We start from the raw sequence: 57,671 nt of genomic DNA on the forward strand, positions 1-57,671 counted from the left end.
TTGTATCCAGGTTCAAAATTTAGCTTGGCTAATTTTTAAACCGTTCTACTGTTTTGTTAGGTTTTGTTCTGAATGTTCTCATTCATGGTCTAAACCAAAGACCATTTTTATAAGAATTTTCAGGGTTCTACATACTGTTCAGTTTTCAAGGAACTGTTTTTGTTGTTTCCGTGTTTCAGAAGCAACTCATTTATTCTATCAAATCAGGTTCGATTTGTCAAGAACTTTTTTAACTTATTTTCAAAGAAGTTTTCTTTGCAAGTTAAAAGCGCAGAAGGAGGGATTTGAACCCTCGCGCCGCTACTAACGACCTACTCCCTTTCCAGGGGAGCCCCTTCAACCACTTGGGTACTTCTGCATTGGTTGATTCGCATCTTGCTTCCACAAGACTCATATTTAATTCTGCACCAGGAACTCATCTCTCTGGCTCCGCAGTACAGTTAGCGGAGAGAGTGGGATTCGAACCCACGCGCCCTTGCGGACAAACGGTTTTCAAGACCGCCTCGTTATGACCACTTCGATATCTCTCCAAAGCGCTCTCTCAAACGTGCTCATTAATAATAACCTACAATTACATTTTTGTCAAGCATTTTTCCAAACTTTTTTTGTTTTTTGATTCTTTTTAAATTGTATACAAAATATGCTGTTTTAATCCACGTAAATATCAATATCTAGTATCTGTTCTTTCATGCTTCCTTTCTCTGTTTTTCATCTTCGCAAACTTTTTTCAAAAATATTTTCAAAAAAGTTTGTTCTTCAAACCCGGCTTTGTCCGGGCTTCCTGTTTCCGCAGGCTTTCCCTTTTCTTTTCCTTCAGAAATTTTTCGCGGACATATCATTGTCCTCCACGCAATCCATCCTTTCCTATCATAAAAGAATAAGGAGGCACCAGGTCTCCTCGTTCTTATCCTAATAATTCCCGAACCATTTTCTTATCGAAAACTACTTTATTCACATGATTTACTTCGATCTGGTAAAGAGCGTTGGCTGCAATATGTTCTGCTGCCTGCTCCAGATTACGGATTCCCGATGTATCCGAATACCGGCTGATCACTTCATCCAGTGCCTCCGGAAGGATCTCACATTCTTCCTCTCTCATGCTCATCCGTTTCAATACCTTAGGAAGCGCAAATTTCGAGAAGATGATCTTCTTTTCCTCTTCCGTATAATCCGGAATATCGATCACTGCGAAACGTGACATTAACGGTGCGCTGATCTTTGAGCGGTCGTTGGCCGTCGCGATCGGGTAAACTCCACCCGTCGGGATCATGCACTCCATATAGTTATCCGTAAATCCAAGGTTATCCAGCAGCGTCAAAAGAACATCCGCCGGATTTCCGTTTCCTTTTCCAGACGCAGCCTTGTCGAGCTCGTTGATGATGAACACAAGATTCGACTGGCCGGACAGCGAAAATGCCTCCATGATGATTCCCGGCTTCGCATTTGCGTATACACGGGAGCTTCCTGTCAGCTGCTCCGGGTCATTGATGGAGCTCATGTCCAGGGTCGTCCACGGCAGTTTTAAGATCCTCGCTACCGCGTAAGCGATCTGGGATTTTCCCGTTCCCGCCGGTCCGATGAGAAGGATTCCGTAAGCCGGGAGCGTGTGGGTACGGTTAATCTGGATGATCGTCTCGATGATCCTCTGCTTTACCCGCTCCATTCCATACAGCTCCTCATCCAGAATCCGTCTCGCCTCTTCCGGATCGATGGCCTCAAAATAGTTGCTCTTCCACTGGATGTTCATCATGATGGACAGCGCTCTCTGGGCATGACGGCGCTCTTCCGGTGACACCTCATGGGAATTTGCCACCGCAAGGTTTCTTCTTGCCCACAGGCGGATATTATCCGGAAGTGTTCCTCCCGCACATGTCATGAAATCCGTGATGCTCTGAAGGCTGGTCAGCTTCATATCATCTCCATCTTCCGCTGCCTCTTCCTCCGACACTTCTTCTGCCGGGGCACTGCTCGCCTGAAGACGTCCGATCATATACTGTAAGAAGCCATCTTCCGCAGAAAGCTTTGTTCCGCCGCCAAAGGCGATCTCCCTGATCTTGTACACTGCATATCCGTCCGCCTCATTGGAGCCGGAAAGACGCACGTTGATCTTGTTTTCTCCCAGCCATTTCAGCAGTTTCACAAAACGCGCGTCTATTTTTAAGATATCGGCGCTGTGTGTTCTGCCGTCTTCATCCTCAAATTCAAAGGCCGTCTCCCGTACCGGGTTCGTAAACACACCTTTGGAATGGTGCTCCCACTGTTTTTCCCGGTTGTCCAGGACCAGGATCGGATGTTCCGGAGTTGCCGTGGTCTCATTGGAACGAAATAACGTAAATGTGCATTTCGCGTTCTTTCTCTCTTCTTTTGCTTCCGCATTAAAATCAAAAACTGACATGTTTTTCTCCCTTGTACAGAAGTGCCTCCGCGATCACCATATCCTCCGGAGTCGTCACTTTAATATTAGAATAGCTGCCTTCCACGAATTTTACCTTTGTATCCGTCATCAGCTCTACCACCATCGCGTCGTCCGTGATATGGCTGCGGTCTGCCCCCGGTGCGAAGATCTTCTCATACGCACGATAGATCAGCTCAAACCGGAATGCCTGCGGGGTCTGGATCTGCCACAGGGTGCTGCGGTCCGGGGTGCTCTCGGAAAATCCGTCCGCGTCCGCCACTTTGATCGTATCCTTTACCGGCATCGCTGCCACGCAGGCAGAATAGCTGCAGGCGCCATCCACTGCGCGCGCAATGATCTCCCCGTCCACAAGCGGTCTCGCCCCATCATGAATCAGGACGATCCCATCTTCCGGGAATCCTGCTGCCTTCAAAGCGCAGAGACCGTTCCAGACAGAGTCATACCGCTCTTTTCCGCCCGGCACGACCTGTTTCACGCTGGAAAACCCATAGGCCTCCACGATATCCTTCCTGCAGAATTCCACCTCGTCCGCCCCGGTCACCAGGATGATCGTATCCATCCCGCTCATCTCAAACGCACGCAGGGCATGGACCAGCACCGGCTCTCCGTTTAAGAGCAGATACTGTTTCGCCACCTTGCTGTGCATCCGTTTTCCATGACCGGCCGCCAGAACGATCGCAGCCTTTTTTACCTGTTCCATTACCGTTCTCCCAGTTTCAGGTTCGGAACCGCATTCAGATCCCAGCCTGCGCGCACTCCGTTGATGTATTCATAATATCCGGCCGCGCCGATCATCGCCGCATTGTCGGTACAGAAGATCGGTGACGGATAATAAAACTCGATCCCGGCTTTCTCACATGCCGCTTTCATCCCGGCACGGAGGGCAGAGTTCGATGCGACACCACCCGCGATCGCAAGCTTCTTATAGCCAAATTCCTTTGTCGCAGCGATCGCACGGCTCACAAGAACGTCCACCACTGCGTTCTGGAACGAAGCACAGAGATCCGGGACATTGATCGTCTCGCCCTTCATCTCCGCCTGGTTGATATAGTTTAAGACAGCGGATTTCATACCGCTGAAGCTGAAATCATACTGGGATCCGCCGACCTTCGCACGCGGGAACTCCATGGCATGCGGATTTCCCTCTTTTGCCGCCTTGTCAACCTTCGGTCCGCCCGGATATCCGAGTCCGACCGCGCGGGCAACCTTATCGAAAGCCTCTCCGGCCGCGTCATCCATCGTGCGTCCGATGATCTCAAACTCGCCGTAATCCTTTACGATCACAAGGTGGGTATGTCCGCCGGACACGATCTCGCAGACAAACGGCGGCTCCAGATCCGGATGCTCGATAAAGTTCGCGGAAACATGTCCCTCGATGTGATGGACCGGGACCAGCGGTTTCTTTGCCGCATAGGCGATCGCCTTCGCAGCCGCAACTCCGACAAGAAGAGCACCCACAAGACCCGGACCGTAAGTCACCGCGATCGCCGTGATCTCGCCCAGAGTCATATGCGCCTCATCAAGGGCAGCCTGAACCACCTGGTTTACCTTCTCAATATGCTTTCTCGATGCGATCTCCGGCACTACGCCGCCATAGAGCGTGTGGAGCGCGATCTGGGATGAGATCACGTTGGACAGCACCTCACGTCCATTCTTTACGACGGAAGCTGCCGTCTCGTCACAGGAGCTCTCGATTGCAAGTATATATACGTCTTCTTCAACACTGTGTATCTTCATTTTCTAATCCTCGTCAAATCCAAGTTCTGCAGACCAGCCATCGCGGGCGGTCTTGATCTTCGGGAAAATCTCCCTGATCTCATTCAAATATTCCTCCGGATGCATCAACGACGGGCTGTAATGCGTCAGCCACATCTCCCTCGGATTCGCTTCCTTTCCGAGCTTCGCTGCCTCCTGGAACATCATGTGCTTATTCTCCCGCGCATTCGCGATCTTCTCCTTCTCGCCGTACATGCCCTCACAGATAAAAAGATCATTATCCGCAGCATATTCCGCGATCGCCGGGACCGGGCGCGTGTCAGTCGTGTAAGTCACAGAAATCCCGCGGCGCTTCTCGCCCAACACCATATCCGGCGTCAGGGTCCGTCCCTCATGCTCGATCGTCTCGCCCTTCTGGAGTCTGCTCCAGAACTTCTGCGGGATCTCCTGCGCTCTCGCCCGCTCCACATCAAACTTGCCGTTCCTCGGGATCGTGATACGGTAGCCGTAGCAGGTAACACGGTGATTCACACGAAACGCATCGACCACATACGGCCCCGCCTGGAACTTCTCCCTCGGCTCCGTGAGCTCCTTAAACACAAGCGGAAACGGAAGCTCCGGCGCGATCGTCCGGAGCGCGCCGACAACCCGCTCCAGCCCCTTCGGACCCACAAGAAGCACCGGCTCCGTCCGCTCCGCATTTCCCATCGTCAAAAGAAAACCCGGAAGCCCACTGATATGGTCCGCATGATAATGCGTAAAACAGATCACGTCCACCGGTTTCGGACTCCATCCCTTTTCCTTCAAAGCAATCTGGGTCCCCTCGCCGCAGTCAATCAACAGATTACTGCCGTCACAGCGCGCCATCATAGACGTCAGCCAACGATACGGCAGCGGCTGCATGCCCCCGGTCCCCAGTAAACAGATATCTAACATGTAATTTCCTCTGCATTCTATCATAATGGCGGGGTCAAAAAAACTTTTGTCCCCTTTGATACTAAATTTATCAAGTCTGCACGTATCATACCATAAAGCGCCAGTCATATGCAAGAGATGCAGCCCTTATTCCTCAGGAAAGAAACCATCGAAAGACACCTTATACTCCCATCGATGTGCCCGCCACGAGCGTCCCATCTGCATTCCCTCAGCGATGCGCCCCGCGCGAGCGCCCATCTGCGATTCCCAGTGGTGAACTTCCGATCAGACGTACATTGATCTGTGACCCCTGCTTTCTCCTCCCTCGCAGACAGTTGCGTCAACCCCATACTCCCTCAGCGATGCGCCCAGAGAACTTCTCATCTACATTCCCCCAGCGATGCGCCCCGCGCGAGCGCTCCATCTGCAACACACAGCGGTGAGCTTCCGCTCAGGAGTGCATTGATCCGGGGATCTGGTTCCACTTGGCTCGCGGACGGATGCGTTGGAGGACAGGGGACACTTGTCTGAGCGCAGCGAGTTGTGTCCCCTGTTCTCCGCCCTTAGCAGCCATCCGCAAGCTTAGTGGAACCATCCCCGCATCCCCAGCACTCCTGAGCGGAAGCTCACCGCGTACCCCCCCGCCAACAAAAAAAGGCAGGCAACCTCTCTCCAGCCGCCCGCCTTGATCCTTTTACAGCATCTCGATTTCCTCCTCCACCTCCACCGCAACCCGGAACTCCCCCGTCACCTCATCATAGCACTCCTCACACAGATCAAAATGGTGAACCTCCCCATCCTTCTCCGAAAAGAAATCCCACGCATGATCCGACGAAAACACGCCTTCCCGCACGATCCCATTCCTCACTGCCAACTTCCTTCCGCACCTGTTGCAGATCACGCTCTCCAACCGACCGTCTTTTCCGTATTTTCTCATATTTCTCTTTTCCTCCGCCTTCATCATCCCCGGTTCCCCCGGAGTCCCCTACAGTATAGCGGAAAAAATCATGATTTTAAGTGGGAATCGATGGAACCGGCCGTCTCCACATGATGAGCGCGTCCTCCACCGGATCATGATAATAATTCTTCCGAACAGCCTCCGCCTGAAAACCATAGAATTTATAAAGGTTTATCGCAGGCGTGTTCCCGGCACGCACCTCCAGAGTCAAATCCGGTGCCTCCTTCTCCCTTGAAGAGATTTCCAGACGATCCATGAGTTTCTTTGACTCCCCATGTCCCCTGTATTCCGGAAGCACAGCGATCCTCATAAGCTCCCCTTCCCCTGCGAGAAACCGGAAATTCGCATACCCGATCACGGAATTCTTCTCGTCCGCAAGCACCCAGGCCTCGTCCCACTCGCTCTCCAGCATATCGGAGAGAAGCTTCTCCGACCATGCATCGGAAAAACAAGTCTGTTCGATCCGTTCCACCGCCGGAAGATCATCCGCAGTCATCGCACGAAGAATCGTCTCCGCCTTTCCCGCGGACTTCGCCTCATCGCTACTATCCTTTGTATATTTGTTGTAATTATTAGAATTTTCATGAATATTGTTTATTTCCACTATATTCTCCTTTTTTGCTGCATTGCAGTCATTCCCAATGATCGGTCCATCTGCATCCCGCCCAGATCGCTTCGCCGGAAAATTTCTCTGCATATACAGACTGCCGGGAACGAAAGTCCCGGCAGAATCGTATGATGCAATATTCGATTCATGAATAAACGTAACTGTTCAGTACCCTCACACCTACAAGAGCCTCCCCACGGAGCTTCCCTTCAGATGTATGGCAAGTTACGAGCAAAAATGCATTCCGAATCGGCTTTGCCGATGGGATTTTTTCCTTCCTATCCATGTTTTTCAGAATTGTAAACGCAGAAATCGTGAAACACTTCCACATTCGTGCGATCAGAAAACTCTTACCGTTTCTTCTCCGGCGTAAAATCTCCTTCAATGACCTTCCACGCCGCCTCGACACTGAAATACTCACGAATATACTTCTGCGTCTCCTCGCACATTCTGCAACACTCCGCCGGATCCTGGTACATCTTGACAACCTCATCGGCGAATGCCTCCGGTCCGTCAGCGACCTTCATGACGCGTTCCGCCTCCGGGATTCCCTCGGAACCGATGGAAGTAGTGACGATGGCCGATCCATTATAGACCGCCTCGACAACCTTTCCCTTGACTCCGGCACCGTAACGCAGCGGAACCACAACGATCCGGGATGTCGCATAGAGAGATGCAAGCTCTTCCTCTGTGACGAAGCCCTTGACGATGATGCCGCTTCCCGGCTGCTCAAGCGCCTTGATCTCATCCGTCACCTTGGATCCGACAACATAGAAGTTCACATCAAGCTTCTGTCTGATCAGCGGGAAGATCTCCTTTGCGAACCAGAGAACCGCGTCAGCATTCGGCGGATGCGCGAATCCACCGACAAACAGCAGTCCTTCCCTCTTTTCGAAGTCCTTGTCGATATTCTCCAGGAACTTCTCGTAGACATAGGCAGTGATCGCCCTGATCTTGTACTCCGGATGGATCGCATGGATTGCTTCTTCCTCCACGTAAGACGGATAGTAGGATACCGCCGCCTTCTCCATCAGGGAGAACTCGATGGATTTCCAGTAATCGGACTCCCGCTTTTTCTGGATATCGCCGGTGAGCTCATACTCCCGGTATTCTCTTAAGAAATGCAGGTCATGTCCGTAGTAGATCACCTTGATATTGGTGTTCTTCTTGATAAAGTCAATATATTTGATCGCGATATGCGGACGGTTCAGGTACGCAAAATCGATCTCGTCCTTATTCTTTGTCAGCCAGTCCCAGATTCCTGCCTGGTATCCCGGTCCGTATAAGATCTCCACGCCCATCTGCTGGAGTGTCGTCGAGTACGGCTCCTCGTGAAGGAAGTTGTCTCCGAGGAATTTCACGGAATATCCCATCTTCACGAACATTTTCAGGTACTGATAGGTCGTCTTGGAACCTGCATCCTTGTCAAACGTCGGGACATAATGGTCCACAACAAGGATCACCGGCTTCTTCTGGCTTCTCTCACGGGCACGGAACGGGTTCGGATTGCCTGTGTTGACAGACTGCTTTTTGAACTCCTCCGCCCACTTCTCTTTTAATTTTCTGCTGTTCTCCACCTGGTAGCGCTTCAGACCGGTTCCGTTGACATCGGTACCGTTGGAGACGCCCTCAAAGTGGATGACCTTCGATAACGGCTGGTAGACCACGCGGTATCCGGCTTTTCTCACCTCAAATGCAAGATCGGAGTCCTCACAGTATGCCGGTGCAAACAGCTCATCAAAGCCACCGATCTGCTTCCAGAGATCCGTCGAGAGCAGGATCGCCGCGCCGGAGATGTAGTCCACATCCTTCACGTAGTTGTACTCCGGTTTCTCCGGATCATCGAGACGGCCATAATTCCAGCCGGAACCATCGCTCCAGATAATTCCTCCAGCTTCCTGAAGGCGTCCGTCCGGGTACACGAGCTTGGAACCGACCATTCCGATCGTCGGATCCGACTCGATCAGGTTCACAAGGGAGGAAAGCCAGCCCGGTGTTACCTGGGTGTCATTGTTTAAGAACATGACATACTTGCCGCGGGCCGCCTTCGCAGCCTGGTTGCAGTTTCTTAAAAATCCCTGGTTTGTCTTGTTTCTGCAGATCACGAGATTCTCCGCGTACAGGGAGAGTTCCTTTGTCGCATCCGTGGACACGTCATCCGCAATGATGATCTCGTAAGTCACATTCTTCGTGTTCTCCAGAATTGAGAGCAGGCAGGCATATGTGTAGTGGATCTGGTTGTAGACCGGGATCACGATGGAAACGGTCGGATGCTCCACATAGTCAAAGTGCAGCTTTCCGTGTTCCAGGTAACCGGCGCCGATCTTGAAATCTCCACGGATCCTGTTTCGTCCGTCCTTCGTGAAATACAGCTTTCCGTATTTTCCCGGATGGAAGACGGTATTCTTGAAATATCCAGCGATCTTTCTCTTTCTCGTGCCCTTCGGCATGACTTTATCCACAGCGTGATGGCATTTCCGGAGAATTTTCCACATGATCGCCTCATGTTTCGACAGATACTGCAGGTCTCCCGCCATTCTCGCATTCTCGCTTCTGAGACTTGTGATGATGTTCTCAAGATTCGTCACATGATTGTTGGTGAGGCGCTGGACCTCCTGCTGTTTCATGATCGTGACATCTTTCTCGGAGATCTCCTGCTTTAAATTCTCACACCAGTCTTTTACCTTGTAGAGCTCGCTCTCACGGTCTAAAAGGAACTCGACCGTCTTTGTCGGCTGCTCATACTGCTTCATGTAACCGAAGGAACCGGCATCATGAACATAGGACTGGAACGCCTTTTCCATTCCGCCAAAAACAGCCTGCTCTTCCGCTGTAATCCCAAAATGCGCGTATAGGTCCTCTTCTTTAACGTTCAGCACCTTCTCATAACGTCTGTAGAAATATAAGAGATTGCGGTATTTTAAGAATTTCTCCGGGATCGGGAAGTCAAATACCCACTCGTAGTCGATCCCGTAGATACAGTTCTCATTTTCCGGGACCATAAGGTTCTCGAAGAGTCCGTCCACGTTGGACACGGAAACCGCCTGATCGCTGATCTCCGGGACTTTCCCGAATACCGCCTCAAATTCCGGCGTTGCCTCAAATTTCTTCTCGTCAGGGTCTTCCGGGAACAGGACGTTCATCACCTTCTCAAGTTCCTGATACGGAACTTCCCCCATGACGATCGCCTCGCCCAGGGCGTCCCCTACGGTCTTACCGTTTAAGTACTGGAAAGAAACCGTCTTCTGATCCTTTTTCCACTCCGGTTTTAAAAAGCGGACGGCCGGATTCAGATCGCGGATCTTCTCATATTTTTCCCCGAATGAGCGGATATGCGCCTCGCCGGCTTTCGTGAGAGCTGTCTTCTCGACAGTGAGAACTCCGTCCTCGCGCACGATCTCCGTTTTTAACTGGAACTGCTCCGCTCTGGTCCGGTTGTATTTTACAAATAAAATCTGTCTCATGCCTTCCCCTTTTCCCACATGCCAAGAAATGAGTTCGTGAACTTCGCGAAATCTCCATTTCTGCATGCGTTCGCCATGGCTTTCTCCTCGCTTCCGAACCAGAGTCCCGGACCGTCAAGACGGGCGGAGATATTCGTCACATCGCCGGTCTGTGGGAGATAGTCATCGGAGTAGAGAGTTACCGGATAACGGTAATCCGGAACCGGGTAGTAGAGCATCGCGGTTCCGCCAAATTTCTCTTTTAAGTCCTCAAACAGGCCGCGGAACTCCACCTCTAGGAAGGAGTGTTCAAATGGCTCCGCGCCCATAAAGTAGCGGACACCGGACTCATTCTCAGCCGCTGCTAAGAGTTTTCCTCCCGGTCTCACAAGGGATGCCGCTCTCTCGAGCAGATCCGCTGCCCCGCTTTTCTCTGTCGCGGAAAGCATGGACGGCAGGATCACATAGTCGAATCCAGCTTTATAGAGCGCGTCCAGCTCCTCTGCTGCACGTTCCTTTCCCTTGTACTCTTTCCACCCAAGAGACTCTGCATCTGCCTTCGGAAGTTCCCCGCGGATCAGGAAGAGATTTTCCTTTTCTCCATGCCTTCTCCGGTTCACCTCCAGATTCTCATCCCGCTGATCCAGAACGACCACCTCACCGGCACGCTCTGTAAAAAGTCCGGTACAGGAACCGTAGTCGGATCCGACCTGGAGAACCCGGTCATTTTTTTTCATTTCCAGCCACTCGAAAAGATTTTCCCTTAACGGAGAAAATGCGTAGAGACACCACGGGCTTGTTTCTCCCCGCAGTGCCGCCTCCGCATCTCCTTTATACTTTTCGAGCAGGTCAAGAAGTTCATAACTGTAATCCTTCATCTTTTTCTCCCGCTATGTGTCACAGACATTTTTCCCGGATCCTGCCGGTCTTTTCAGACAGATCCTGCTGTCAAAATGCCATGTTCTGGTCTTATGCTTTTGTCAGCGATGTCTCCACTTCCGATTCCATGTCATACACACCGACCGTATTCTTATTGGAGATCACCGTAAGGTTTGCGATATTGTACAGACGGTGGTATACCACATGTTCCTCACCCTCAAAGCCTGTACAGCTCATGGAGAGAAGATACTCGCCGCCCTGCAGTGTCATCTTCTGGGTAAAGGAAACATCGTAGACATCGCCGTCTCCCACCGGTTTGATGTCACAGCCCTCATACATGGTGTTCGTTCCGGTGAGATCCGTTCCCTTCTTGTCACGGATCGTATAGGTAAAGATCGGACACTTGATCGGCGCATGGAAGCGGATCCGCTCCCTGATCGTGAACATCTCTCCCTTTAGCAGGAGATTTGTGAGGTTTCCTCTCGCGTCAAAAAGCCCCAGATCAAAGATCTCTGCCCGTCCGTCTCCATACTCGGTTCGGTCAGTGTTGATGGTGATCTTATCCTTCATGAGGGATCCATCGGAATGGGCTTTCTCAGCCTTCACGTTCTTTTCTTCGCCCAGCATACCGCCGGAATAGTCGCTCTCCAGCTCTTCCTTTAAGGAATCCAGCTGGTTTGCCAGGATCTTCTTATAGAGATCCACCATATGGCCCGGCTCACCTTCCGCGATGAACTCGCCCTTGTTTAAGAGAACGACCTTATCGCAGTATTTGATGATACTGCCCATATCGTGGGTAACCATGAGGATCGTTGTTCCCCTCTGCTTGATCTCCTCCATCTTCCGGTAACATTTTGCCTGAAAGAATACGTCTCCGACGGACAGGGCCTCGTCGACGATCAGGATCTCCGGCTCCACGTTAATGTTAAGCGCAAATGCCAAACGGACGAACATACCGCTGGAGTAGGTCTTTACCGGCTGATAGACAAAATCGCCGATATCCGCAAAATCCAGAATATCCTGCAGCTTTTCATCCATCTCTTTCCGGGAATACCCCATCATGGTGCCGTTCATATAGATATTTTCAATTCCGGTGTAGTCCATATTGAACCCGGCTCCAAGTTCCAGAAGCGCGGAGATCTTTCCCTCCACGTCCACCTGACCGGTGGTCGGTGTGAGGACGCCGGTGATGATCTTTAAGATCGTTGATTTTCCGGAACCGTTCGTTCCGATAATGCCCACGGTCTGACCCTTTTCTACATTGAAGGAGAGACCATTTAAGGCATAGAAATCCTTGTGATAGCTTTTATGTGTCGGGCTTAAGGACTCTTTCAGTCGATCGATCGGCTTGTCGTAGAGTCTGTACACCTTCGTCACGTCTTTTACTGTAATCGCATTGGCAGACATGGTTTCCTCCTACAATACATCTGAGAAATGCGGACGGAGCCGCTTGAATACTTTGAGTCCCACTAACATGGTGATCAGGGTCACTGCCCAGAAATACACGGTCAGTGTCGGACGCATGAAGAACCAGTCTCCCGTCAGCATGCTGTCACGGTATCCCGCCGCGATATAATAAAACGGGTTCAGTTTCAGGATCATCGGAGCCATCGTCAAGCCCTTATCTAAGAATAACTGTTCACTGTACATGATCGGGGTCAGCCACATGCCGAACTGCAGGCAGATGCTGACGATCTGTGCCATATCCTTAAAGAATACCTGGATCGCACTCGTAAGGTACGTGAGCGCCAGAGCGTACATGGATGTGGCAAAGGAGTAATAAATGATCTGGATCCAGGAAAGTTCCGGTTTTTTGCCGCTGATCAGGAACACGAAGAACATGATCAGGACGAAAAATACATGCACAAACAGACAGGAGATCAGCTTGATCACCGGCAGGATCTCCACTTTGAATACTACTTTTTTTACCAGATAATTGTACTCCTGAAGGCATCCCGTTCCGCAGTTCAAGGCTTCAGAGAAGAAGAACCACGGGGCGATGCCCGGAATCAGCCACTGGACGTATGAGGCGTTCGGCACCGGCGGCGCACTCTTGAATCCGATCGGACCGAAGATGAGCCAGTAGATCAGGACGGTGACGATCGGCTGGATGAACATCCAGACAACGCCAAAATAGGAGCCGACAAAACGTTTTCTGAAATCTGCCTTGGAAAGCTCCCAGATCAGTTTTCTTTTTGCCACCAGCTCCTTCAGTAATGAAGTCAAATAATTCACGCTTTTACAACCTTTCTATTGATGCAGTTCCTGGCAGCGCCCTATGTCGCTAAATGCGGAAAGATGCCTACGCAAACAAGTTTGCGACACATCTTGCCGCATTTGGCGCCGCACTGCTAATTACTAACGATCAAACTTGAAGATCTCTTTGAATCCCGGCCATTTCTGGTCTTTCTCAGAGATGATGAGCTGCATATCCGGCGTGATCGGCCACTTTACGCCGATGGTCTCATCGTTCCATGCAAGTCCGCCCTCGTCACCCGGATGATAGAAATCGGTACACTTGTAAGCAAACTCTGCTTCATCGGAAAGAACGACAAAGCCGTGGGCAAAGCCTTCCGGAATATAGAACTGTTTCTTATTCTCCGCAGAAAGCTCAACGCCGAACCACTTGCCGTATGTCTTGGAGTGTGTTCTTAAGTCAACCGCTACATCGAACACGGTTCCGCGTACCGCACGGACAAGCTTGCCCTGCGGGAACTGTTTCTGGAAGTGAAGGCCGCGGAGTACACCCTTTACGGACATCGACTGGTTATCCTGTACAAAAACCATATTGAGTCCTGCCTCTTTAAAATCATTCTGGTTGTATGTCTCCATAAAGTATCCGCGCTCGTCGTTGAATACGGTCGGCTCGATTACATGAAGGCCTTCGATTACCATTCCATCTGTTTCACAGGAAGAAACTTTGATCTTTCCCATAGTCTTTTACCTCACCTTTTTATAAATTTACGGCTGTGCTTGTTTTCTCTTTCGGTTCAGCCGCTGTATTTCCGCCATTTTTCGGCATTTCCGCACTACATCATACCACCCGGAGTGCAGAATGACAATATTTTTCTGCTCTGACCTGCCACACAGCCATTGATATAGAGGAATGTGCGGCAAATCGGTTTACATAATTGTAACTATTCAGTACCTTCATAGTTACACGCAAAAATCCATTCCAGATCAGCTTCGCTGATGGGATTTTTGCCTCCTATCCTATGTTTTCTTACGGTCAGCGCAGCAAGTGCGCAGACCTACTGAACAGTTTTACATAATTTTCAACTCTATTTCCAGTAATTCCGGTTCATAGATAACTTAACTACCAATGCCTTCGGCAGCTTTTTATACCGCTTTCCTGCAAGATATCCCATATACTTAAACCCGCTGTCCACCACCAGCTTCGGTACGAGGTATGCATGCCCCGTTTTTACCAGCCAGCGCGCGGTGTCCTTTACCATGCGGATCCCCTCGCCCTCAGACCGTATCCCGGAGAATACATCGGGATGATCCGCCTGAGAGACCGCAAGATCGAAATTTCTGTGGAACTGTTCCACCGCCGTGTAGTTGTGGGAGTGGATCACTCTCGCGTCTGCCGCATAGCAGACCGCATATCCGTTCTTCATGGCCTTCGCCGCGAAGATCATGTCCTCATTGAAGATCGTCTTCCGGATAAATCCCCCCAGCTCCATATAGATCTCCCGCTTATATGCCGCACAGACATTGGAACAAAAGTACGTCTTGATTCCAAGCGTGTCGAGATCCGAGAGCCTCTTTATCCGGCTTTTGTCCGGATAGTTGAACTCTCTCGTGTGGCGCTCGATGATATTGCAGTCCTTTGCGGGAAGCTGTCTCGCATATGCCACGGCGATATCCTTCTCTGAAAAAAGCGCGTCCGTCAGGGCTTTTAAGAGCCCCGTGTCCGCCGGAAGCGCGTCGTGAGTCATGCAGACACAGACATCCGCGTCGGAATGTTCGATCCCTGCATTTCTCGTGGCACCGTGGTCAAATTCTTCCTTCGTCACATGGTACACGGAGAGATTTTCCGGGAGTCTTCCCGGTTCCAGAGTCTCCGTCCACTTATCCCACAGGGACTTTTCTGTATTCATGACGATCAGCCGATCCACCGGTACGGTCTGGTGTCCCAACTGGTCAAATAATTCCAACAATCTGTTTCCCGGACCGTAGACCGGGATGATCACATCAACCTTCATTATGTTTTTGTGCTCTCTCTTTCTGTTTCATAAAGCCTGCCGAAAAGATTCCGAAAAATACCATCAGTGCGGCCATCAAAAGCATGTATACAAAGGAACCGCCCTGAATCCCGCCCATCCGGACAAACCAGCCGGAGGAAAGGACCGCCAGCACACTGACGAAAGCATATCCAAGAATGATGAATTTCTGTTTCTGCATAATTATGAGCGAATAATAAAACAGGTTCATGAACGCATTCAGTGCTCCTCCGAGGATGATGAGTACCAGTGCCGCACGGCAGGTGGAAAGCCCCTCCCGCAGGTTCGGGTACAGCAGGCTAATCACCGGAATGCCGAGCAGCCATGCGCCGCCCACTGCGAGGACTGTCAGCGCCGCAATGATCAGGGCAAGATTCCTGATGATCTTCCGGAATGCTTTTAAGTGTCCGGTCTCCCAGTCCACCGCAAGCTTTGTAAGGTACGGGCGGATCACGAAACCGGCAACCAGGTTGATCACGCTGGTCGGCATAAAGATCGCGCCGTAGACTGCGAGATCACGGTCTGCCATATGGGCCTCGATGGCGTATTTTGATGCGGAAAAGATATAGAAGTCCAGAACCACCGAGAAAAATAACAGAATATTATCCCGGAAGAGCTGGAATTTCTTTCCGCGCCCCGACTTCCATGTCACATTCGGGAGTTCCCGGATCACAAGGACATCGAACAGGAGAAAGCCTGCGATCTGTGCGCCCACCGCCCAGATACTGGCCGTCAGAAGTTCTCCCGTCAGTGCGAGGCTTCCGAGGAAACATGCCACGGAGAGGATCGTCCGGAATGCATTGGATTTTCCTGTCAGATACAGTCTTCCGCCGCGCTGGAATTCCGCCTCGTATGTATCCGCCAGAGCATCGATGACCTTGTAGACCACCATCAGGAAGACGATGGCCGCTTTCTCAAAGGTATAGCCGCTGACCATCACATAGCTAAAGCCCACAAGGATCGCGAGGCCGCAGGTGATGAGACGCAGCCCGAGATAGTCACCGAAGGTGTACTTCTCCCCGGTATCCGTGATCTGGAACGGACGGATACCGAAGTACGCCGCCATGAACATGTGCTGTCCGAAGGTGGTAAAGGCGAAGGTGAACACTCCGCCCGCGTCCTCGCCCGCAAGCTGGACCACCGCGATAGAGAGCACCATGGACGCAAAGGCGTAGAGGAAGCTTCCGATCATATTCCAGATAATGTTCTTCTGCTCCGACACCGCGGATCCGTCGCCGATGATGAGTCTGGCGAACCCGTGAGGCGTTTTCGGCCGGTTATTCATTTCCAAATTCCTTCTTCACGCAGGACAGGGCGGACTCGATAACCTTATCCATATCGTAATAGCGGTATTCCGCAAGTCTTCCGCCGAAGATCACATTCTTCTCTTTTCCAGCGAGTTCCGCGTATTTCTTATATAATTCCTGGTTTCTCTCATCGTTTACCGGATAGTATGGCTCCATGCCCTCGGTCCACTCCGCCGGATACTCTCTCGTGATGACCGTCTTCTCCTGTGTTCCGAACTCAAAATGCTTGTGTTCAATGATCCTCGTGTAGGGAGTTTCGCGGTCCGTGTAGTTGATGACCGCATTGCCCTGGTAGTTGTCGCAGTCTAAGACTTCCGTTTCAAACCGCAGGCTGCGGTACTGGAGTTTTCCGAAGCAGTAGTCAAAATAGCTGTCAATGGTTCCTGTATACACGACCTTGTCCGCAAGCGCATCATATTTCGCTTTATCCGCCAGATAGTCGGTTCCAAGGCGGATCTCACAGCCCTCAAAGAGCTTTTCTGTGATCTTATTGTAGCCGCCGATCGGGATCCCCTGATAGAGATCGTTAAAGTAGTTGTTGTCATAGGTGTAGCGCACCGGAAGACGTTTGATGATGAAAGCCGGGAGCTCCCTGCAGTCTCTGCCCCACTGTTTCTCCGTGTAACCCTTTACAAGCTTCTGGTAGATGTGGGTTCCCACAAGGCTGATGGCCTGCTCTTCCAGGTTCTTCGGCTCGCCCTTGATGACCTTTCTCTGCTCATTGATGATCTTTTTTGCCTCCTCCGGAGTGGAGATTCCCCACATGCGGCTGAAGGTGTTCATATTGAACGGCATGTTGTACATCTCGCCCTTGTAGTTCGCAACCGGGCTGTTTGTGTAGCGGTTGAATTCCACGAGGCTGTTCACAAAGTTCCAGACTTCCTTGTTACTGGTATGGAAGATATGGGCGCCGTAGCGGTGTACGTTGATGCCCTCGATATTTTCGCAGTAGATGTTTCCGCCTGCATGTCCTCTCTTCTCAAGAACGAGGCAGGTCTTTCCGGCTTTTTTTGCGTAGTACGCGAAAACTCCGGCGAAAAGTCCGCTGCCCACTAACAGGTAATCATATTGTTTCTTCATATAGACTGTTCTCCTCATTGTCCCGGCTTTTCTGCGCCGATGTATTTTGCAGCATGGGTGAGCTGGATTTTGTGTCCTGCTGCCTGAATTACTCTTCTTCCTTAACAAAGATTTTTTCTTTCGGAAGAATTTCGCGGACCTCCTCCACGAGCTGGACTGCCGCAAACAGGGCAGATCCGGCAAAAATAAAGATATCACCCAGGTTGAAGACCACTTTTTTCAGTTTCTTCCACTGGATGCTGAAATAGTCCACCACATATCCGCGTTTGAGCCGGTCATAAAGGTTGCTCGCTCCGCCGGCCAGCACCAGGGTCAGCGCCGTCTTCTCCAGCACGCGTCCCTTCTTTCCGATCACATACGCCCATGCACCGGCTACCGCCGACAGCATGCAGACCGGGACCATCTCCACAAGTTTCGGGTATTCCTTCATGAATCCGAAGGAAAAGCCCGGATTGTGGTTTTTGTAGAGGCGGATCAGGCCGCCTGATTCTTTCACGGTTTTCGGGAATTCTTCATCGGGTCTGGCTTCGATCTCTTTTTTCACAGCCAGATCTGTAAGCGCAAGCGTCGTTCCGAATGTCAAAAATCCAAACATTGCGATTCCCCTTTCTTTTCTATCTTACATGATTGCATACTTTCACAGATATCCTTATATTACAACATTTTAAAGGGTCCGTCCATATATTTCTTATTTCACGGTCAGACCGCGGCGCCATTTTCACACGTTTTCTTACCCATTTCATTTACGCCTCTCGTTCCTCTTCCCGTTTTCTGATCCTGTAATTTTTTTTGGGAACATGTGCCCTTGTCCCTCATATACATATATAGTATGAACCATTTTCTGCGGAGTATCAGCCATGTCATGTACAAATTCTGTCGCGTCGGAAGATTTTGCGGATTTTATCGCGCCTTATTTTACTACACCTGAAGAGTTTATTCGTTCACAGGGGACAGACTGCATTGATTTTGTGAATTCTACACTGGCGGTCGTCTATGTTCCGCTCTCCACGGTGACACCTTCTACTTATACTTCCTATACATATTCGGCAGTTCCGAAGCTATATAGTCTTCTGGATGTCACAAGTATGGATGCTGCCGGGATCACGCCAGCGGGGGAGCTTCCGGTGCTGAACAATCAGGGCGCGGGAGTTATTGTGGGATTTGTGGATACGGGGATCAATTATACAGATTCGCTGTTTCGGAATGTAGATGGAAGTACAAGAATTATTGGGATATGGGACCAGACAAATAATTCAGATAATTCTAACAATATAGAGAATGAAACTGTAAAACCATTTTCTGCCTTCTCAGCTCTCTACGGCACGCAATACACTGCCGATGAGATCAACCTGGCCCTGAACTCCGACAATCCCGCCTCCATCGTCCCCACCCGGGACGAAAACGGACATGGAACATTTCTCGCTTCCATTGCCGCCGGGAACCGGGATGAACGGGCGGGATTTTCCGGGGCGGCACCGCAGGCATCCATCGCCATGGTGAAATTAAAACCCGCCAAGCAGTATCTCCGTGACTTCTACCTGATCCAGGACGGGGCAGAGGCCTACCAGGAAAACGATATCATGATGGGCGTCTCCTATCTCTATTTTCTCGCCAGAAAATACTCCATGCCCCTCGTCGTCTGCATTCCTCTCGGCACCAATATAGGAAGCCACATGGGAATGAGCCGCCTCGGGCAGTATTTAAACCAGGTCAGCCTTTCTAACGGTTCCGCCGTCATCACCGCTGCCGGGAACGAGACCGGGGCAAGACATCACTTCCGGGCTGTCATGGACGCAAGCACGGATGAAGTCACCGCGGAGCTGCGGGTGGGGGAACGGGAAGCCGGTTTTTCCATGGAACTTTGGGCAGAGAACATGGGTGTCTACACGGTAGGCTTTATCTCACCGACCGGCGAAGTTGCGCGGGAGATTTCCGTTCCGCTCCGGGGCGAGAACACGGTGTCCTTTCTCCTGGAACAGACCCAGATCACAGTCTACACCCAGATCGCCGATGTGAGCGCCGGAAGCCAGTTTATCTTTATGCGCTTCGAAAACCCCATGTCCGGGATCTGGCGGATCCTGATACGGAACTCTCTGGACATCCGTGAGACCTTTCATCTCTGGCTGCCGGTCCGGGGCTTTATCACCGATGAGACCTATTTTCTCCGCCCGGATCCCGATACGATCATCACAGATCCCGGAAATGCCCGGTATCCCATCACTGTCACCGCCTACGACCACACCAAAAACAGCATCTACATCCACGCCAGCCGCGGCTACAGCCTGTCCGGCCGGATAAAGCCGGACCTCGCTGCCCCGGGTGTCAACATCTTAGGCGCGTCCGTCTCAGGAAGACGTCTCACAAGAATGTCCGGCACCTCCGTCTCCGCCGCCCACCTCGCCGGTGCCGCGGCGATCCTGTTGAACTGGGGCGTCCTCAATGCAAATTATCCGTATCTCAACACGCCGGTGCTAAAGTCCATCTTCGTCCGTGGGGCACAAAGAAATCCAGCGCTCACATACCCGAACCGTGAGTTCGGATATGGAACGCTGGATCTGTATGAAGCTTTTTTACATCTCAGAAACCTTTAATTTATAACATCCGATGCCGTGCAGACACTATCAGCAGGATTCATATTTATTCAGCTTTGTAACAGGCTTCCGTCGGCCCCGGCAGAGCAACCGCCTTCTTGTCCGCCGTAGAATACTCCCGCATCTCGATCCGTGGGCCGCCATGTTTTTCCAGATACGCGCGGGTGATCGTCACAGAACCGATCTCCGGGTCCTTCGGGATCTCGAACATGATATCGAGCATGAACTCCTCGATGATCGCCCGGAGCGCTCTCGCACCGGTGTCTTTCTTTAAAGCCTGTTCCGCGATCCATTCCAATGCGTCATCATCAAAGTTTAAGTTGACTTCATCCATCGCGAGAAGCTTCCGGTACTGCTTTAAGATCGCATTCTTCGGCTCCTTTAAGATCCGCACCAGGAAGTCCTTCGTGAGTCCCTGGAGTGTCACTGTCACCGGAAGTCTTCCGAGGAACTCCGGGATCATTCCGAACTCCCTGAGATCCTGGTTTGTGACCTTTGAGAGAATGTCCGGATCCTTATCGTACTTGTCTTTCGGGTCGGAGCCGAATCCGATGGACGTTGTGTTCGTCAGGCGCTCCTTGATGATCGTTTCAAGATCCGGGAACGCACCTCCGCAGATAAAGAGGATATTGTCCGTGTTGACCATTTCCATCGGAGTCATGGCATTCTTCTGCCCTGTTCCGACCGGGACTTCCACATCCGCTCCCTCAAGAAGCTTTAAGAGCTCCTGCTGAACAGACTCACCGCTGACATCGCGGGTATTCGTGGACTTCTTCTTCGCGATCTTATCGATCTCATCGATGAATACGATCCCCATCTCCGCCTTCTGGATATCGCCGCCCGCCGCCGCGAGAAGCTTTGTGAGAACGCTCTCGATATCGTCACCGATATAACCGGCCTCTGTTAAGGATGTGGCATCCGCGATGGCAAGCGGCACATCGAGAAGCTTTGCGAGAGTCTTTACAAGATAGGTCTTACCGCTTCCGGTGGGTCCGATCATCAGAATGTTGGACTTTTCGATCTCAACATCTGTTCCGTATTTCTCAGCATCCGGGGATGTCCTTGAGAATACACGCTTATAGTGGTTGTAGACCGCGACGGAGATCGCCTTTTTCGCCTGCTCCTGACCGATCACATACTCGTCGAGCTGCGCCTTGATCGCATGGGGTGCCGGGATCTCACTGAGCTTAAACAGTTCTTTTTTTACTTTTTTCTTCTTTTTCTTTCGCTTATGGCTCTGTCCCATGAGGGCGCCGAGGTCGATCTGACCTACCGGAATTCCGAAGATATTCCCAAGTGGAATTCCTTCTGCCTCTTCACCGTCTTCCTCGAAATCATCGCCATCCCCGGTCTCGTCAGCATCCACGACGGTCTGCTCATTGTCTTCATCAGATTCTGTATTTACACCGTCTGCTTCATCCAGATCATCCTCAGAATCCTGTTTTTCCGCCTTTCTGATCACACCAGTATCTCCCAGAACCGTTCCGTTCCCGCTTTCTGTGCTCATTTCAGCGGCTTCAGAAACCCCAACCGTTTTTTCCGCTCCGCTCACAGCGTCTTTCTTGCCCGAAGCAGCTCCGGCGTTCTCGGGCTTCTGCGCTCCATTTCCGCTTCCCATCGGATTCAGATACATATTTTTCAACATTTCCGGCGTGATCCCGGACATCTTTGTCCAGTCCATACCGCTTCCCATCATCATGTCAAACGATCTCTGCATGCAGTCCCTGCACACGTTCAGTCCGCCCGGCAGTGTGATCATCTTTCCCGCCTGGTTCTCCGTCCGTCTGCACATGCAGCAGACTTTTTCATATCCGTTATTTCTGTTGTCTTCCAATGTATTTCTCCTGATCTTTCTATCGTTGCAAATATCCCGTATTTTCGCAGCCACCACATACGCTCTTTTTTCTGCAAAATGCGCTCAAAATCCACGGAATCTTTTTTCTTTCTGAATTTTTCAGAATTACCGTAACTGTTCAGTGCCCTCACACCTACAGGAACCTCCCCCGGAGCTTCCTTTCGGATGCATGGCAAGTTACGAGCAAAAATCCATTTTAAATCGGCTTCGCCGATGGGATTTTTGCCTTCAAGCCTGTGTTTTATTACGGTCAGCGCAGCAAGTGCGCAGACCTACTGAATGATTACGAATTATCCACTATTATAATGCAAATCCGCAGGACTCGCAACAAAAAGCCTGCCGCAAAGTTCCAGACAGATGTGCTTTTTTGCTTAGCGCTATCTGAATCTTCCTCCCTGTATTTTTTTGAATTTTTTTGTAGTGAGGTTTTATGATGAAATTGTAGCAAAAAATTGGTGATAAGTTCAGGTTTTTGTGCAGCTTGTACACAGAGATGTTTATGGATGCAAATTTTCCGTTCGTCTCCCTGCACAGATTTTTGCATAATTGAACAATTACCAAAAAATAAGAGGGGGTATCTTATGATTACTTTACAGCTCGACATGTATCAGGCCTGCGCTCTCGGCGCACTCGTCTATTGTCTCGGACGACTCATGGTCAACAAACTTTCATTCTTAAGCAAGTACTGCATCCCGGCACCGGTTGCCGGCGGTATCGTATTTGCGCTGGCTCACCTGGCATTATATGCAGCCGGGATCCTGGAACTTTCCTTTGACACGACATTACAGAGTGTCTTCATGACGATCTTCTTCTGCAGCGTCGGATTCACAGCCTGCTTCCGTCTCTTAAAGAAAGGCGGCATCCAGGTATTCATGTTCCTCGGTCTCGCGGTCGCGATCTGTGTCATCCAGGACGCAGTCGGCAGCGGACTCGCAGCAGCCTTTGGTTTAAACCCGCTGCTCGGTTTATGTATGGGTTCCATGCCGTTAGTAGGAGGACACGGAACATCCGGTTCCTTCGGACCGCTTCTTGAGACGGATTATGCCGTTGTCGGCGCTACCACTGTTGCTCTCGCGGCAGCTACATACGGACTTGTATCCGGAAGCATGATGGGCGGCCCGATCGCCCGCGCCCGTGTTGAAAAACTCCACTTGAAATCCACAGCAGCTGAGGAAGGCAACGAGACAGCTGAGGTTATGCCGGCCGTTGATGGTCAGAAATTCACAACATCCGCAATGTTTTTAGCGGTTGCCATCGGTCTCGGTACTCTTATTTTCACCTTCTTCAAAGATGTATGCCACCTGACATTCCCGACTTACATCGGCGCTATGCTCGCAGCAGCAGCGATCCGCAATATCTGGGATGTCCAGAACAAAGAACTTCCGATGGTTGAGATCGATGCCCTCGGCGGACTCTCCTTAAATCTGTTCCTTTCCATGGCAATGATGAGCTTAAAGCTCTGGCAGTTAGCAGCGCTCGCTCTTCCGATGATCGTCATTCTTCTTGTCCAGACCGTTGTCATGTTCCTGTACGCAAACTTCGTTGTATTCAACGTGATGGGACGTGACTACGAGGCAGCTGCTATGACCACCGCTTTCTGCGGCTTCGGCATGGGCGCTACCCCGAACGCTATGGCAAACATGAGAGCACTCGTTGAGCGCTACGGTGCAGCTCCGAGAGCATTCTTCATCGTACCGCTTGTCGGAAGTCTGTTTGTAGACTTCTTCAACTCCATGGTACTGACGACATTCATGAATTTCCTGTAAATTCCATCTTCAGGAATTTCTGATAGATTCCTGCCGCGGCTCCTGTGTTTTCACCGCGCAGGGAAAAACCTCTATACCAAACCTTCCCCGCTGCCGGTTCCCAGACCGGATAGCAAAAAGCAGGAGCGCCTGTTCGGATGGATCCGGATGGCGCTCCTGCTTTTTATCTTTTCTTTCTGCCTCCCGCCTTAATCTGCGGGCTGCAGATCCTGTTCTGTTTCTGTTTTATTTGCCGATCTTTGACTGGCTCTGTGCCGGTTTCTGATCCTGGCTCTGGCTCTGATCCTGGCTCTGGCTCTGATCCTGGCTGTTTCCATTGTCAGCTTCTGCCGGACGGTTCTTTAAGGTTACCTGGACTTCTCTCTCCTGGTAGCTGCCGTTGACAAGAGACTGTACGGTAAGAGTTACAGTATCACCGGATTTATAGTAAGTTAAAAGCTTTGCAAGGTCTGCATAGTTGGAGATCTTCTCACCGTCTAACTTTGTGATGATGTCTTTCTCATGAAGGTCAGATCCTGCTGCTACGGAGTCTTCCATGATCTTGTAAACATAGACGCCCTGCGGCATTCCGTACATCTTTGCCATGGACTCGTCGATGTTCCGTAACTGGATCCCGAGATAGCCCTGTTCTGATTCGGAAACGGCGATCTTTGTGGTTCTTGTCATCAGATCATCGATGATCGCTTTTGCTTTGGAGATCGGGATCGCATAGCCGACGCCCTCAACACTTGTATCTGCATACTTTGCTTCATTGATACCGATGACCTCACCTTTGGAGTTTAAAAGAGCTCCGCCGCTGTTGCCCGGGTTGATGGCTGCATCTGTCTGAATCACGGTCTTTGTGGTATCGTCAACGTTGATCTCTCTGTTTAATGCACTGACATGTCCGACTGTGACGCTCTGGCCAAGTCCAAGTGCATTGCCGATCGCGATCACGCCCTGGCCCATCTTTAAGGAGTCGGAATCACCGAGTGTTGCCGCTTTGATCTTGCTCTTTGTGTCAGCGGAGATGCTGTCGAGCGGAACAGCGATCACTGCGAGGTCTGCCTCAGAATCGGTTCCCTTGATCGCTGCATCTGCGGTACTCTCATCTGCGAATGTGACCGTAAGACCTTCGGTGTCGCTGACAACGTGGTTGTTTGTGACGATCAGAAGCTCTGAGTCATTCTGTCCGACGATGATGCCGGAACCGCTGCTCGGAACTTCGTAAGTCTGGGACGGTCCGAACCAGCTGTTGCTCTGGTAGAGCTGGGTATTCGTGATCGATACAACGGACGGAAGTGTCGCATCCACGATCGCGGATACATCCTCAATAACAACACCGTTGCTGGATGATGTGGAGGTGTTCGCCGCCGGGACCTGGGAAGTCTGACCGATCGTCTCGCTGGAAGCGCTCGCCTGGGAACTCTGGTACGGGAACAGGGTGTTCGCCGCACGGTTGACTCCGTACATCGTACCTCCGGAGACAACACCGAAGAGAAGTGCCGCCGCTGTGACGAGAGCCGCTGTCTTCATATGCTGGTTCTTCTTCGGAGCATGGTGGCTGTTTCCGTTCTGATTCGGATTCTGTCCATGTCCCTGGTAGTAATCATACTGCTGATACGGGTTTGTGTACTGGTTCTGGTTTCCGTAATACTGCTGATGCTGCTGTCCGCCGTAGTAGGAACCGTTCTGGTTCTGATTCTGGGCATTTCCGTTATATGGCTGACCGCTCTGAGCACCGCCGAGTCTTCCGTAGATCTGTCTTCCGGTGTGTTCGCTCTGTCCCTGGGACTGCTGTGCATCCTGCGGGCGGTTCTGCGGCTGCTGTGCGTTCTGAGCGTTCTGCGCATTTACCGGCTCCCCGCCGTCCTTCTTTTCATTTTCATTGTTCATTTCGTTCCATTTATTTTCATCATACATAACAGGTATCTCCTTTCTGTAACGAGTGATATTTCTGATCATTTCTTCTGCATCCGGATCAGCCTTTCTTCGGAAAACCTGTCTGCCAGATGCTTTCAGATCTTGTCTTTCGTATTTAAGGGATCTCTTTTTTCCTTCCCCTCAACTACATGACATAGTGTACCAGTGAATTGTGATGAAAGTGTGATGAATCATGGATAGTTCTGTGAAATGGAATCACATTTCTGTACACAGTGTCTTTTCGTTTAACCGGACGTTCTATAGGAATTTCCTATGAAACAGGAAATCCCGGGCTATATAAGGAGATCAGCCATTCCTCATACAGCCCGGGATTTCATATGAATGTTTTTTTTAACAATACAGGATCTATTTTGCAAGGATCGCAGTCAGTCCGAAGTAGATCAGGACGATCACGCCAAGGACGATACGGTAATATCCGAAGAACTTGAAGTCATGTTTCTTGACATATCCAAGTAAAAACTGGATCGAATACATGGAAACGATGAACGCGATCACCATCGCTGCCACCATGAATAAGAGTTCCATCGCGGAGAATGCGAGTCCGTAGTGAACGATCTTTAAGAGGCTGGCGCCGAACATGACCGGAATTCCAAGGAAGAAGGTGAACTCGGATGCTACTGTTCTGGAGCAGCCGAGCATCATCGCGCCGAGGATCGTCGCGCCGGATCTCGATGTACCCGGGACCAGGGCGAGAAGCTGGAATAAACCGATATAGAAGGCGGTCTGGTAGCTGATCTGGGAGACCTTCTTTACCCGCGCCTCCGCATACTGATTGTGGTTCTCAAATGCGATGAAGATCACACCGTAGATGATCAGCATTGCCGCTACAACATACGGATTGTAGAGGTACTTATCCAGAACATCATCAAACAGGATTCCGATGACAGCCGCCGGGAGACACGCGATCACGATCTTGAACCATAAGTGCCAGGTTGCACGTTTCTGTGCCGGTTTCTTTCCCGGATCAAACGGGTTCAGCCGTCTGAAATACAGGACCAGGACGGCCAGGATCGCACCTAACTGGATCACAACGCGGAACACGTTCATAAAGTCCTCAGAGACGTTGAGGTGGACGATATTTTCCACCAGGATCAGGTGTCCGGTACTGCTGATCGGAAGCCATTCGGTGAAACCTTCTACGACACCGAATACGATGATCTTCAGAAATTCAATAAAATTACTCATATTCACTCCTATGCTTTATATTTTGAATATAGCGTGTGGTCTTCTTGTTTTCATTGTCATGAAAACAAGAAGCTTCGGGCATCCGCCCTATGTCAACAGGTTCAAAAAAATGCTTCTGCAAGCAAGCTTGCGGCGCATTTTTCCGAACCCGCTGACGCACGCCAGATTGCTAGTTGGCGTTTTCGATCTGCCAGTCGATCGGCTCCAGGCCGTGTTCTTTTAAGAACTTATTTGTCTTGCTGAACGGACGGCTGCCGAAAAATCCGCGGTAGGCGGACAGCGGGCTCGGGTGCGGTGACTCGAGGATCAGGTGCTTCGGGTTCGTCAGCATCGGTTTTTTCATCTGCGCCGGGCGTCCCCAGAGGATGAACACCATCGGGCGGTCCTGTTCATTTAAGATGCGAATCGCGGCGTCCGTGAATTCCTCCCAGCCGATATTCTTGTGGGAGTTTGCCGCATGGGCGCGGACTGTGAGGACCGTGTTCAGGAGCATGACGCCCTGGTCGGCCCACTTCTTTAAATACCCGTTATTCGGGATATAACAGCCGCAGTCCTCATGAAGCTCTTTATAAATGTTTACGAGAGACGGCGGGATCTCCACCGACGGCTTCACGGAGAAGCTCAGCCCGTGGGCCTGCCCCGGCTCATGGTACGGGTCCTGTCCCAGGATCACGACTTTTACTTTGGCGAGAGGCGTGAACGCGAACGCGTTGAAGATGTCATCCGGCGCCGGGTAGACCTCCTTTGTCTCGTACTCGTTCTTTACGGTCTCATACAATTTTCTGTAATACGGCTTTTTGAATTCCCCGCTCATCGGGGCTAACCAGTCATTTGCGATCGCAGCCATATTTCCTCCTTGTAGTATTGATACATCAGTCGAAAAACTCTTCCGCAAATTTCACGGATGATTCCGCCACCGGACATGATTTTCCGGCCAGTTCTTCCGGAATCTGCGAAAAGATCTTATGGACACGGAACAGATACGCCTTATTGTTTAACATCGCCGTCTTCTCAAACGGCCAGCGGATCAGGGACGGATCTTTATAATTCTCCCCGAGCTCCAGAAGCACCGTATTCCTGTTTAAGGTGCAGGAAAGCCACAGCGTGTACGATTTCCAGATTTCTTCCGTAAAGGATACGCTGTGCGGGACCGCGATATGTCCGGCATCAAACGGGAGTCTTTTTGCGTCCTCGTCTGCCAGGGACGTGATCATATAGTAGTCTTTTCCATCCAGAAACTTCTTTAATTGTTCAGCCGCATGGAGGATTTCCTCTTCCTCCGCGCCTTCTTTCTTCTTCCATTCAGAGCCGATCCCGACAAGGATCTTCTCCGCGGATCCCAGTTTTTCCCTCAGGATCTTCTCTGCTTCTGTCTTTTCCAAATGTTTCCTCCAATATCTGGCAGAAACTGCGCTCCGCCGGACCGGCACTTCTTTTTCGCGCTGTATTTCTATTTTCTGCCATTTTTTGTCGACCGTTACCATCATAACATAAATAGGTTCTTGATTCAACTGATCCATTTTTCTCTTTATTTTTAATTTTCTTAAATTTTTCTGTCCATACCGGAGCCCGATCCGTAAATTTCTCCGCACAAAGCCGCATGTCCGAAATTCCGTCTGCATTTTTCAAAGAGATTCCCGATCCGCTTTCACTTCCTGCCCATAACAAAATGTATATTTTTCTTCTGTCTTTCCCATACTTTTCATATATACGGATCAGCCTGATCCATGACGGATTTTTTATCATCCGTCACACGGAAGCTGACCTGTAAAACCTTCTTAATAGAAAGGATGATCACAATGGAAGAACACACAGTCGATCTGCTCCGGGAATGCGATTCCGGATGCGCGATGGCGGCGGAGAGTCTGGAACAGATCCGGGATTTTGTTTCCGATCAGGGATTATGGAATGAGATCACTGCGAGCTATGAAAAGCACCAGGATCTCGATCTGAGGATCAAAAAGACATTGCGTGCCATGGAAGAACAGGGAAAAGAGCCGGGCAAAATGGCATCCGCCTGGTCCTGGATGTCCACAGAAATGAGGATGATGGCAAAAGGCGGAGACAAAGAAGCCGCCAGTATTGTCACTGACGGTTGTAATATGGGGATCAAGACCATATGCGGTTATAAAAATCAGTATTCCGGTGCCTCAAAGGCCGCCATGGAACTCGCGGACGAGCTCACCGGGATGGAAGAAAATCTCAGAAATCATATGAAGAAATTTCTTTGACTCACTTAACCTGTGACATAAGGCCGCCGCAATCATGATAAGGCCGGTTCCTACCAAAAATTTGCTTTTCATGATAGCCTTTTTTTATGTTTTCTTTTCTGTAAAAAGGGAGATCGCATAGTATCTCAAATATGCGATCTCCCTCTCTGCATTTTATTTATTTCTCGCGTTTCTTCAATGACCGACCCGCAAAAATCAGTGCGCCGCCAGCCATCATCAACAACCATACCGGCCACCAGGTTTGTCCTGTCTGCGGAAGCTTTGTTTCATCTGTTTCTACCGTCTCAGAGGTAGACTCGTTATTTTCCCCCGTAGTACCCGGAAGATTGGTCTCATCCGTGCCTCCTGCTGTCTGATCTGTCTCCGTTGTATTCGTCGATGTAGTGGTATTTGTAGTTACCGTCTGATTCTTTCTCGTTGTTGTTGAAGAACCAGAGTCATCAGAATCATCGGAGGAATCCGATCGGTTCGCGTTGCTCGGTGACTGTTTGTCCGCGTTGCTCGGTGATTTAACCGGAGTTGTCGGATTCGATGGATCCGGTTTCGGATCAACCGGCTGATCTGTGGATCCAGAGCCGCCTTTTTCATACAGCAGCGCGAACGGCGAAAATGATTCCGTGGAGAATTTCACGAAATCCACTCCATCAATCGTGACCTTTTCACAGTCCAGTTCTTCCGGGATATCGGTTGTCAACAAATCGTTGATATCCTCATTGCTCTCACGTTCAAGTCCTTTAAAATGAATGATATGGAACTCTGAGTCTGCTTTTGCGTCACTCGGAACCGGCCAGTACAGATTCATTTTCTGACCACTTCCCATCGTGACATAGGCATTCCCATTATGTGTATCCACCAGATCCAGATACCGGAACTGATACGTATACTTACCGTTCGCTTTTTCATTCTGATTGATATAGGCTGCCAGCAGGGAATCATCCAGAGTATGATCTACCAGCAAACATACACCCGTTGAATCCGCGCTGACACCAGAATCGTTGATGAAATACTGCGTGTCGTCCTGAGCTGTACCAGCAAGAAGATAACCTTTGTTCTGCGGATCGACGGAAGGCTCCGTATTTGAAATTTCGCGATAACTTTCATCGGTATTTCCGCGTACTTTCAAGGTTCCTGTTCCGAGCTTAAGCGGACGTGTCAGTGTTCTTCCATCTGTAGTTGTAATTGTCACCTGGTATATCTGTTCATCAAGCTGACCTGGGTAAAAGCTGATCTTATAGTTCCGAAACTGATCTTTTAACAGTGCTTTAAATTTTGAATCCACCATGACGGAACCATCCGCGCCTGTAAACTGTACACGGGCAGGCACTATCTCATCTGTACCGTTAATTTTACTGGGAAGTAGTTTGTAGATATAAACTCTACGGCCATTCTCCATAACATGGCTCATCGTTTCATCTCCATACAGTTTAAGTTCCCAGCTCCTGGTAGTTCCTTTTTTATCATCGTATGTCAGACTTAACTTACTGCTCAAATCTACTGGATTATCAACGGTGCCTCCTAGCATCGCGTTTACATCATCCGGCAGAGTCAGATAAAATCCAATCTCCGGCAGATCATTTTCAGCAAATTTGCCATCCTCACCGATTACTCCATAATAGCCATTACCGCCAACATAGCTCGTGATATCCATCGGAGAGATTGTGACTGAATATACTCCATCCGATTTCCACTGAGCATATACGGTCATGCTCTTTGTGACATCCGTTGCTGCTGTAAATGGATCGCCTGTGCCATCGGCTTTCGTGTTCCATCCCTCAAATGTATAGCCCTCACGAGTCGGCTCAGTTGTTGGCAGATCGAAATGATTGACAATTCCAGCCTGCTTTTCCTGCGCTGCAATGCGCGGATTAGCGTCAGTGTCACCACCATTCTTATCAAAGACTACGGAGATGCCTGTTGCTACCTGCCACATATAATAAGCATCGGTTCCATCAGCGTCAGCTACACGTTTTAAGAACAAGTTTTTTTGCAGCGCATCTTCGTTTCCGAGCAGAAATGTTCCCTGCGTCGGTGCATCACCATTTTTCTTGGAAAGAATATAATTATCACCTAATGTTGGTGCATACAGTGTCTGCCAGTCATCTGATTTTACGGTATAAACAGTGGTAACTCCAGAGGAATTTCCAACAATTTGCAGCGGGATAGTTCCTCCGTTTTCCGTGCCATCATAATTAGTGATAACAGCAGGGCAGCGGATTTCTGCGTTATTCGCGGTATAGTCACTCTGAAAATAGGCAGGAGCCATCAACGCTATCATACCATTGTTAGTAACATCACCTTTCAAGTTGCTGGTGCCGTGATCGATCAGACATCCTTTTTCACCAACACAAGTTGTTCCTTTGACAAAAATATCATTATAATTACTGGCATTATCGTATTTCTGTTCCCAGGTACCATCGATAATGGTATCGCCCCAGACCCAAACCTGATTCTCATCCGTGGTCAAAGAACTGCCATCTTCCACTTTCAAACCAGCGTTATAAGAGAAATTGTGGACAGTCACGTTGGTTCTCTCCGTCAAATTGACCTCTGACATTTTCTTGATAAATGGGATTGTTGCCTCGCAGGCGTACACATTCGCAACAGGAAATTCTTTTGAATAAGAAGAACCTTGCGTTCCGCGCAGACCAGTTCGGATTTTGGGATTGCCTGTAACATTGATTGCCGATCCAGTCGGTGCCTGATCCTGATCTGTATTCATGACAAGACCAACATCACCACCGTCTATATTAATAATTACAGGACCTTGCGCAGTACTTGCGGCTCCAGTTTCCCATAAGCCGATAATATAGCCCTCGTCATATTTTGTACCATAATAGCTGTTTTTTAGTTCGACATTATTTGCGTTGATTACAACAGAACCCTGGATTGCTGAATCACTCGCACCGAAAATATTTTGCACATGAGAACCATGAGCATTAATAGTAATACTTCCACCGACGTTTCCGCGAATCGCTCCATAGATTTCAGGGACATCATACGATGTTGGATCAGTACCTCTATCCCATCCCCATACATTCTCGTAAGTATCAATCGTGATATTTCCGTCAACCTCATAATTACCGACCGCTCCCGGCTCAGTCGCAAATCGGTTTCCAGCTCCCACGATTGGCCAGTTATAATTCAGTCTCAGAGTGTGGTCCGTATTTTCATATTTCTCTGCGCCAGCAATAATATGCAGATTGCCACGGATGATGGACTTATCAACATATTCCTGTGTACCACAGATTTCGCTCGCTCTGCCAGAACGAATATCCAGTAAAACATCGCCTTTCATCTCGCACCCATAAGTACCTTCGATTGTTGGAGATGTTGTTCCATTCGGATTGTCATAAATTAAGGTGGCGTTTCCTCCTACGTACACATCTGGACTATCTTGACCATCACCGCTGGTGCCATCGCCTGTTACACAACCTGGATTAAGATGATTGCCACTATACATTTGGATATTACCAGTAATCTCCAGATATGTATCGCCTTCAACGGACCCCTTATAAGAACCACCAATGGCATTATGAAGTCCACTCGATGTACTTGGATTGATATCTCCACTTGCTGCAACAACAACATGGGTGCTGGATACCGTGGCCATATAACCGCCGCCATACAGTGTTCCTGATAAATGGATCTCACCATCTTCAGTGAAAATTGTATTGTAACCGTTACAGTACAATTTATACCCTGTTACGTCTACATTATCAAATGTACAATCTCCCTTCAGGATACCTCTGCTCAAAAAATTGAGCTTATATTTCGTCTCTCCTTCACTGCACACTGTGACTTGCTTTCCATCCACGCCGAACTCTGTAACGTTTGAACTTTCTTCCGTTTGAGGCACTGTGACATTCTTTATCAGCTCAATTGTCGCTTCTGCATCACTGTTACTGGCAATTTTAAGTAATGCCTGCGTTAGTTCCTCCGTTGTAGCAACCTGATAAACATTTTCACTGCTCTCTGCATTATACACTGCCCGTTGTGTTTTTGCCGCCTGTGTTTCGGTCGGTTTTACATTACTGCCGGTATCCACAATCTGGTCAGCGTTGCTCGAAGTTGATATTTCCTGGGTTTCCTGGTTTTCCTGGCTTTCCTTGTTTTTCTGCTGTCCACCACTCTCCGCGGCAGCAGCGTTCCCATACATTAAAGTTAATACCATGCTGACAGACATCAAACATGCCAACAATCTCTTTCTCATAATTCACACTCTTCTTTCTTCTGTCTGTGTAAGGATGCAGACCTGTATCCTTACTTTCCTCCATGCTGCTTATTTTTAACGTCTTCTGGCTCTTTTTCCTTCTTTCGCGTTTCCGTTCTCTGTTTAACTGTGTTTAATGGTATCACCTCTTTTCTTTCCCTTACTTTTCCCGTTTTTTATCAGCCGACCCGCAAAAATCAGCGCGCCGCCAGCCATCATCAACAACCATACCGGCCACCAGGTTTGTCCTGTCTGCGGAAGCTTTGTTTCATCTGTTTCTACCGTCTCAGAGGTAGACTCGTTATTTTCCCCCGTAGTACCCGGAAGATTGGTCTCATCCGTGCCTCCTGCTGTCTGATCTGTCTCCGTTGTATTCGTCGATGTAGTGGTATTTGTAGTTACCGTCTGATTCTTTCTCGTTGTTGTTGAAGAACCAGAGTCATCAGAATCATCGGAGGAATCCGATCGGTTCGCGTTGCTCGGTGATTTAACCGGAGTTCCCGGATTCGATGGATCCGGTTTCGGATCAACCGGCTGATCTGTGGATCCAGAGCCGCCTTTTTCATACAGCAGCGCGAACGGCGAAAATGAATGTGTCGTAAAAGTGATAAACTCCTTTCCAGCAATCACAATTTTTTCACATGAAATCTCGGTTGGTGGATTCTGTCTCAACTGCTCACCTGTATCCACGTTGCTTTCACGATGAAGCGTCTCAAAATGGATGATCCGAAATTCCGAATCTCTGGACGCGTCTTTCGGTACTGGCCAGTAGACATTCATTTTCTGTCCCTCTGCCATTGTCACATACGCGTCTCCATTATGGGTGTCCACTAGATCAAGGTATTTGAAAATATACGAAAATCTTCCATCTGTATTGACGTTCTTATCAAGATACTCTGCCAGGGAACCATCGCCCAGACTCTGATCCACCAGTAGGCGAACGCCGGACGGATCTGTCACTTTGACATTTCCCTTATTAATAAAGTACATCGTATCTGGCTGTGCGGCACTTGCGAGAATCCGCTCAGGAGCATCGAGCTCGAGCTTCGGTCCTCCATATGTCACGTCAGAAAACTTTTCTTCCACATTCCCTCGAACTTTTAAATTTCCAGTTCCCGCACGTACCGTCCGAGTGAGTGTCTTATTTCCCACTTTGATCTTTGCGCGGATAAGAGACGCATTCAGGTTAACGGAATAAATATCTACCTTGTAGTCGCGGAATGTATCATTTTCCTTGACCGGGAAATCAGAGCTGACAATGACAGATCCATCCGGTGCCATAAATTTCAGACCGACCGGAATGGTCTCATCCGTGCCGTTTACCTTACCTGGAAGGATCCGATAAATCCGGTGCTCTGTTCCATTCAGCGTTGAGGAGCTGTGTTCCTCATCTCCATAAAGCTTCAGATTCCATACTATTGTCGTTCCATTTCCATCATCGTAGGTCAGTTCGATATGATCGCTCACATCACTGCCCGCTCCCTCATCCTGAAGAGCCTGACTGATGTTTGCCGGAAGAGTCAGGTAATATCCCATCTCAGGCAGATCATTGGAAGCAAATTGGTTATCCGATCCGATTACGCCTTTGTATCCATTGCCGCCAACATAGACCGTAATATCCATCGGTGTGATCGTGATCGCGTATGCGGAATCCGGATCTTCTTTCCACTCTCCATAAAGAACCGTATCTGTGCTCAATGTCGTTCCATCCACATATTTCTGAGTGAGTTCCTGATCCAGATACCAGCCATCAAATTTATATCCCTCTTCTGATTCCTCCTGCGATTTTGCCGTATATGCGCTGTTAACGCGAACCGCATCATCCACTGGAGGCTTTGCGTCAGACGGCGTGCATGTTCCTACCCACTCATAATGGATTCTTATCCCTGGAATATATGTCATCCAGTCCGTTTCATGCTGGCTTTCTCCTATCGCCAGCCCTGAATGCATTTTTTTACTTGGAACAAAGATTCTGTCGAGATCAGCCGTTTTCGCTGCCTCCGCTCCACCGGCTTCATTTGTATATAATACTAATTTTGTACCAATTGCGCTGAGGTTCTCGACATGATCTTCCTCACTCGTAATCATGATTGGTGCTTCACTGGTTGTTCCTGTATATTCCGATATCATCTTTATATAATGATCCGTCGGAAGATACACATCATTGTCGGAAGCGACCTGTGCGGAATCTCCCATTTCAAAAAAGCCGTTTACATATATTCCATCACCCGTAGTATTTTTCTGATCGCCCGGATTATTGCCAGATACATCGCCGCCTGTCATGGTAAATGTACAATTTGGGGAGATATATGCGCCCCCGGCATTTTCTGCTTTATTTTTCTGACAGGAACCGCCTGTCTGACGTAGCTGTGACCCACGCCAGATATAATAGCCTCCACCTGTACCGCTCGCCTGGTTTTGGGAAATTGTACCGCCTTTTATGAAAAGTTCGGTATTATCTTGTACCATGATTCCACCACCAAAGGCTGCCTCATTTTCTGAAAGCAGACCATCTGAGATCTCGCCGGTTCCCTTCATACTGTACATAAAAATCCCACCGCCAAAGTCTGATACTTTATTTCCTATCAGCTTTCCACCATTCATACGGAATTTTGTACTATTGAAAAACATCGCAAGCGCTCCACCGCTTCCGTCTGTCACCTCATTATCCGCAATTATGCCGTTATTGATTTCAACCGAAACCTCCGGACTATTGTTTCCTGACTGGGGGAACGTTACAAGACCGCCGCCATAGGTTTGAGCCACATTTTCTGAAATCTCGCCACCATTCATAACAAACGAAGCCGGTAATGAAGTAAGCAGCTGATTGTGATTTTCACCTACTCCTGACATATCCTGCCAGTCCGCAAGATAAATTCCTCCGCCATAGCCGAACTGGCTGCCTATCGTGTAGGTTTTGTTTTTCTCAATGGAACCCCCATTCATGACCATTGAGGATCCAATAACCGCTACACCACCACCGCGGTTCGCCGTGTTTCCAGTGATCAGACCACCGTTCATCGTGAATGTACTATTATTTGCGATTGTCACTGCTCCACCATAATGCACGTTATGGTTGGTATTGTTTTGAATAACCGCACCATCATTCATCGTCATATTGAATCCATTGATTCCGAATACAGCTGTTCCCATCATCTGGGCATTATTGTTTTCCAGGATCGCGCCATCATTCAGTGTCAGGCTTCCTCCATGAAATGCCTGAATGATCGAATCTCCTGTTTCGCTCTCGTCCGGATTCTTAATGGTGTTCTCCGCATCGATCACGATATTGCTGAGCGTAAGATTTGAGTTCTCACCCTTCAGGTCGATCATATAGCTTATAAATCCGTAACGGTTCAATGTTTTTCCGTCCAGATCCCATTCTTCTGTTCCGTCTATCACATAATTTCCACAGAGATATACATGTTCAAATGAGTTTTCTTCCATCAAGCTCTTAGCCTGCTCAAACGTTTTGACTGCGTTTTCCCTGTCTAGTCCCGTGTTTCCATCATCGCCATCTGACTGGGATAAATAAATACCATCGGGCAAATCAGCCTTCTGTTTGGTCTTTTTTGTGGCAAAAAGAGCTGGGTTAGAAGCGCTTGCTATGTGTTCTTTGTCATCCAACGGGTATTTCTGTATATCAGATGCCTCTGAATCTGTTGCCTTTATCGGCAGTATCTCTTCTGTTTCATCTGTAGTAGTCGTTCTAGTATTTTGCAATACCCCACCAGGGTATCTTTTGCGTATGAAAATGGACTTGCCGAGGCCATGATCATACTAATTGCCAATACCAACGATAAGCATCGTTGTTTCATGTGCAGTCTCTCCTTCTTTTTATTTGCAAATCAGTATTATATTCTCTTATCTTGTGTGGTCATGCCAAAGTAAGTCCTTATAACTTCCGCTTGATTTAAGAATTTTTACAATTTACATACGGGGTATATTATAGCACTAATTTTTACCAAAACAAGTTATTTGAATATTTTCTAAAATTTATAAACTAAATATACCACCTTTATTACATCCAAAATCGGCCCCGGTATTTTTTCTGAAAAGCGCAAAAAAGAGCACACTTTTACATGTACTCTTTTTGCTACGTTTTTCTATCTTCCGGCCGGTGCCCCGCCACCGCCGGAAGCTCCGGCGGATGCGCCGGTCTCAACACCGGCCACCTGCCATACATAGGACTCGTAGGCGGAGACGAGATTCAGTTTTGCCGTATTCATCGCTGCCTCGCCGGAGAGCCATGCGGATTCACCGGAAAGATAGGCGTTCTTTGAGAGCATGCCTGCTGCCTGCTTCTTCTGCACCGTATCCCATGCCTGTTTTGCGGCGGAATAGGCGCTCTCCGCTGCCTCATACTGGGATACGGCATTCTGGAGATTCTCGTATGTGGATCTCAGGCTGATCTCCGCGTTCTGGGATGCCTCGCTGATCCGCTGCTTTCTGAGCTCCCGGTTATCCGTTCCGGTGACCTTTGATTTCATCTCGCTGACCCAGGTGGGATCGTTGCTGATGGCTGTCTGAAGGTCATTCTCCACAGAAACTGCACGGATCGCCGCCATATCCGGATCCGGGACTGTGCCGATCTCCACATCGGTGCGCCCGGAAAGTCCGAGCAGCGTCAGAAGACTTTCCTTCAATTCACTCTGCTGCTCTTTCAGGGATGCCAGGGAGTTCTGCTGCCGTTCCAGGCTGCTCTTCTCCGACTCCAGCTCCGTATCCTTGATGAGACCAGCCGACCGTTTCTTCACCGCCGCGTCGTAGGAACTCTGCGCCGCCTCCACATTTTTTTCCATCGCCGCCACATTGGCTGCCATCTGGTTGTAGGAGTTCATCAGGTTCTGTGCCGATGCCGCCAGGGTATCCGCCAGATCCTCCATGGTCTTCTCCTGACTTGCGGAATTCATTCGGTTGATCGTAGACTGCACCTGCGCCATGGAAGTGCGGATATTCTTCGCGTTATTCTCGTAGAGTGCCTGCATTTCTGTATCGCCGTCATCCTTATAGGAGTCCGCCATCTTTTTCAGGTAGTTGTACTCTTCCTTTAACGTCTCGTGCATCTTTTCATAGGGCGCACTCTGGCGGTTCTGGCTGTCCTGACTCTGCAGATAGGAAAAGTTTCCCGCTTTGATCAGTTCCCGCAGATCGCTGTACTCGATCTTCGTGATCTGGCTTGAATCTACGGAATCGGATTCCGCTGCGTAAGATATGATTTTGCAGGATGAGAACGCTCCGGCAATCAATCCATGCATATTTCCGAGGATACTGTCCGCGTTGTTCCCACCTCCGGCTGCCGCGAAAATTGCCGCGCCGAATAGCAGACCGCCCATCCATTTTTTATATGTTTTCATTCTTTCACCTCACATCAACTCATTCCCAAACTACATTCCATGCCATTTTGCGTTTTTCTGCTGTGACAGGAATCATTCCCGGCAAAAAGGAACTTATGACGCCGACGCCAGTCCTGCCACAGCCCAGTCATATGTGACCTTCGCGGTGAGAAAGCTTAACCTTGCAGATTCCATGGAAGTTTTCGCAGAAAGGCAGGCAGATTCCTGCTTTGCGTATGTCTTCTTTGTGATGGTTCCGGCGGAGAGTCTTAGCTCTGCTGCTGCCCGTTCCTTCTCCGCAAGCTCATAGTTCGTCTTCGCCTGTTCGTAACTGTCCTTTGCGAGTACCAGGCTGTTGTAGGCGTTCTTCACGTTTGTGGAAACCGTGTCTTTCTGATTCGACAGTGTGCTTGTATAAGTCGCTCTGTTGTTCTCCGACTGGGAGTTCGCAAGTCTGCGCTCCGTAATTTTAATGCTGTAGTTGTTCGCAATAGCTGTCTGGATATCTGAATCCACATTAATGGAGGAAACTGCGGAGGTGTCCACATCCGGCAGACTTCCGATCTCCACGGAATCATTGTAGTTCCAGCCTGACATGATAATGAGCTGCTGTCTCGTCTGCTCTAAACTGCTCTTCGCGGCTTGCAGGGACGCCTTCGCATTTGTAACCGCCTCCGCCGCGTTGTCGACCTCCGACTGCAGGGTCATTCCCGCGGATTTTCTCGTCTGCGCCTGGGTGTATGTGGTCTCCGCCTGGGTCACTGCATCCTCTAAGGTATCCAGGGATGCCTTCCCACTATAATAGGAGATCATCAGCTTCTGTGCCTGCTGCACGATGCTTTTCTCCGCCTGTTCATATCCAAGGCGCTTTATCTCACCGTCATCCACGTTGTTATCTCCCTGCTCCGTCAGGTTATCCACGGAGATCTCGCTGTTTAACGCCTGGGAGATCTGTCCCGCGTAGTTTGCGCTGTCATCGTCCGGGTAGCTGATCCGCTCGGATACCTCGCTTGCGGAATCATAATACTCCTTTGCGATATCCGTGCTGGTCTTTCCCTTATATTTCTGGTAGTCCAGCTCATTCTGGCGGACTGTCGTGTTGTACTCGTGGATCAAGTCCGCAATCTCCCCGTATTCCAGCTTGTTATCCTGGAGAGACGCCCATTTTTCCGCTGTATATGCAAATTCCGGGCTGGTCGCGAACGCCTGGAGCGGCGTCACACTCATCATAAGTGCCATAGCGAACAAGCCTGCAATCTTCCATTTCTTCATGCTGATATCCATTCCTTTCTGCGGCAGATACAGGTCCGCCCTGGGGATAAATTCCCCCAGGGTGTTCCCAAAACCTTTTTATCCTTTTAAACCTTTTTTAATGAAACCTTTAAATTTAATCCTTAATTTAATCCTTTTTTATGACCTTTTATTTTAAACCCCAATTTAAATATCCAGTACCTTTCTCTCCTTCTTACCGTTCATGATCGCGTAGTAAACAGGAAGAATGAATAATGCAACCAGAATACCAGCCGTCAGACCACCGATATTTACGATCGCCAGACCTTTCGTCGTGGACGCGCTGCTTCCTGTGGAGAGCACCATCGGGATCATGGAGAGGATCGTGGTGGAGCTTGTCATTAAGATCGGGCGGAGACGTGTCGCTCCGGCCTCAACAAGGGCAGTCTTAAGCTCCATCGTCATCCGGTACTGATTGACTGTATCCACATAAAGGATACCGTTGTTTACGACCGTACCAATTAAGATCAGGAATCCCAAAATAGATGTCATACTGATGGTCGTGCCGGTCAGCTTCAGAAGTCCGAAGGAACCGACAAGGCTGAAGGGGATCGTTGTCATGACCATGAAGGAGAACTTTGGGGATTCGAACTGGGCTGCCATGACTACGAATACCAGGAATACCGCAACCGCGATGGCCTGATACAGGGATGAGAATTCCTCCGCCATCATACGGTTTCTGGAGTTTGTACCGATGGTCACACCGGACGGAAGATTCGGCCGAACCACCTCGCTGTCGATGAGATTCTTCACATTTCCGTTTACATAATCCGCCGTGATCGTAACCTCGTACGCTTTATCGGTCTTGGAGATGGAGGATGGGTTATCCTTAAAGACAACATCCGCCACATCGGAAACCGCTACGGTTCCGCCGCTTCCTGTCGTGATCAGCATATTCTTTACCTGCTCAACCGTGCGGTACATACCTTCCGGATACTCTGCCTTGACGCTGACCTCATTTCCGTCGATGGTTAGGGTCGCGATCTCGGTTCCGTCAAGCATCTGCTTTACTTGCTGTCCGATGGATGCCGCCGTGAGACCTTCCGCGGAAGCTGCCACCTGATCTACATTGATGGATACAACCGGAGCCGTGTTCTCCACATCGGAGTGGACATTCTTTACATCATCTCTGGCAACCATCTCGCTTACGATCTTGTCCGCGGCTTCCTTCACCGTGTCGTAATCAGAACCGTCAAGGATCACCTCATAATCATTCTGTCTTCCCATGAAGCTCATAGAAGCAGACGCCTCTACCTCAATGGTACAGTTCTCAAGACCTGACATCTCGTCTTCCCACTCAGATACGATCTCATCCGTGCTCATCTTTCTGTCATCCTTTAAATAGGCACTGACGGTTCCGCTGCTGCCGTTGTAACGGAGCATGTAGGAATCCACATCCTCGTGGCTGCTGACGATAGATTCCACCTGAGTCAGGATATCATCTGCCTTCTCATCGAGAAGACCTGGTCTTGTGGTGATCGTCACGGAGATCGTACCGTTATCATCGGATGTCATGAGCTCACTCTGCATGCCGCTCGCGAGGAAGAGCGTAGCTGCGACAAGTCCGATAGAGCCCAGCATGACGATGGCTTTATGTTTCAGTACCATCGGAAGTAGCTTCCGGTATCCGAACTGAAGCAGCTTCATAAGACCGGATAACGGTGCTTTTTCCCGTTCCTTCGGCTTATACAGCATATATGTCAGCGGAACGACCGTGATCGCGGAAAGCAGGGACGCACTCATACAGAATACGATGGTCCAGCCGAGCGGTGTGAACATCTGGCCGCTCATTCCGTTTAAGGTTGTAAGAGGGATAAATACAACACAGGTCGTCAGGGTGGAACCGAGGACGGACATGGCAACCAGACCAGTGCCTTCCAGAGATGCCTTCGCGTACTCCACGAACCCGCGCCCATCCATCTTATCCATGGCCCGGAAACAGCTCTCTAAAACAACGATGGAGTTGTCGACCATCATGCCGACGCCGAGAACCAGAGCACTCATAGTAATGACATTTAAGGTAAAACCGACTCTCGTCATCAGGATCAGGGATACCAGAATGGAGGTCGGGATCGAGCTTCCGACGATCAGGGATGCCTTGATATCACCGAAGAAAAGCCAGATGATGATCATGGAAATAATAACTGCCAGAACCATCGTCTGAGCCACATCCAGAAGGGAGGATTTGATGCTGTCTGCACTGTCACGGGCAATCTCGATGTGAAGTCCGGAATCTGCTGCCTCCAGAGATTCAACCGTTTCTTTTACATCTGAGGAAAGCTTCATGGCGGAGATGTCCTGCTTCTTCGATACGGAGATGGAGATGGTTTCCTGTCCGTTATAGCGGGACACACCGCCCATTTGTTCTTCCGTGGTGTACACATCTGCAATGTCTTCCAGATACACAGTCTTACCGCTCTGGGTCGTGATCGGAACCTTTTTCAGATCCTCCAGCGTGCCGGCCTTCGCGGATGTTGTGACGGAGAGGGAGAGATCGCCGTATTCCGCGGATCCGGACGGATAGGAGAGATCTGACGCCGCCATGGCACTAGTGATCTGATTCACCGTCACTTTATACTGTTTCATCTTTACCGGATCGAGTTCCACCTTCACATACTCGGAGGAACCACCCATGGATTCCACCTGGGCAACTGTAGAAAGCTGCTCAAATACCGGTGTGATGTTCTGGTCTACATAGTCGTAGAGGTCTTCCTGCGTGTCGTGGGAGATGGAGAGCATGATGTCGTTTCCGCCGTTCATGTTCATCTCCATGACGCTCGTATTACAGTCCTCCGGGAGTCCGCGGATGCTGTTTAAGGAACGTGTCAGTTCATTGTAGGCATCATCCATATCCTGATCATAATCATACTCCAGCATGATCATGGCATTTCCCTCGTTGGAGGTGGATGACATGCTCTTTACGCCCTCCAGCGTACTGACCTGATCCTCTATGGGCTTTGTCACCAGTTCATCCATGTCTTCCGGTGTTGCACCGGAATATGACGCGCGAACGATCAGCATCGGCTGGTCTGTATCCGGCATCTGCTCCAGTGTCGCGTTAAATACGGAGGAGATACCGAAAACAAGGATACAGAGCAGGGCTAAGATCGTCGTGACCGGACGTTTTAATACATATCTCGTAAGTCCCATGATCAGCCCTCCTGTGCTGCACTGCTGCCGGCAGCGCTGTTATCTGCGGCTGGTGTCTCGCCGACTGCTCCGTCTGCCGGGGCATTCTCACCTGCCGGGGCTGCTCCGCCGTTATGGCCTGCTGCGTCCGAAGCTGCCTGACCATCCGGTGCGCCAGCTTCTCCGTTCTGGGCTGCCTGGCTGTTCTGATCACCTGCTCCTTCCGGGGCTGCCTGGCTGTCGTCGCTTCCGGAAAGCTGGATATCCGCGCCCTCATACAGGTTGTTGCTCCAGGTGCTCACGACAAGGTCATCTGCGGAAAGTCCGTCTGTGACCTCCACATAATCATCATCGTTGATTCCGACCTCGATGGACGCTTTTTTCGCCTTTCCATCTTCATACAGGTAGACGTAAGCGTTTCCGCCACTGTAATACACGGCATCCACCGGGATCGTCATGACGTTTTCGGCTTTTCCCGTCGTAACGGTGAGCTTCACGGTACTTCCCGTCGCCGCGTTATTGTCTGTATCGGTAAGCTGCGCCTCCACCTTAAACATTCCTGTGGAATCGTCCACCATGGTGTTGATCTCATCGATCATTGCATTGTATGTATTTCCGCTCTTTTCTACTGTCAGCGAATCGCCAACCGCAAGGTTCTCCAGCATTCTCTGGGTGACATAGAATGTCACCTTCTTCTCGCCCTCGCCGGAGATCACGCAGAGCTCTCCGTTCATATTCGCCCGGTCGTAAACTTCCGCGCTGCAGCTCTCCACCTTTCCGGAGATCGGAGCCGTCACACTGCTGTAGCTGACCTGCTGATCATAGGAGGTCTTCGCGGAATTGTACTGGAGCTGTGCCGTCTTCACCGCGTTTGTATACTGTTCATATTCCTGTTCGGAGAGGTCGCCGCCATCGTAGAGGATCTGCATTCTTGCGAGATCACTCTGAGCCTTCTGAAGATTTACCTGCGCGGAATCCACAGAATTTTTCGCATTTGCAACCTGCTCCGTATCGATCGTAAAAAGGACCTGGCCCTTCGTGACCGTATCGCCCGCCTTCACATAAACCGCCGTGATATCTCCGGATGCCTTTGCGTATACATGGACCACATCATCCGGTTCCACCGTCCCAGTCAGCTCCGTTGTCAGATAGATACTTCCTGTCTCCGGCTCCTCCGCACGGACCACGGTACTCTGGCTTTCCTGCTGCATACCGCCCATTCCTCCCGGACCGCCGCCGGGGCCGCCCATACCCCCCTGCATTCCGCCGCCCGACGAGTTTCCTTTCATCACGATTACACCTGCTGCCGCTGCAACTACAACGACTCCTGCTGCCGTACACAGGATGATGTTCCTTTTTTTCATGATCCTATATGCTCCCTTCCTGATGATCCTTGTTGTTTTCTGCCTTTTTGAATGTTATAGCCAATAATATAAAAGTCATTTGTGAACACTTTGTGAGGAAATTTTCAGGAAATTGTGAGGACTCTTTCACAGATGGGATTTTTATGATATATCTTTAGATAGAAATGCCAGCCGGCTATGACACAAATGTTGGAAAAACTTTTATGTCCAAACCGATTATCTGCAAATGAAAATGTATAATTTTATCAAATATACGTGTAATTCATGAAATTATAGAATAGAGGTACAATATTAATGTCAAAACTATTGATCGTTGACGACGATATCCGTCTCAGGAAACTGGTTCGAACATATGGAGAAGTGGAGCATTATGAATGTGATGAGGCCGCAGATGGACTTGCGGCACTGGAAAAATTACAGAATGATCATTTCGATCTCGTGATCCTGGACGTTATGATGCCGGGACTCGACGGTTTCGAAACGTTAGAGCGGATCCGCAAGACCAGCGAGATCCCGGTGATCATGTTGACCGCCAGAAACGAAGAATACGATAAGCTCACAGGCTTTGGTCTCGGAGTGGATGACTACGTCTCAAAACCCTTCAGCCCGAAAGAGCTCATGGCGCGGGTGGGCGCGGTCTTAAAACGCAACGGAAAGAAAAGTGCTGTTCTCTCCTATCAATATAAAGAGCTTGAGATCCGCCCGGATTCCCGCACCGCCTCCATCTCCGGGAGGGAGCTGGTTCTTGCCCCGAAGGAATTTGATCTCCTCCTGGAGCTTGTGAAAAATCCCGGAACTGTCATGAGGCGGGACAAGCTCCTTCAGGATGTCTGGGGATACAGCTACTGCGGCGACGGACGCACCGTGGACACCCACGTTAAATCTGTCCGTGACCGTCTCGGCCCGTACCGCTCCATGATCCAGACCGTATGGGGCGTCGGATATAAATTCGATCCTGATGCCGCGATCCGGTAATTCGGCCTGACAGCTCCCGCCGGGCACACCTCAGATACTGACTGGAATTGAAAAACATTACCGATAAAGGAAAATTATGGAAAATATCAATGAAACCAAAAAATCCGAGCTGAAAGCTCTTCACAGAAAAAAACGCCCCGGGCTGATGTTTCAGCTCTGGGGCATGATGATGGGGCTTGTTGTCCTGACCGCAGCCTGTATGTGGTTCGTACAGGTCTTTTTCTTCGAACACACCTATGCGGAGACAGCCCTGTCCAACTCCTTAAAACAGCTGCAGCCGGTTATGAGCGACCTGACAAACCGGGACCTGACGGAAGACGATCGTCTTCTGCCTTTTTTGAGCCGGATGATCGACGGAACGATCTTTCTCGTAGACGATGCAGGAGATCTGACCGATATTTACAGCTATGGCCATCTCCTTGCCGGTGTTCAGAATGAGCCTGAATACGGAATCTGGAAATTTATCAGAAATTCCGATGAGTTTTCCAATGTTAAGGCACGCCAGATCTATCAGAACGTATTAAAAAGCGATCACCATATAATCAATATCCATATTGGGATCCCTGTCACCTACGCCGGTGAGAACGCCTATCTTCTGATTGAAAATATGATCCGTACCGATACAGCCTTTACATTCAACCGGATGCAGCTGATCATTCTCACCGTGGTCCTGACCATCGCCGCGTCCATCCTCGCCGCCGTGGGCTCCGGATATTTCACAAAGCCGATCTTTGCAATCAAACACACGGTGAACCGGCTCGCAGAAAATGATTTTTCCGCCCGCGCCGATGTAAACCGCCAGGATGAGCTCGGCGAACTGGCGGAATCTGTCGGACTTCTCGGCCAGGCTCTGGCCCGCGTCGATGTTCTTCGAAAGGAAGTCATCGCTAATGTTTCCCATGAGCTCCGCTCTCCACTTTCCGTGATCTCCGGCTATGCAGAACTTGTCCGGGACATTCACTGGAAAGATGAGGCGGCCAGAAACGAAGATCTGGACCTTATTATTGAGGAATCCAACCGAATGAGTGAGATGGTAAATGATATTTTAGATTATTCCCAGCTTCAGTCCGGCTATATCAGGCTCCGTCCGGAATTCTTTGATTTCACAGGGTTGGCGGAATCCGAGACCTCCCACTGCGCGGCAGCCGCCGCGACTTACGGGATCCGGGTTCGCTTTGACGCTCCCAAAGAGTCTGTTTTTATATATGCCGACCCGTTAAAGCTCAGTCAGGTACTCCGGAATCTTCTCTACAACGCCATCAATCATACTCCGGAAGGCGATACCATTACCGTCTCTCTGGAAACCAAAGCTAATCACACTGTCCGACTTTCCGTAACGAATCCCGGCACCCCGATCTCAGAGGAGGACAAAAAGATCATCTGGGAGCGCTACCAGCGAAGCCAGCACCAGAGCGGCCGCCGCATGGGTACCGGGATCGGACTCTCCATCGTCAGTACGATCTTAAATGCCCACGGAATGAAATATGGGGTGGATTCCGACGAAAAAGAAACCGTGTTCTGGTTTGAAGTGACAAAAGCCGATGTTCCGCAGGAATCTTAGTTTTATCCCCGCCGTCTGCAGACTTCATAATGTAAACGCCTGCACTGCCCAACCATTAAAATATTCTGTCTTTTTGCGGTATATTCGTGACAAAATAAAGCACTGAGGCAAAAAGGACTGGCAAAACACCGTAATGCTTTTTGCCAGTCCTTTTTTTTAAATTCCTAATCTTTCAAAAAAATTCTTATAAAATTCTGTTTTCAACAATTCTTTAGCACCATAACGGTCATACTTATTCCACAGTGGATCATCATCCATATTTACATATAATGGAAAATGTTTATCTGCAAATTCTCTGCTAAGCTTTTGATGCATTTCCGTTGACTCCTGTATTAAATGTTCTGCAGCATCCTCCGCCCATACATGAAGTGCCTTTGTCATTACTTTTACCGCCTGATCTGGACATTCCTCATATAAAACTTCCAGCATATAATAGTAAACTCTTACACATAATGAAGAGAATCCCGATTTACCTGCTGCAGCTGAACCGTCAATCTGAGGGACCTTATAACCTGGATCATATTCCGCAAAACACTTCGCTTTCTTGTCGGACGGAACATTTGCCTTTCTCAAAACAACGTGGAAATCGCAATAGCCATCCCCATCTTGTGTCAGGGTCTGTGCCAGATTAACCTGAGTCAGACCAAATGCATATTCCTGATAGCATGCGCGATGAAATTCTTCACAATAAATTCTTCCTATTCTTCTTGCATCATATTGATCCCAAACTTCTGCCATCGGGCAAACAAGTGTATGTGAATTTCGTTCTTCATCTGTCAATTTCAAGCGATCCCTGCGAAATCTCGGATCTGACGGCAGATCACTGCATACGGCAAACAGACTATGCATATTAATTTTTACACCCAGTGCCTCGTGCTTTTCTCTTCGAGTTCGACCACGGTCTTTGCCATATCGCCTCGTTGCTTCGCGGACGATTCGTTCCCCCTTTTCTCCAAGAGCGTTCATAATCTCTCTTGCGAGCAATGCATACATAATTGTATAACTATCCTGAAGATGAATCACTTCCAATTGATTATTTGTATACATGGTTACTCCTCCCCTTTTAATTTCAACAAACATTCCAGTTTTTTTCGGAAATATACAAACTCATCTATTGAAAGCGCACAGTTCCGCTTTACAAAACTATAATCTAATGTCTGCTCCATACTTTTGGATCTTGACTCTAGAAACTCTGCAATTTTATATGCTGTCAGTTCTGTTGCTTTCTGTTCTGAATTCTCTTTGCAAAATGCCTGTACCATAAATCTCGCACATATATTCCATTTTTTCACAGCTTCCTTCATCGTCTGGTTCACACACGATACATCTGTTTTAGGCTCTTCAAATGAATTAAAATGCATTTTATAATCGTCATTAGAATTGGCAGGTCTAAAGTAAGAAGCTATTCTGCAACGATTATTTTCATCTTCTGTGAGTACTTCTGAAATATTGACCTGTGCAATATTTTCTGTATATGCTCCGATGCAAGCCGCTGTAAATTCTTCACAAAACAATTTTGCCACTTTTTCTGTTCCATACCTTCTTGCACTAGATGCAAATGGACATCTGATCACATCTGTTAATGCTACCTGCTCATTTAACCTCTGCTGCTTTTCTAATAATCTTGGATCTTCAAAACGTACCTGTGGCCATATATAAAAATTTTGCAGATTTGTTTTTATTCCTTTCTTTCTCTGCTGTTCGCGCTCTCTATTTCCTACTAGTTCCCCATATGTACGGACAGCACTTCTCACCAGCTCCTCACCTTGTTCTGACTGATTTAGAAGATATTCTGCCAGTCCAAAATATAGGATACTCCAGGAATCCTGGAGATTCTGCGCCTCTAATTCCTGTATACAATTCATAGATTATTCTTCCTTTCTACCCTTTTTCCTTGAATAATTAGGCCATTCCTTCATGAATTGGAAAATCATCCAGATCACAAATCCTGCCATGATAACAATACTTCCATATACTAAAATATCCATTTACATCCTCCTTCAACTTACTTGCGGATATCTACAATTTTGGCATCTTTTGCAAATGGTGTAATTCCAAAAAACAAAACTGCGCTCACAATAATACCATAGACAATTGCCGGTAATCCAAATATAACGATTTTATTTAAATCACAGATCAAGGCCACTGCCCCGCCGCCAATCATAGAAATTAAAGCACCTGTATAAGATTTTTTCCCGCTTCCAAAAATTCCATATAACATTGGAACAAGACATCCGCCTACATATGCTGTTGAACTTAAAGTCCAGACCGACATTACATCCGGAAGAAGTAACGCAAAACCCAATCCGAGAAGACCGACTGCTAAAATACCCACTTTGGTAACGATCACCATTTGTTTATCCGTTGCTTTTGGATTAATATAAGTTTTATAAATATCCACAGAAATATTAGTTGCTCCTGATAACATATACGAATCTGCAGTAGACATAATCGCCGCCATCAGTGCTGCAATGCAAAGTCCTTTAATTCCTGTTGGAAGATACTGCATCAATAATGTTGCAAATACCATATCCTTTGGAAGATCTGCTGGCAGTAAAACGACCGCAGCCAATCCCATTACTAAAGACATAACTAACAGAAGACATTGTGGAACTGCAGCAATAAGTGTACTGATCTGAGCTGTTTTGGCATCTTTCGCAGAAAAGAATCTTGAATATCTGTTTCCATCAATGAGAACGGGAAGTGATGTGGCACAAATCAATTTAATGGCTCCAGATGTATCTAACTGTAAATGTTCTGCGGGAACTGATGATGTAATTCCTGACCAACCACCTGCTCCGCTATATACCATAGCTGTAGCAAGTAAAACACCTCCTGCAAGGAAAATAAACTGAACATAATCAGTCATTGCAACTCCCCACATTCCACTTGAAAGCGTATATGCCAAAATAATTGCCATACCAATAATCATTCCAACTTTCATATTTACACCGAGCAGCAGGTGAATACATGTACCAAGCGCAATCGACTGCATAGCTGGTCCTGTTCCCATCATATATATTGCGCAAAACAGACCGCCCAGTGTCTGACACTTTTTTCCATATACTCTTCCCAACATTTCCGGTGCTGTAAAGCCTCCGATATTTCTCATCTTCTTTGCTACAAATAGTCCCATAAATAAGTTGATGCAAAGCAAAATAATAATTTTCGGAACTTCAACAATTCCATTCATATAGCTATTACCAACACTTCCGGTTAATGCGCCCCCACCAACTGCAGTCGCCAGCATAGTCGCTGTCATTACAGAAAGTCCCAGTTTTTTGTCTGCAACCGCAAAGTCCTGCATGCTGTCATCTGTTTTAAAATACATACCCACGCCAACCATAGACAACATATAAATAATAATCAACGCCCAATCTAAAACACTTGCCATACACTTTTCCTTTCTTTGCCAGTAATTTCCTGTAACATCCGAAGACTGTCGACCTCTTCACTGCATTAAGTATATCACTTGACAATTACAAACTGTTAATTTAAAATTTTGATTATAGTTATCAAAATATTGGAGGTAATCTATGACTTTTGAACAATTCAAATATGTCTTAGAAGTAGCGAAATGTGGTTCATTCAATCAGGCTGCTAACACAATGTTTCTTTCTCAATCCACACTCTCCACTTCCATAAAAAATTTAGAAGAAGAGCTTGGGCAATCCATCTTTTTCAGAAATAATCGAGGAATCCAGTTAACTTCTTTTGGACGTGATTTTATTTCTTATATCACACCAATATGCTCACAAATGACTCAATTAGAGCAGGTCTGTAAGCAAAAAAAATTTGATGAGAGAGTTTCATTTTCTGTTTCCAGCAATGGTTTTCGTTTTATCGCTCCTATTTGCGCAAAATTATATCAGCATTACCGCTCTCTTGGTATTCATATATATCATTATGACGGAATTGGGGATGAGACCATTGAGCATGTCTCTAATCAGCAAGTTGAAATAGGAATTGTACGCATTTGGGATTGTTATAAGCAAATTTACATGCGCCAGTTTTTTGCCAAAAAAATTTTATTTACTCCTTTAACCACAGTTAACATATGTATTATGGTTGGGTGCGGCAATCCATTATTCTATCAAAAAAAAGATTCTATTCCCGCATCTGTGCTGGCAGATTATCCTATGGTTGTTCACCCTAATTTACATTCCGGACCATTTTCTGATATTTTTTCCCGCTTAGGAATCCCAGAAAACAAAAATCGTATTATTGCTGGATCCCGTGCTATTATTTATGATACTCTTGAACATACAGATGCTTATTATGTGTCTTCTGATTTAAAACAGGGCTACCGGAAAATAGAAACTTCCAAAAATTTACGTTCTTTTCTAATTGATGGATGCACAATTACTTCTGAAATTGGCTGGATCCGACATGAAGACTATACGCTTTCTCCTATTGCCAAAGAGTTCATTAAAGAATTAACTTGGATGTTTCAAGAATTGTAATTATCATTTTTTCAATAACAGTTATGACTTTTATCGATAACAATACTATGTCTCACGATATAAACTTTGGGGGTGTCGGCAATCGCAACACCCCTTGTGGACTTTCAACGCAGACTGGCGGTAAGTTCATCATACTTAGAAACGTGCGCCGCAAGGCACACGCAAAAAAATGCTGCCTGCAAAATTAATCTGCACGCAGTATTTTTATACGATTCTATTCGCTTTTGAATTTCTGTTATTTTTCTTTCAACTCATCCGCCTTTTGCAAGTATTCTTTATCTTTCTTTCAGCTCATCCGCAATCTTCTTATACACCGGCATCGGAACATGGTACTTCTCGCCCATGCGGACCACCTCATATACGAGCCCATCGATCTCTGACTGCTTTCCTTCCATCACATCTCTCTGCATGGATGTCGTGGACTCCGGTGCGAGATGGGATAAGATCTCAAGGTTGACTTTCACATAGTCTCTCTCAAACGGAACCCCCATCGCCTCCGCCAACACCATGATCTCGCGGATCATCGCCTTGAACGCCTCGCGCTCCTCGCCCTCTCTCTGAAAATCTGCCGCTGTGGCATGATAGTAAAGGCCTGCAGCACCGATCGGGGATACATAGGAGAATTTTTCCAGGGCATCCCGGCGGATATTTTCGGAAAGTTCCCCGGAGATTCCGCTATCGTTGAAGTCCTTCGCGATTTCCTTAAGTTCTTCCCGAAACTCGCTCTTTTCCCGGACGCCGAATACGACCCGCAGGATCTTTCCGTGCTGCACAAGGGCACCCGGGCCTTCGATGTTGGCGGACACATAGATACATCCATCCGTCACAAGAATTCCCGGCAGTTTTTCCTGAAGACGCCTACCTGTTCCGTAGATGTTGAGGATCGGGATCACGATCGTGCTCTTCTTTGCGATCTTCCGGATAAAAGGTACCGTGCTGTCCAGGGAATATCCCTTGACACACACGAGGATCACATCCGGCTTTTCTTCCTCCCCTGCTGTCTCGATCTTTTTCTCATAAGATTCCATATTTTCCGCCTGCACTGGGATCGTCTCCACAGTTTCATCCCAGAGATGGCGGACGGTAAGTCCATGTTCCTTCATAGCGGCAAGATGAGCATTTCTCGCAATCAGCGTCACGTTTTTTCCCGCCTTTGTCATATAGGCACCAAGAATTCCTCCGGTGCCTCCTGCACCGATGATCAGATATTTCATAATATTTTTCTCCTCGATCAGTCTGCCTGATGCTCTACCTCATAGGCATGTTCTTCTTTGATCTTCTTTAATGTTTCCGGCTCGCGGATCAGATCCAACGCTGTAAATGCAAGCACCTTCGCGCCAAGAAGAATCGAATCCAGTCCCTTCTGTGAGCATGCCGCAGCAACCATTTCCTTGCTGTGGCCCTTGATCGGCTCATCGCTGATATTGATGGTCGGCTGGATCGCCGGAACAACCTGGGAAACATTTCCGATGTCGGTGGATCCCATCATGCGGTCTCCTGCCGGTTTCGCTGTCTCGCCGAACAGTTTCAGGTTCTTCTCATAAACTGCATCAAAGGACGGAGTCGGCACCATATTCTCTACCCAGTTCTGATACGGCTTCATGCTGCCCTTTGCGCCCATTGCCATTGCGGAAGCTTCCACGATCCGCTCTACCTTCGCGTACACATCCTTTAAAGTGCTGGATGCAGCCGCTCTCAGATAAAATTTTGCTGCCGCATAATCCGGTACTGTGTTCGGCGCCTGTCCACCGTTTACGATGATTCCGTGGATACGCACATCATCGCTTAAATGCTGGCGCAGGGCATTGATGGAATTGTATGTCTGGATCAATGCGTCTAAAGCATTGATTCCCTGTTCCGGTGCCGCAGCCGCGTGGGATGCCTTGCCCCAGAACTCGATATCGATCGGTACGCAGCCTAGTGTCTTTGAGGTAAGCTGATGGCCAACGCCCGGATGTGCGGAAAGTGCCGCATCGACGTCCTTAAAGTAGCCCTCACGGACGAAACTTCCCTTTGCACTTCCATTCTCTCCGCCTTCCTCGCCAGGAGTTCCGTAGAGACGTACCTCACCGCCGACCTCATCGATCACGCTCTTTAACGCCGCAGCCGCCAGAGAAGAAGTTGCTCCAAACAGGTTATGTCCACAGCCATGTCCAAGTCCTACAAGGGCATCGTACTCCGCAAGGAAAACCATGACCGGACCGGGTTTCCCGGATTTATAGCTCGCCGCAAAACCGGTTCTGTGACCAGCTGCCGGCATCTCTACCTCGAATCCCACGCTCTTAATCTGATCTGCAAGACGTTTGGAAGCGAAAAACTCATAATTGCTGACCTCCGGCTTCTCATGGATCTCCAAAGCGATCTGCTGATATGTCTTGCCGTTTGCCTCTACATAATCCACAATTTTCTTCTGTAATTCGTCCATTATCCACAATCTCCTTTTCTTTTATCCCATAAATTCACTGCAATATTCTTATAAGGAAAAAGACCTGACAAAAACCTACTTGTCAGGTCTCTTAATGCGTATTATAGTTCTTTTCGCCTAAATTTTCCAGTCTTTTCTTCCGATTTCACCGATCTGTTCCGGCAATTATTTTCCTACTCTTACTTCCTCAAACTCCTCCTGGATCTCCTTTGACGGCTCACCGGTCGCAAGGCTGACAACAATCAGACAGAGCATTGCAATGATAAACGCCGGAAGAAGCTCATACACATTCCATGCACCGCCTAACGGACGAACGCAGTATTTCCATACAAATACCATGACTCCGCCTGCGATCATACCAGCAAGCGCACCGTTCCTGTTGGAACGTTTCCAGAATAATGCCGCAAGAACGACAGGTCCAAACACTGCACCGAATCCAGCCCAAGCGAAGGACACGATTCCAAATACGGAGCTGTCAGGATTTCCCGCTAAAAATACTGCGATCACTGCGATAAAGAGGACCGTCGCCCGGGCAACATGGATCGTTCTCTTCTCCGTAAGGTTTACGCCAAACATCCCCTTTAACAGGTTCTCAGAAACAGCGGAAGATGCCGCAAGAAGCTGGGAATCTGCGGTGGACATCGTGCAGGCTAAGATTCCGGCGAGTGTGATACCTGCTCCGATGATCGCGAGGAACCCATGCTGGCTTAAGAGTGTCGCAACCTGAATGATGATCGTCTCCGAAGCGGATCCCTTTAACTCTGCCATCACGCCATTCTTTGAGAGGCTGTAACCGACAACGCCGATAAAGATCGCAACTGCCATAGAGATAACGACCCATACCGTCGCGATGCGTCTGGAAAGTGATATATTCTCCTCGTTTTCCGTCGCCATAAAGCGGAGAAGCACATGCGGAACTCCAAAGTAACCAAGCCCCCAGGCAAGAGTAGAGACGGTTGTTATGGTTCCATAAGAGGAAGCGGTTCCTGCCTCGCTGTTATATGTAGCTGTTAATGATAAAAAGCCCGGAAGTTCTCTCGCATTTGCAATAACTGTGCTGACACCGCCGCTCATGGATACGCCGAAGCATACCACAAGGACAAGTGCGATCGTCATAACAATACTCTGGATCAGATCCGTAAAGCTCGCCGCCATGAATCCACCGAGTGCTGTGTAACCGACAATAACGACAGCACTGATCAGCATAGCCGCCGTATACGGAATTCCGAATAATGTGGAGAACAGTTTTCCACATGCCGCGAATCCGGACGCTGTATACGGGACAAAAAAGATAATAATAAAAATTGCGGAAATTCCCAATAACAGTTTCGAATCATCACGATACCTGTTTGCAAAGAAATCCGGCAGTGTGATCGAATTCGTCTTTGCGCTGTATCTCCTGATGCGTTTCGCCACGATCAGCCAGTTTAAATAGGTACCGATGGCAAGTCCGATCGCAGTCCAGGATGCATCACAGATACCGCTGAGATAAGCCACTCCCGGCAATCCCATCAGCAGCCAGCTGCTCATATCCGATGCCTCCGCGCTCATGGCAGTCACAAAAGGACCTAATTTTCTTCCGCCAAGATAGAAATCGCTGGAGTCATTGTTTCCTTTAGAATAGAAGAAACCGATTGCCAGCATCATCACCAGATAGGCAATGATCACAAGAAAAACACCGATGATTGCTCCATTCATTTTTCATACTTCCTCTCATTTTAGTCTGCTATATTAGTTTAATAAAGCGTTAATGTAGTTTAGTATATCAGAAAATGGCCGGATTGCAAGTGTTTTCTGGGGATTTGTGTCCGAAAAAAGGTCGGCACATTTCCCGTGCCGACCTTTTCCTGCCTTTGTTCAATTTTCATGAGATCCTGATCTCGGTATCATTACCGCTTCTCATCCCAGCTTCCGTCCTCCCGGACAAACCAGCCGTCCAGTGTCATGCGGTTCGCGAACATGATTCCCTTTGTTCCGTCGGAAACCGGATTAAAGTAATACCACTTTCCGTCGATCTGGACCCAGCCGGTCTTCATTCCGGTGTTGGCATCCACGTAGAACCAGTTTCCGTAAACCGGATCAAAGATCCATCCGGTAGCCAGATAGCCATCTGTATCAAATGCCCACCAGTTTCCATCGATCTGAATCCACTCATAACTCTGAGCTGCCGAAGAATTGCCGGATCCGGAATTTACTGCTCCCGCTGCCTTCGGATAACTTCCGTCTGCGTAGCGGAACCACCAGCCTGCGTTTGTCTGTATCCAGTGACTGTAGCCATCATTCAGGCTTCCGTTGTCATTCTTTAACATTTCTTCGGTAAGTGTCTTTCCGGAAACAATACCGTAATTTTCATTCACATAGCCTTTTTTCGCATCCTTCGCGGTCGCTCCCTGTCCCGGATTGTTGGTTCCGGATTTCGGCATCTTGCTGTTCGCCGGTTTGGAAGTTTCCTCATAGTCGTCATTGTCACTCTCCGGATAGCGTGCTGTCAGAACACCATTCTTCCAGATGATCGCGTAGTTCTTTGCAGAAAGTCCGGACGGAACGATCTCATAAGCAGACTCACGGCTTTCCACTGTGTAATCGCAGGTTACAACCAGAGTTCCGGTAAGAACCGCTTCCGTCTCGCCGTTTACAAATCCATCATAAACAACTGTATACTCCGGTGCTTTTGCTCCGAATACAACATTCTTATCCTCTGCAGTGATCACAAGCGGAGCCTGTGTGATCGCAAAGTCGTAGGAAACACTTCCCTCTGTGTAATTCTTTCCTTCCGAAACACTGTAAGCCACACGGTACTCTCCCACATCGACCGGATCAGACGTTAAGACCTCATTCGTCTCCCGGTTCGTAATCACACGGCTCATCGTTCCGTCCCCGTCCGTTACCGGAGTCAGATCCACAGCTTTTCCGTCATAGACGCGAGTTGTATACAGGTTTGCAGAATCGGTAAATACCGGAGTTCTGCGCTGTACTTTCAATGTACCCGGTACAACCTCGACCTTATAGTTCTTCAGGCCATCTACCACTGCCTGAACCGCATACTCCCCGACATCATTGCCTTTTGTATATGCAGTGACAAATGATAAAACCGCATGCTGATTTTCAAGAGTTTCTTCTCCTACCATGCCCTTTACTGAATCAACGGTAAACTTCGGAGCTTCTTCCAGATAGGTTGTCTCCTGATCTGCTGTCACAACCTGAATCTCTTTCTGCGTGATCGTTACAATCGCGCTTCCTGTGTAAGGTTTGTAGTTCGGTGCTGTGATCTGATAGTAAACCGTATAAGTTCCGGTGCATCTGTTCCGTTATAAGTATCCGGCTCCAGTCCGTATTCTACCACCTCATCTTTTACAAGCTCATCCTGTACAGAAACCTCAATCACATGTGAATGACCATCATAGATTCCTTCATATCCATTTGCCGTGACGTTTTTCATCTCGGCTTCTGTGATTGCAAATTCATACGAAATTAAACCTGCCTGATAATTGGTTCCCTCTGCGACCGAATACGTAGCCTTATAGGTTCCCACATTGACCGGATCCGTTGTCAGAACATCACCCGTCTCTGTATTTTCAACGATATAACTTCTTGCACCGTCTCCATCTGTCGATGGTGTGAGATCCACAGAAGTTCCATCGTAGACTCTGCTTCCATCCAGATTTTCTTTTATCTCTCCGTTTTCTCCTTTATCACTATCCTCAGCAAGCACCCCCCCTGACAAATTTTTAACAGCATTTGCCGGTGTCATGCGCATTGCCTGTGCATTCATAATTCCTTCCATCCTCGCGAAGTCGGAAAGCTCATCCGCAAATGTTGT

General features: G+C 48.7%; 41 protein-coding genes and 2 tRNA genes. 6 read left to right on the plus strand and 37 right to left on the minus strand.

The genetic code is table 11. The features are described from left to right. Positions 1-269: 269 nt before the first annotated feature. From V2546_RS13830 to V2546_RS13915, 18 genes are all read right to left on the minus strand, one after another. Positions 270-358, minus strand: a tRNA-Ser gene (locus tag V2546_RS13830). An 86-nt stretch (positions 359-444) separates the two neighbouring features. Next, positions 445-530: transfer RNA gene (locus V2546_RS13835), tRNA-Ser, on the minus strand. A gap of 156 nt (positions 531-686) precedes the next feature. Continuing rightward, positions 687-839 carry a hypothetical protein gene (locus V2546_RS13840; RefSeq protein ID WP_329752632.1) on the minus strand — a complete coding sequence of 51 codons (153 nt, stop codon included), beginning with the start codon at positions 837-839 and terminating at the stop codon, positions 687-689. A 65-nt stretch (positions 840-904) separates the two neighbouring features. Further along, a complete protein-coding gene (locus V2546_RS13845) occupies positions 905-2,395 on the minus strand; it encodes an AAA family ATPase (RefSeq protein WP_215702223.1) in 1,491 nt (496 codons plus the stop codon). Further along, positions 2,382-3,116, minus strand: a complete 735-nt coding sequence (gene ispD, locus V2546_RS13850; protein ID WP_215702222.1) for a 2-C-methyl-D-erythritol 4-phosphate cytidylyltransferase — start codon at positions 3,114-3,116, stop codon at positions 2,382-2,384. Before ispD ends, V2546_RS13845 begins: the two co-directional genes overlap by 14 nt. Beyond that, the gene (gene tsaD, locus V2546_RS13855) at positions 3,116-4,153 is read right to left on the minus strand and encodes a tRNA (adenosine(37)-N6)-threonylcarbamoyltransferase complex transferase subunit TsaD (protein ID WP_215702221.1); all 1,038 of its coding nucleotides are present in this window, start codon (positions 4,151-4,153) and stop codon (positions 3,116-3,118) included. The genes ispD and tsaD overlap by 1 nt, the downstream gene beginning before the upstream one ends. Positions 4,154-4,156: 3 nt before the next feature. Further along, complete coding sequence (locus V2546_RS13860) at positions 4,157-5,068, minus strand: ribonuclease Z (protein WP_118322624.1); 912 nt, start codon at positions 5,066-5,068, stop codon at positions 4,157-4,159. A gap of 673 nt (positions 5,069-5,741) precedes the next feature. Next, positions 5,742-6,011 (minus strand): hypothetical protein, encoded by a 270-nt coding sequence (locus V2546_RS13865; RefSeq protein WP_485663122.1) that lies wholly within the window; start codon positions 6,009-6,011, stop codon positions 5,742-5,744. Positions 6,012-6,060: 49 nt separating this feature from the next. Continuing rightward, on the minus strand, positions 6,061-6,609 hold the full coding sequence (gene rimI / locus V2546_RS13870) for a ribosomal protein S18-alanine N-acetyltransferase (RefSeq protein WP_329752633.1): 549 nt from the start codon (positions 6,607-6,609) through the stop codon (positions 6,061-6,063). Positions 6,610-6,962: 353 nt separating this feature from the next. Continuing rightward, positions 6,963-10,076 carry a glycosyltransferase gene (locus tag V2546_RS13875; RefSeq protein WP_329752634.1) on the minus strand — a complete coding sequence of 1,038 codons (3,114 nt, stop codon included), beginning with the start codon at positions 10,074-10,076 and terminating at the stop codon, positions 6,963-6,965. Beyond that, positions 10,073-10,933, minus strand: coding sequence for a hypothetical protein (locus tag V2546_RS13880; RefSeq protein WP_329752635.1), 861 nt, complete (start codon positions 10,931-10,933; stop codon positions 10,073-10,075). The genes V2546_RS13875 and V2546_RS13880 overlap by 4 nt, the downstream gene beginning before the upstream one ends. A 91-nt stretch (positions 10,934-11,024) precedes the next feature. After that, positions 11,025-12,341 carry an ABC transporter ATP-binding protein gene (locus V2546_RS13885; protein WP_142412726.1) on the minus strand — a complete coding sequence of 439 codons (1,317 nt, stop codon included), beginning with the start codon at positions 12,339-12,341 and terminating at the stop codon, positions 11,025-11,027. A gap of 9 nt (positions 12,342-12,350) precedes the next feature. Continuing rightward, positions 12,351-13,136: an ABC transporter permease gene (locus tag V2546_RS13890; protein ID WP_485663125.1), complete on the minus strand. Its 786-nt coding sequence runs from the start codon at positions 13,134-13,136 to the stop codon at positions 12,351-12,353. A gap of 156 nt (positions 13,137-13,292) precedes the next feature. After that, entirely contained in the window at positions 13,293-13,868 is a 576-nt protein-coding gene (rfbC, locus tag V2546_RS13895) for a dTDP-4-dehydrorhamnose 3,5-epimerase (RefSeq protein WP_015553895.1), read from the minus strand. A 347-nt stretch (positions 13,869-14,215) separates the two neighbouring features. Next, a complete protein-coding gene (locus V2546_RS13900; RefSeq protein ID WP_329752636.1) occupies positions 14,216-15,142 on the minus strand; it encodes a glycosyltransferase in 927 nt (308 codons plus the stop codon). After that, positions 15,132-16,445, minus strand: coding sequence for a lipopolysaccharide biosynthesis protein (locus V2546_RS13905; protein WP_329752637.1), 1,314 nt, complete (start codon positions 16,443-16,445; stop codon positions 15,132-15,134). The genes V2546_RS13900 and V2546_RS13905 overlap by 11 nt, the downstream gene beginning before the upstream one ends. Then, a complete protein-coding gene (gene glf, locus V2546_RS13910) occupies positions 16,438-17,547 on the minus strand; it encodes a UDP-galactopyranose mutase (protein WP_329752638.1) in 1,110 nt (369 codons plus the stop codon). Before glf ends, V2546_RS13905 begins: the two co-directional genes overlap by 8 nt. 88 nt (positions 17,548-17,635) lie before the next feature. Beyond that, positions 17,636-18,142 (minus strand): signal peptidase II, encoded by a 507-nt coding sequence (locus V2546_RS13915; protein ID WP_118533309.1) that lies wholly within the window; start codon positions 18,140-18,142, stop codon positions 17,636-17,638. A gap of 262 nt (positions 18,143-18,404) precedes the next feature. Here V2546_RS13915 and V2546_RS13920 point away from each other — a divergent pair, with 262 nt between their 5' ends. Continuing rightward, positions 18,405-20,138 carry a S8 family peptidase gene (locus tag V2546_RS13920; RefSeq protein ID WP_215702213.1) on the plus strand — a complete coding sequence of 578 codons (1,734 nt, stop codon included), beginning with the start codon at positions 18,405-18,407 and terminating at the stop codon, positions 20,136-20,138. Positions 20,139-20,184: 46 nt separating this feature from the next. On the opposite strand, the gene clpX is transcribed toward V2546_RS13920, so the two are convergent. Then, positions 20,185-21,972, minus strand: a complete 1,788-nt coding sequence (gene clpX, locus V2546_RS13925; RefSeq protein WP_329752639.1) for an ATP-dependent Clp protease ATP-binding subunit ClpX — start codon at positions 21,970-21,972, stop codon at positions 20,185-20,187. A 602-nt stretch (positions 21,973-22,574) separates the two neighbouring features. Between clpX and gltS the strand changes: the two genes are divergently transcribed. Further along, the gene (gene gltS, locus V2546_RS13930; RefSeq protein ID WP_118533313.1) at positions 22,575-23,759 is read left to right on the plus strand and encodes a sodium/glutamate symporter; all 1,185 of its coding nucleotides are present in this window, start codon (positions 22,575-22,577) and stop codon (positions 23,757-23,759) included. A 225-nt stretch (positions 23,760-23,984) separates the two neighbouring features. Here the strand turns inward: gltS and V2546_RS13935 are convergent, their stop codons facing one another. From V2546_RS13935 to V2546_RS13950, 4 genes are all read right to left on the minus strand, one after another. Further along, complete coding sequence (locus tag V2546_RS13935) at positions 23,985-25,661, minus strand: trypsin-like peptidase domain-containing protein (protein ID WP_329752640.1); 1,677 nt, start codon at positions 25,659-25,661, stop codon at positions 23,985-23,987. A gap of 366 nt (positions 25,662-26,027) precedes the next feature. After that, positions 26,028-26,867, minus strand: coding sequence for an undecaprenyl-diphosphate phosphatase (locus V2546_RS13940; RefSeq protein WP_329752641.1), 840 nt, complete (start codon positions 26,865-26,867; stop codon positions 26,028-26,030). A 169-nt stretch (positions 26,868-27,036) separates the two neighbouring features. Further along, a complete protein-coding gene (locus V2546_RS13945) occupies positions 27,037-27,714 on the minus strand; it encodes a uracil-DNA glycosylase (RefSeq protein ID WP_142412734.1) in 678 nt (225 codons plus the stop codon). A 25-nt stretch (positions 27,715-27,739) separates the two neighbouring features. Beyond that, positions 27,740-28,249: a hypothetical protein gene (locus tag V2546_RS13950; RefSeq protein WP_329752642.1), complete on the minus strand. Its 510-nt coding sequence runs from the start codon at positions 28,247-28,249 to the stop codon at positions 27,740-27,742. 417 nt (positions 28,250-28,666) lie between these two features. On the opposite strand from V2546_RS13950, the gene V2546_RS13955 reads away from it, so the two are divergent. Beyond that, positions 28,667-29,098: a hypothetical protein gene (locus V2546_RS13955; RefSeq protein WP_118533321.1), complete on the plus strand. Its 432-nt coding sequence runs from the start codon at positions 28,667-28,669 to the stop codon at positions 29,096-29,098. 157 nt (positions 29,099-29,255) lie between these two features. On the opposite strand, the gene V2546_RS13960 is transcribed toward V2546_RS13955, so the two are convergent. The 6 genes from V2546_RS13960 to V2546_RS13985 all read right to left on the minus strand — a co-directional run bounded on the left by V2546_RS13960 (position 29,256) and on the right by V2546_RS13985 (position 44,427). After that, positions 29,256-33,308, minus strand: coding sequence for an InlB B-repeat-containing protein (locus V2546_RS13960; RefSeq protein ID WP_329752643.1), 4,053 nt, complete (start codon positions 33,306-33,308; stop codon positions 29,256-29,258). A 123-nt stretch (positions 33,309-33,431) separates the two neighbouring features. Next, positions 33,432-36,857 (minus strand): InlB B-repeat-containing protein, encoded by a 3,426-nt coding sequence (locus V2546_RS13965; protein ID WP_329752644.1) that lies wholly within the window; start codon positions 36,855-36,857, stop codon positions 33,432-33,434. Positions 36,858-37,414: 557 nt separating this feature from the next. Next, the gene (locus tag V2546_RS13970) at positions 37,415-38,665 is read right to left on the minus strand and encodes a TolC family protein (protein WP_329752645.1); all 1,251 of its coding nucleotides are present in this window, start codon (positions 38,663-38,665) and stop codon (positions 37,415-37,417) included. A 93-nt stretch (positions 38,666-38,758) separates the two neighbouring features. Next, the gene (locus V2546_RS13975; RefSeq protein WP_329752646.1) at positions 38,759-39,916 is read right to left on the minus strand and encodes a TolC family protein; all 1,158 of its coding nucleotides are present in this window, start codon (positions 39,914-39,916) and stop codon (positions 38,759-38,761) included. A gap of 165 nt (positions 39,917-40,081) precedes the next feature. Next, positions 40,082-43,084 (minus strand): efflux RND transporter permease subunit, encoded by a 3,003-nt coding sequence (locus V2546_RS13980; protein WP_329752647.1) that lies wholly within the window; start codon positions 43,082-43,084, stop codon positions 40,082-40,084. A gap of 2 nt (positions 43,085-43,086) precedes the next feature. Then, complete coding sequence (locus V2546_RS13985; protein ID WP_329752648.1) at positions 43,087-44,427, minus strand: efflux RND transporter periplasmic adaptor subunit; 1,341 nt, start codon at positions 44,425-44,427, stop codon at positions 43,087-43,089. Positions 44,428-44,721: 294 nt separating this feature from the next. On the opposite strand from V2546_RS13985, the gene V2546_RS13990 reads away from it, so the two are divergent. After that, a complete protein-coding gene (locus V2546_RS13990; protein WP_329752649.1) occupies positions 44,722-45,402 on the plus strand; it encodes a response regulator transcription factor in 681 nt (226 codons plus the stop codon). A gap of 76 nt (positions 45,403-45,478) precedes the next feature. After that, complete coding sequence (locus tag V2546_RS13995) at positions 45,479-46,963, plus strand: HAMP domain-containing sensor histidine kinase (RefSeq protein ID WP_329752650.1); 1,485 nt, start codon at positions 45,479-45,481, stop codon at positions 46,961-46,963. 156 nt (positions 46,964-47,119) lie between these two features. Here the strand turns inward: V2546_RS13995 and V2546_RS14000 are convergent, their stop codons facing one another. From V2546_RS14000 to V2546_RS14010, 3 genes are all read right to left on the minus strand, one after another. Further along, on the minus strand, positions 47,120-48,010 hold the full coding sequence (locus V2546_RS14000; protein ID WP_329752651.1) for an L-2-amino-thiazoline-4-carboxylic acid hydrolase: 891 nt from the start codon (positions 48,008-48,010) through the stop codon (positions 47,120-47,122). A 2-nt stretch (positions 48,011-48,012) separates the two neighbouring features. After that, positions 48,013-48,828: an L-2-amino-thiazoline-4-carboxylic acid hydrolase gene (locus V2546_RS14005; protein ID WP_329752652.1), complete on the minus strand. Its 816-nt coding sequence runs from the start codon at positions 48,826-48,828 to the stop codon at positions 48,013-48,015. A 140-nt stretch (positions 48,829-48,968) separates the two neighbouring features. Beyond that, positions 48,969-50,357, minus strand: coding sequence for a sodium:solute symporter family protein (locus tag V2546_RS14010; RefSeq protein WP_329752653.1), 1,389 nt, complete (start codon positions 50,355-50,357; stop codon positions 48,969-48,971). A gap of 142 nt (positions 50,358-50,499) precedes the next feature. Here V2546_RS14010 and V2546_RS14015 point away from each other — a divergent pair, with 142 nt between their 5' ends. Next, positions 50,500-51,426, plus strand: coding sequence for a LysR family transcriptional regulator (locus V2546_RS14015; RefSeq protein WP_329752654.1), 927 nt, complete (start codon positions 50,500-50,502; stop codon positions 51,424-51,426). Positions 51,427-51,701: 275 nt separating this feature from the next. On the opposite strand, the gene V2546_RS14020 is transcribed toward V2546_RS14015, so the two are convergent. The 5 genes from V2546_RS14020 to V2546_RS14040 all read right to left on the minus strand — a co-directional run bounded on the left by V2546_RS14020 (position 51,702) and on the right by V2546_RS14040 (position 57,623). Further along, entirely contained in the window at positions 51,702-52,640 is a 939-nt protein-coding gene (locus tag V2546_RS14020; RefSeq protein ID WP_329752655.1) for a 2-dehydropantoate 2-reductase, read from the minus strand. Between the two features lie 17 nt (positions 52,641-52,657). Further along, positions 52,658-53,851: a M20 family metallopeptidase gene (locus tag V2546_RS14025; RefSeq protein WP_329752656.1), complete on the minus strand. Its 1,194-nt coding sequence runs from the start codon at positions 53,849-53,851 to the stop codon at positions 52,658-52,660. A gap of 165 nt (positions 53,852-54,016) precedes the next feature. Beyond that, positions 54,017-55,549: a sodium/proline symporter gene (locus V2546_RS14030; protein ID WP_329752657.1), complete on the minus strand. Its 1,533-nt coding sequence runs from the start codon at positions 55,547-55,549 to the stop codon at positions 54,017-54,019. A gap of 191 nt (positions 55,550-55,740) precedes the next feature. Continuing rightward, positions 55,741-57,048 carry an MBG domain-containing protein gene (locus V2546_RS14035; protein WP_329752658.1) on the minus strand — a complete coding sequence of 436 codons (1,308 nt, stop codon included), beginning with the start codon at positions 57,046-57,048 and terminating at the stop codon, positions 55,741-55,743. A 26-nt stretch (positions 57,049-57,074) separates the two neighbouring features. Next, on the minus strand, positions 57,075-57,623 hold the full coding sequence (locus V2546_RS14040) for a hypothetical protein (protein ID WP_329752659.1): 549 nt from the start codon (positions 57,621-57,623) through the stop codon (positions 57,075-57,077). Positions 57,624-57,671 lie beyond the last annotated feature (48 nt).

It is taken from the genome of Clostridium sp. CM74B_53 (assembly GCF_036318045.1).
GTDB lineage: Bacteria > Bacillota > Clostridia > Lachnospirales > Lachnospiraceae > Pilosibacter.

Bases quoted from the DNA above. Each gene is read 5' to 3' on its own strand.
- V2546_RS13840 (WP_329752632.1), bottom strand. From the start codon at position 839: ATGATATGTCCGCGAAAAATTTCTGAAGGAAAAGAAAAGGGAAAGCCT.
- tsaD (WP_215702221.1), bottom strand. From the start codon at position 4,153: ATGAAGATACACAGTGTTGAAGAAGACGTATATATACTTGCAATCGAG.
- V2546_RS13900 (WP_329752636.1), bottom strand. From the start codon at position 15,142: ATGAAGGTTGATGTGATCATCCCGGTCTACGGTCCGGGAAACAGATTG.
- V2546_RS13845 (WP_215702223.1), bottom strand. From the start codon at position 2,395: ATGTCAGTTTTTGATTTTAATGCGGAAGCAAAAGAAGAGAGAAAGAAC.
- V2546_RS13935 (WP_329752640.1), bottom strand. From the start codon at position 25,661: ATGTATGATGAAAATAAATGGAACGAAATGAACAATGAAAATGAAAAG.
- V2546_RS14040 (WP_329752659.1), bottom strand. From the start codon at position 57,623: ATGAATGCACAGGCAATGCGCATGACACCGGCAAATGCTGTTAAAAAT.
- V2546_RS13990 (WP_329752649.1), top strand. From the start codon at position 44,722: ATGTCAAAACTATTGATCGTTGACGACGATATCCGTCTCAGGAAACTG.
- V2546_RS13885 (WP_142412726.1), bottom strand. From the start codon at position 12,341: ATGTCTGCCAATGCGATTACAGTAAAAGACGTGACGAAGGTGTACAGA.
- rfbC (WP_015553895.1), bottom strand. From the start codon at position 13,868: ATGGGAAAGATCAAAGTTTCTTCCTGTGAAACAGATGGAATGGTAATC.
- V2546_RS14005 (WP_329752652.1), bottom strand. From the start codon at position 48,828: ATGAATTGTATACAGGAATTAGAGGCGCAGAATCTCCAGGATTCCTGG.
- V2546_RS13975 (WP_329752646.1), bottom strand. From the start codon at position 39,916: ATGAAGAAATGGAAGATTGCAGGCTTGTTCGCTATGGCACTTATGATG.
- V2546_RS13960 (WP_329752643.1), bottom strand. From the start codon at position 33,308: ATGAGAAAGAGATTGTTGGCATGTTTGATGTCTGTCAGCATGGTATTA.
- V2546_RS13915 (WP_118533309.1), bottom strand. From the start codon at position 18,142: ATGTTTGGATTTTTGACATTCGGAACGACGCTTGCGCTTACAGATCTG.
- V2546_RS13905 (WP_329752637.1), bottom strand. From the start codon at position 16,445: ATGAATAACCGGCCGAAAACGCCTCACGGGTTCGCCAGACTCATCATC.
- V2546_RS14015 (WP_329752654.1), top strand. From the start codon at position 50,500: ATGACTTTTGAACAATTCAAATATGTCTTAGAAGTAGCGAAATGTGGT.
- V2546_RS14030 (WP_329752657.1), bottom strand. From the start codon at position 55,549: ATGAATGGAGCAATCATCGGTGTTTTTCTTGTGATCATTGCCTATCTG.
- V2546_RS13920 (WP_215702213.1), top strand. From the start codon at position 18,405: ATGTCATGTACAAATTCTGTCGCGTCGGAAGATTTTGCGGATTTTATC.
- V2546_RS13945 (WP_142412734.1), bottom strand. From the start codon at position 27,714: ATGGCTGCGATCGCAAATGACTGGTTAGCCCCGATGAGCGGGGAATTC.
- V2546_RS13880 (WP_329752635.1), bottom strand. From the start codon at position 10,933: ATGAAGGATTACAGTTATGAACTTCTTGACCTGCTCGAAAAGTATAAA.
- V2546_RS13940 (WP_329752641.1), bottom strand. From the start codon at position 26,867: ATGAGTAATTTTATTGAATTTCTGAAGATCATCGTATTCGGTGTCGTA.
- V2546_RS13970 (WP_329752645.1), bottom strand. From the start codon at position 38,665: ATGAAAACATATAAAAAATGGATGGGCGGTCTGCTATTCGGCGCGGCA.
- V2546_RS13985 (WP_329752648.1), bottom strand. From the start codon at position 44,427: ATGAAAAAAAGGAACATCATCCTGTGTACGGCAGCAGGAGTCGTTGTA.
- V2546_RS13860 (WP_118322624.1), bottom strand. From the start codon at position 5,068: ATGTTAGATATCTGTTTACTGGGGACCGGGGGCATGCAGCCGCTGCCG.
- V2546_RS13865 (WP_485663122.1), bottom strand. From the start codon at position 6,011: ATGATGAAGGCGGAGGAAAAGAGAAATATGAGAAAATACGGAAAAGAC.
- glf (WP_329752638.1), bottom strand. From the start codon at position 17,547: ATGAAGAAACAATATGATTACCTGTTAGTGGGCAGCGGACTTTTCGCC.
- V2546_RS13995 (WP_329752650.1), top strand. From the start codon at position 45,479: ATGGAAAATATCAATGAAACCAAAAAATCCGAGCTGAAAGCTCTTCAC.
- gltS (WP_118533313.1), top strand. From the start codon at position 22,575: ATGATTACTTTACAGCTCGACATGTATCAGGCCTGCGCTCTCGGCGCA.
- V2546_RS14020 (WP_329752655.1), bottom strand. From the start codon at position 52,640: ATGAAATATCTGATCATCGGTGCAGGAGGCACCGGAGGAATTCTTGGT.
- V2546_RS14025 (WP_329752656.1), bottom strand. From the start codon at position 53,851: ATGGACGAATTACAGAAGAAAATTGTGGATTATGTAGAGGCAAACGGC.
- V2546_RS13875 (WP_329752634.1), bottom strand. From the start codon at position 10,076: ATGAGACAGATTTTATTTGTAAAATACAACCGGACCAGAGCGGAGCAG.
- V2546_RS14000 (WP_329752651.1), bottom strand. From the start codon at position 48,010: ATGTATACAAATAATCAATTGGAAGTGATTCATCTTCAGGATAGTTAT.
- V2546_RS14010 (WP_329752653.1), bottom strand. From the start codon at position 50,357: ATGGCAAGTGTTTTAGATTGGGCGTTGATTATTATTTATATGTTGTCT.
- V2546_RS13955 (WP_118533321.1), top strand. From the start codon at position 28,667: ATGGAAGAACACACAGTCGATCTGCTCCGGGAATGCGATTCCGGATGC.
- ispD (WP_215702222.1), bottom strand. From the start codon at position 3,116: ATGGAACAGGTAAAAAAGGCTGCGATCGTTCTGGCGGCCGGTCATGGA.
- V2546_RS13980 (WP_329752647.1), bottom strand. From the start codon at position 43,084: ATGGGACTTACGAGATATGTATTAAAACGTCCGGTCACGACGATCTTA.